The sequence below is a fragment of the Streptomyces sp. CWNU-52B genome (genome assembly GCF_047444975.1).
In the GTDB taxonomy this organism is placed as follows: Bacteria; Actinomycetota; Actinomycetes; order Streptomycetales; family Streptomycetaceae; genus Streptomyces.
In genome coordinates, this window is sequence record NZ_JBLFJV010000066.1 from 114,764 (window position 1) to 171,891 (window position 57,128).

At 69.4% G+C, this 57,128-nt stretch carries 53 protein-coding genes (1 of these 53 cut by a window edge); 37 read left to right on the forward strand and 16 right to left on the reverse strand.

Annotated features, from left to right (window positions below):
• Window positions 1-113 precede the first annotated feature (113 nt).
• Window positions 114-725 carry a hypothetical protein gene (locus tag ACLVWQ_RS40070; protein ID WP_414114258.1) on the forward strand — a complete coding sequence of 204 codons (612 nt, stop codon included), beginning with the start codon at window positions 114-116 and terminating at the stop codon, window positions 723-725.
• Between the two features lie 927 nt (window positions 726-1,652).
• Here ACLVWQ_RS40070 and ACLVWQ_RS40075 read toward each other — a convergent pair.
• The 8 genes from ACLVWQ_RS40075 to ACLVWQ_RS40110 form a co-directional block, all read right to left on the reverse strand.
• Window positions 1,653-2,276: a hypothetical protein gene (locus ACLVWQ_RS40075; RefSeq protein WP_414114259.1), complete on the reverse strand. Its 624-nt coding sequence runs from the start codon at window positions 2,274-2,276 to the stop codon at window positions 1,653-1,655.
• 6 nt (window positions 2,277-2,282) lie between these two features.
• Window positions 2,283-4,301 (reverse strand): hypothetical protein, encoded by a 2,019-nt coding sequence (locus tag ACLVWQ_RS40080; RefSeq protein ID WP_414114260.1) that lies wholly within the window; start codon window positions 4,299-4,301, stop codon window positions 2,283-2,285.
• Window positions 4,302-4,359: 58 nt separating this feature from the next.
• Window positions 4,360-4,692, reverse strand: a complete 333-nt coding sequence (locus ACLVWQ_RS40085) for a hypothetical protein (RefSeq protein ID WP_414114261.1) — start codon at window positions 4,690-4,692, stop codon at window positions 4,360-4,362.
• Between the two features lie 73 nt (window positions 4,693-4,765).
• Window positions 4,766-5,851, reverse strand: a complete 1,086-nt coding sequence (locus ACLVWQ_RS40090) for a hypothetical protein (protein WP_414114319.1) — start codon at window positions 5,849-5,851, stop codon at window positions 4,766-4,768.
• Window positions 5,848-6,516: a hypothetical protein gene (locus ACLVWQ_RS40095; RefSeq protein ID WP_414114320.1), complete on the reverse strand. Its 669-nt coding sequence runs from the start codon at window positions 6,514-6,516 to the stop codon at window positions 5,848-5,850. The genes ACLVWQ_RS40090 and ACLVWQ_RS40095 overlap by 4 nt, the downstream gene beginning before the upstream one ends.
• 174 nt (window positions 6,517-6,690) lie before the next feature.
• Window positions 6,691-7,377, reverse strand: coding sequence for a hypothetical protein (locus tag ACLVWQ_RS40100; RefSeq protein ID WP_414114262.1), 687 nt, complete (start codon window positions 7,375-7,377; stop codon window positions 6,691-6,693).
• A gap of 60 nt (window positions 7,378-7,437) precedes the next feature.
• The gene (locus ACLVWQ_RS40105) at window positions 7,438-7,602 is read right to left on the reverse strand and encodes a hypothetical protein (protein WP_414114263.1); all 165 of its coding nucleotides are present in this window, start codon (window positions 7,600-7,602) and stop codon (window positions 7,438-7,440) included.
• A gap of 552 nt (window positions 7,603-8,154) precedes the next feature.
• Window positions 8,155-8,517: a hypothetical protein gene (locus ACLVWQ_RS40110; protein WP_414114264.1), complete on the reverse strand. Its 363-nt coding sequence runs from the start codon at window positions 8,515-8,517 to the stop codon at window positions 8,155-8,157.
• A 320-nt stretch (window positions 8,518-8,837) separates the two neighbouring features.
• On the opposite strand from ACLVWQ_RS40110, the gene ACLVWQ_RS40115 reads away from it, so the two are divergent.
• Entirely contained in the window at window positions 8,838-9,119 is a 282-nt protein-coding gene (locus tag ACLVWQ_RS40115) for a winged helix-turn-helix domain-containing protein (protein WP_414114265.1), read from the forward strand.
• Between the two features lie 36 nt (window positions 9,120-9,155).
• Window positions 9,156-10,673: a metallophosphoesterase gene (locus ACLVWQ_RS40120; protein ID WP_414114266.1), complete on the forward strand. Its 1,518-nt coding sequence runs from the start codon at window positions 9,156-9,158 to the stop codon at window positions 10,671-10,673.
• A gap of 45 nt (window positions 10,674-10,718) precedes the next feature.
• Here the strand turns inward: ACLVWQ_RS40120 and ACLVWQ_RS40125 are convergent, their stop codons facing one another.
• Window positions 10,719-11,444: a hypothetical protein gene (locus ACLVWQ_RS40125; RefSeq protein ID WP_414114267.1), complete on the reverse strand. Its 726-nt coding sequence runs from the start codon at window positions 11,442-11,444 to the stop codon at window positions 10,719-10,721.
• A 599-nt stretch (window positions 11,445-12,043) separates the two neighbouring features.
• On the opposite strand from ACLVWQ_RS40125, the gene ACLVWQ_RS40130 reads away from it, so the two are divergent.
• The 9 genes from ACLVWQ_RS40130 (at window position 12,044) to ACLVWQ_RS40170 (ending at window position 18,828) form a co-directional block, all read left to right on the forward strand.
• Window positions 12,044-12,775, forward strand: coding sequence for a hypothetical protein (locus ACLVWQ_RS40130; RefSeq protein WP_414114268.1), 732 nt, complete (start codon window positions 12,044-12,046; stop codon window positions 12,773-12,775).
• A 21-nt stretch (window positions 12,776-12,796) separates the two neighbouring features.
• Window positions 12,797-13,648 (forward strand): hypothetical protein, encoded by an 852-nt coding sequence (locus tag ACLVWQ_RS40135; protein WP_414114269.1) that lies wholly within the window; start codon window positions 12,797-12,799, stop codon window positions 13,646-13,648.
• Window positions 13,645-14,955: a CpaF family protein gene (locus tag ACLVWQ_RS40140; protein ID WP_414114270.1), complete on the forward strand. Its 1,311-nt coding sequence runs from the start codon at window positions 13,645-13,647 to the stop codon at window positions 14,953-14,955. Before ACLVWQ_RS40135 ends, ACLVWQ_RS40140 begins: the two co-directional genes overlap by 4 nt.
• A gap of 70 nt (window positions 14,956-15,025) precedes the next feature.
• Window positions 15,026-16,027 (forward strand): type II secretion system F family protein, encoded by a 1,002-nt coding sequence (locus tag ACLVWQ_RS40145; RefSeq protein ID WP_414114321.1) that lies wholly within the window; start codon window positions 15,026-15,028, stop codon window positions 16,025-16,027.
• Window positions 16,024-16,950 carry a type II secretion system F family protein gene (locus ACLVWQ_RS40150; protein WP_414114271.1) on the forward strand — a complete coding sequence of 309 codons (927 nt, stop codon included), beginning with the start codon at window positions 16,024-16,026 and terminating at the stop codon, window positions 16,948-16,950. Before ACLVWQ_RS40145 ends, ACLVWQ_RS40150 begins: the two co-directional genes overlap by 4 nt.
• Before the next feature lie 130 nt (window positions 16,951-17,080).
• On the forward strand, window positions 17,081-17,332 hold the full coding sequence (locus tag ACLVWQ_RS40155; protein ID WP_055509289.1) for a hypothetical protein: 252 nt from the start codon (window positions 17,081-17,083) through the stop codon (window positions 17,330-17,332).
• 42 nt (window positions 17,333-17,374) lie between these two features.
• Window positions 17,375-17,824: a TadE family protein gene (locus tag ACLVWQ_RS40160; RefSeq protein ID WP_414114272.1), complete on the forward strand. Its 450-nt coding sequence runs from the start codon at window positions 17,375-17,377 to the stop codon at window positions 17,822-17,824.
• Complete coding sequence (locus ACLVWQ_RS40165) at window positions 17,825-18,286, forward strand: TadE/TadG family type IV pilus assembly protein (protein WP_414114273.1); 462 nt, start codon at window positions 17,825-17,827, stop codon at window positions 18,284-18,286.
• Complete coding sequence (locus tag ACLVWQ_RS40170) at window positions 18,286-18,828, forward strand: pilus assembly protein TadG-related protein (protein WP_414114274.1); 543 nt, start codon at window positions 18,286-18,288, stop codon at window positions 18,826-18,828. The genes ACLVWQ_RS40165 and ACLVWQ_RS40170 overlap by 1 nt, the downstream gene beginning before the upstream one ends.
• Before the next feature lie 20 nt (window positions 18,829-18,848).
• Here ACLVWQ_RS40170 and ACLVWQ_RS40175 read toward each other — a convergent pair whose 3' ends face one another.
• Window positions 18,849-19,205, reverse strand: a complete 357-nt coding sequence (locus tag ACLVWQ_RS40175) for a hypothetical protein (protein ID WP_414114275.1) — start codon at window positions 19,203-19,205, stop codon at window positions 18,849-18,851.
• A 253-nt stretch (window positions 19,206-19,458) separates the two neighbouring features.
• Between ACLVWQ_RS40175 and ACLVWQ_RS40180 the strand changes: the two genes are divergently transcribed.
• From ACLVWQ_RS40180 to ACLVWQ_RS40195, 4 genes are all read left to right on the forward strand, one after another.
• A complete protein-coding gene (locus ACLVWQ_RS40180; RefSeq protein ID WP_414114276.1) occupies window positions 19,459-22,467 on the forward strand; it encodes a BTAD domain-containing putative transcriptional regulator in 3,009 nt (1,002 codons plus the stop codon).
• A gap of 7 nt (window positions 22,468-22,474) precedes the next feature.
• Window positions 22,475-23,257, forward strand: a complete 783-nt coding sequence (locus ACLVWQ_RS40185; RefSeq protein WP_414114277.1) for a prepilin peptidase — start codon at window positions 22,475-22,477, stop codon at window positions 23,255-23,257.
• A 152-nt stretch (window positions 23,258-23,409) separates the two neighbouring features.
• Complete coding sequence (gene mqnC, locus ACLVWQ_RS40190; RefSeq protein WP_414114278.1) at window positions 23,410-24,609, forward strand: cyclic dehypoxanthinyl futalosine synthase; 1,200 nt, start codon at window positions 23,410-23,412, stop codon at window positions 24,607-24,609.
• A gap of 4 nt (window positions 24,610-24,613) precedes the next feature.
• On the forward strand, window positions 24,614-25,072 hold the full coding sequence (locus tag ACLVWQ_RS40195) for an imidazolonepropionase-like domain-containing protein (protein ID WP_414114279.1): 459 nt from the start codon (window positions 24,614-24,616) through the stop codon (window positions 25,070-25,072).
• Between the two features lie 94 nt (window positions 25,073-25,166).
• On the opposite strand, the gene ACLVWQ_RS40200 is transcribed toward ACLVWQ_RS40195, so the two are convergent.
• Window positions 25,167-25,580 (reverse strand): VOC family protein, encoded by a 414-nt coding sequence (locus tag ACLVWQ_RS40200; protein ID WP_414114280.1) that lies wholly within the window; start codon window positions 25,578-25,580, stop codon window positions 25,167-25,169.
• Window positions 25,581-25,724: 144 nt separating this feature from the next.
• On the opposite strand from ACLVWQ_RS40200, the gene ACLVWQ_RS40205 reads away from it, so the two are divergent.
• Window positions 25,725-26,744, forward strand: a complete 1,020-nt coding sequence (locus ACLVWQ_RS40205; RefSeq protein WP_414114281.1) for a helix-turn-helix transcriptional regulator — start codon at window positions 25,725-25,727, stop codon at window positions 26,742-26,744.
• A 119-nt stretch (window positions 26,745-26,863) separates the two neighbouring features.
• On the opposite strand, the gene ACLVWQ_RS40210 is transcribed toward ACLVWQ_RS40205, so the two are convergent.
• Window positions 26,864-27,877, reverse strand: a complete 1,014-nt coding sequence (locus ACLVWQ_RS40210) for a chitinase (RefSeq protein ID WP_414114282.1) — start codon at window positions 27,875-27,877, stop codon at window positions 26,864-26,866.
• Between the two features lie 309 nt (window positions 27,878-28,186).
• Here ACLVWQ_RS40210 and ACLVWQ_RS40215 point away from each other — a divergent pair, with 309 nt between their 5' ends.
• From ACLVWQ_RS40215 to ACLVWQ_RS40230, 4 genes are all read left to right on the forward strand, one after another.
• Window positions 28,187-28,645, forward strand: a complete 459-nt coding sequence (locus ACLVWQ_RS40215; RefSeq protein ID WP_414114283.1) for a hypothetical protein — start codon at window positions 28,187-28,189, stop codon at window positions 28,643-28,645.
• 19 nt (window positions 28,646-28,664) lie between these two features.
• Window positions 28,665-30,935 (forward strand): bifunctional polysaccharide deacetylase/glycosyltransferase family 2 protein, encoded by a 2,271-nt coding sequence (locus tag ACLVWQ_RS40220; protein ID WP_414114284.1) that lies wholly within the window; start codon window positions 28,665-28,667, stop codon window positions 30,933-30,935.
• Between the two features lie 89 nt (window positions 30,936-31,024).
• Window positions 31,025-32,221 (forward strand): acyltransferase family protein, encoded by a 1,197-nt coding sequence (locus ACLVWQ_RS40225; protein ID WP_414114322.1) that lies wholly within the window; start codon window positions 31,025-31,027, stop codon window positions 32,219-32,221.
• Between the two features lie 115 nt (window positions 32,222-32,336).
• Window positions 32,337-33,032: a demethylmenaquinone methyltransferase gene (locus ACLVWQ_RS40230; protein WP_414114285.1), complete on the forward strand. Its 696-nt coding sequence runs from the start codon at window positions 32,337-32,339 to the stop codon at window positions 33,030-33,032.
• Between the two features lie 65 nt (window positions 33,033-33,097).
• Here ACLVWQ_RS40230 and ACLVWQ_RS40235 read toward each other — a convergent pair whose 3' ends face one another.
• Both ACLVWQ_RS40235 and ACLVWQ_RS40240 read right to left on the reverse strand, forming a co-directional pair.
• Window positions 33,098-33,481, reverse strand: coding sequence for a PASTA domain-containing protein (locus ACLVWQ_RS40235; protein WP_414114286.1), 384 nt, complete (start codon window positions 33,479-33,481; stop codon window positions 33,098-33,100).
• Window positions 33,482-33,583: 102 nt separating this feature from the next.
• Window positions 33,584-34,090: a GNAT family N-acetyltransferase gene (locus ACLVWQ_RS40240; RefSeq protein ID WP_414114287.1), complete on the reverse strand. Its 507-nt coding sequence runs from the start codon at window positions 34,088-34,090 to the stop codon at window positions 33,584-33,586.
• A 148-nt stretch (window positions 34,091-34,238) separates the two neighbouring features.
• Between ACLVWQ_RS40240 and ACLVWQ_RS40245 the strand changes: the two genes are divergently transcribed.
• Window positions 34,239-35,579: a geranylgeranyl reductase family protein gene (locus tag ACLVWQ_RS40245; protein ID WP_414114288.1), complete on the forward strand. Its 1,341-nt coding sequence runs from the start codon at window positions 34,239-34,241 to the stop codon at window positions 35,577-35,579.
• 113 nt (window positions 35,580-35,692) lie between these two features.
• Here ACLVWQ_RS40245 and ACLVWQ_RS40250 read toward each other — a convergent pair whose 3' ends face one another.
• The gene (locus ACLVWQ_RS40250; RefSeq protein WP_414114289.1) at window positions 35,693-36,529 is read right to left on the reverse strand and encodes a C40 family peptidase; all 837 of its coding nucleotides are present in this window, start codon (window positions 36,527-36,529) and stop codon (window positions 35,693-35,695) included.
• A 1,515-nt stretch (window positions 36,530-38,044) separates the two neighbouring features.
• Here ACLVWQ_RS40250 and ACLVWQ_RS40255 point away from each other — a divergent pair.
• The 15 genes from ACLVWQ_RS40255 to recQ all read left to right on the forward strand — a co-directional run bounded on the left by ACLVWQ_RS40255 (window position 38,045) and on the right by recQ (window position 56,359).
• Window positions 38,045-38,404 (forward strand): NADH-quinone oxidoreductase subunit A, encoded by a 360-nt coding sequence (locus ACLVWQ_RS40255; protein WP_055509254.1) that lies wholly within the window; start codon window positions 38,045-38,047, stop codon window positions 38,402-38,404.
• Window positions 38,405-38,470: 66 nt separating this feature from the next.
• Window positions 38,471-39,025, forward strand: a complete 555-nt coding sequence (locus ACLVWQ_RS40260; RefSeq protein ID WP_055509252.1) for a NuoB/complex I 20 kDa subunit family protein — start codon at window positions 38,471-38,473, stop codon at window positions 39,023-39,025.
• Window positions 39,022-39,771 carry an NADH-quinone oxidoreductase subunit C gene (locus ACLVWQ_RS40265; protein WP_414114290.1) on the forward strand — a complete coding sequence of 250 codons (750 nt, stop codon included), beginning with the start codon at window positions 39,022-39,024 and terminating at the stop codon, window positions 39,769-39,771. Before ACLVWQ_RS40260 ends, ACLVWQ_RS40265 begins: the two co-directional genes overlap by 4 nt.
• Window positions 39,768-41,090, forward strand: coding sequence for an NADH-quinone oxidoreductase subunit D (locus tag ACLVWQ_RS40270; protein WP_414114291.1), 1,323 nt, complete (start codon window positions 39,768-39,770; stop codon window positions 41,088-41,090). Before ACLVWQ_RS40265 ends, ACLVWQ_RS40270 begins: the two co-directional genes overlap by 4 nt.
• Entirely contained in the window at window positions 41,087-41,980 is an 894-nt protein-coding gene (gene nuoE / locus ACLVWQ_RS40275) for an NADH-quinone oxidoreductase subunit NuoE (RefSeq protein WP_414114292.1), read from the forward strand. Before ACLVWQ_RS40270 ends, nuoE begins: the two co-directional genes overlap by 4 nt.
• Window positions 41,980-43,362: an NADH-quinone oxidoreductase subunit NuoF gene (gene nuoF / locus ACLVWQ_RS40280; RefSeq protein WP_414114293.1), complete on the forward strand. Its 1,383-nt coding sequence runs from the start codon at window positions 41,980-41,982 to the stop codon at window positions 43,360-43,362. Before nuoE ends, nuoF begins: the two co-directional genes overlap by 1 nt.
• Window positions 43,359-45,878, forward strand: a complete 2,520-nt coding sequence (locus ACLVWQ_RS40285) for an NADH-quinone oxidoreductase subunit G (RefSeq protein ID WP_414114294.1) — start codon at window positions 43,359-43,361, stop codon at window positions 45,876-45,878. Before nuoF ends, ACLVWQ_RS40285 begins: the two co-directional genes overlap by 4 nt.
• Window positions 45,878-47,263: an NADH-quinone oxidoreductase subunit NuoH gene (gene nuoH, locus ACLVWQ_RS40290; protein ID WP_414114323.1), complete on the forward strand. Its 1,386-nt coding sequence runs from the start codon at window positions 45,878-45,880 to the stop codon at window positions 47,261-47,263. Before ACLVWQ_RS40285 ends, nuoH begins: the two co-directional genes overlap by 1 nt.
• A complete protein-coding gene (nuoI, locus tag ACLVWQ_RS40295; RefSeq protein WP_414114295.1) occupies window positions 47,256-47,897 on the forward strand; it encodes an NADH-quinone oxidoreductase subunit NuoI in 642 nt (213 codons plus the stop codon). The genes nuoH and nuoI overlap by 8 nt, the downstream gene beginning before the upstream one ends.
• Window positions 47,894-48,736, forward strand: a complete 843-nt coding sequence (locus ACLVWQ_RS40300) for an NADH-quinone oxidoreductase subunit J (RefSeq protein WP_414114296.1) — start codon at window positions 47,894-47,896, stop codon at window positions 48,734-48,736. The genes nuoI and ACLVWQ_RS40300 overlap by 4 nt, the downstream gene beginning before the upstream one ends.
• Window positions 48,733-49,032, forward strand: coding sequence for an NADH-quinone oxidoreductase subunit NuoK (nuoK, locus tag ACLVWQ_RS40305; RefSeq protein WP_261704931.1), 300 nt, complete (start codon window positions 48,733-48,735; stop codon window positions 49,030-49,032). The genes ACLVWQ_RS40300 and nuoK overlap by 4 nt, the downstream gene beginning before the upstream one ends.
• Window positions 49,033-49,047: 15 nt before the next feature.
• Complete coding sequence (nuoL, locus tag ACLVWQ_RS40310; RefSeq protein ID WP_414114297.1) at window positions 49,048-50,943, forward strand: NADH-quinone oxidoreductase subunit L; 1,896 nt, start codon at window positions 49,048-49,050, stop codon at window positions 50,941-50,943.
• 5 nt (window positions 50,944-50,948) lie between these two features.
• On the forward strand, window positions 50,949-52,520 hold the full coding sequence (locus ACLVWQ_RS40315; RefSeq protein WP_414114298.1) for an NADH-quinone oxidoreductase subunit M: 1,572 nt from the start codon (window positions 50,949-50,951) through the stop codon (window positions 52,518-52,520).
• A complete protein-coding gene (gene nuoN / locus ACLVWQ_RS40320) occupies window positions 52,517-54,166 on the forward strand; it encodes an NADH-quinone oxidoreductase subunit NuoN (RefSeq protein ID WP_414114299.1) in 1,650 nt (549 codons plus the stop codon). Before ACLVWQ_RS40315 ends, nuoN begins: the two co-directional genes overlap by 4 nt.
• 195 nt (window positions 54,167-54,361) lie before the next feature.
• Window positions 54,362-56,359: a DNA helicase RecQ gene (gene recQ / locus ACLVWQ_RS40325; protein ID WP_414114324.1), complete on the forward strand. Its 1,998-nt coding sequence runs from the start codon at window positions 54,362-54,364 to the stop codon at window positions 56,357-56,359.
• 293 nt (window positions 56,360-56,652) lie between these two features.
• On the opposite strand, the gene fahA is transcribed toward recQ, so the two are convergent.
• A protein-coding gene (gene fahA / locus ACLVWQ_RS40330) for a fumarylacetoacetase (protein WP_414114300.1) crosses the window boundary here: on the reverse strand, window positions 56,653-57,128 show its 3' end. Its footprint extends 739 nt past the window's final position; the window shows 476 of its 1,215 coding nt (coding positions 740-1,215); its start codon lies off the right edge, out of view; the stop codon is at window positions 56,653-56,655.

Below are 57,128 nucleotides of genomic sequence, written 5' to 3' on the forward strand. Positions count from 1 at the left end.
GAAGCACTCAGGGAGAGACGTTCTTTGCCTCCCTTTACTACAACTTGGCCTTGTAACTTGTTGTGATCGGGGGATCACACTTACCAGGAGTTGCTTTGCTGCACAGGAAGACCGTGGCACGCGTTCTCGTGCCCGCCGCTGTACTCGCGCTTTCGCTGACCGCGTGTAACGGCAGTGACGACGACACCGACGCCAAGCCGGAGCAGTCGGCATCCCAGTCGGAGGCCGCGGCGCCAGAGTCCCCGGCGTCCGAGTCCCCGGCCGGGGCCGCCGCGGGTGGCTCTCTCGACGCCGGCCAGAGCGCCACGGGCAAGGTCGAGGAGGGGGACGTCGAGGTCACGTACGACGTCACGGCGCAGAAGGTCGACATCGGCACCGAGGCCGAGGCCCAGGCGCTGGTACGGGACAAGGCGGACGCCAAGGGGCTGGTGCTCGCGGTCGCCCATGTGAAGTTCACGCACAAGGGGGGCGCGACCCTGACGGAGTCCTCCGACGCGAACCGCGGTACCAAGATCTGGGCCGACGGAAAGCGCGGAGCGCTGCTCATCGGCGCGTCCGACGACGCGCCCGGTTGCGAAGACCCGTACGACATCGAGAGCTGGAAGCAGGGCGAGAGCCATGTCCTGTGCGAGTCCTACCTGATCCCGGTGAACTCGAAGTCGGTGGAGGTCCGTTGGTCTGAGGAGGACGGGGAGCCGTACATCTGGACGTTCCCGGGGAAGTAGGCGTTTCGCGGGGGTGACGCGAGCCGGCCTGTCGGGGAAGAGAGCCGGGGCCGGCTCGGGGGCTGAGCTGTTACGCGCCATCGTGGGCGCGCCAGTGGACTGTCGTCCGTCTCCGCCACGACCGTGCGGCGCGGGAGCGCGTACCCGTCGGTCACCCATGAGTGCGAATGCGAAGGCCGGTCGGCGGTCGATCCAGTCGGCTCGGATGGTGCCTTTTCGCTCCCCTCCGATCCGACACCATCACCACGCTGTCGGTCGCCCTCCACTCCAGTGAGCGGGACTTGGAGCGCCTGGTCGGCTCCTTCCCACCCAGGTCGGCGAGTGCCCCCACGGTGCCGAAGGCGAACGTGCCGGCCGTGCGGCCCACGACTTTCTTGGCGTCGCCGCCTGCCCACTCGTTGCGGACCACGATCTCTGGGTGACCGGGCTGGTCGATGCGGCAGGTGTCCTTGAACGGGCGCCTGGGCGGAACCAGTCGGCTCGTCCCGATGACCTGCCCTGGTGGTCGCGCACCACATGATGCTGTTCGCCGTCGACGTCCTCGTATCCTCGTACAGCGGGAGGTGGGTCGGGGGCGGCAGCCCAGTCTCGTCGGTCTCGTTCGCCTCGTCGGATCCGCCGAGCAAGGCGCACAGCGCGAGAACCGTGAGAACTCGGTTGTTCTTTTTGACCTTTGGGGCGCGTACCGCGCGCGGGCCCGTGCGGCGTGCTTGCGCTTGGGTGTCTGTGGCCGCTCGACGAAACCGAGGACGAACTCCTGGACGGCCGCCCGTGCGACGGGCTCGACGGGGGTCTCCATATCAGATGTGCCGGGCCTCTTTCTGCTCGCCACGGCTGTCTCCTGCTTGGGTTCCCGCCCTGGCCACTCCGACTGCTTCCGTCAACTGCCGTCACGTTCAGCCGCGATGCTGACTTGGTGCTTTGTCGTCAGTTCGGGAGTTGGGAGGGGAGGTCGCATTTCGCGTCTTTGTGGGCTTGGCGGGCGAAGTCTGTTGCCAGGTCGATGAGGGTCTGTCGCGCTTTCTTGTCCGAGGCTTCAAGGGGTTCGATGGCAAGGGCGAACACGCTAATGTTCCAGGGCTGCTTGCTTGCTCTTTCGCTGGCATAGCAGGGGACCCAGATCGCGGCTACCTTCGTGTTGGAGACGCCTTTGACTCCGGCGTTGAAGGTGCGGTCGCCTTCGGAAAACCATGGGATTTTTGCTTTGGTCCACTCGCGCCAAGGTACGGCAGATACCATTTCTGCGGACAGGATGAGGAGATCTTCATCGTCTCCGTTCACGGTGCAATGGTTGTTAAAGTGCCGGCCCGCTGTCGGGCCCTGCGTCTCGTCGAAGTCGTAGGCCGAGGCTTGTGGAAGTACGGAGTTGAAGATTTTGGTGGCTTTTTGTCTATCAGGTACGCTCTGGCAGACGTCGTCGGCTCGAATATTTCCGCGCTCTTCGAATGCTCCGAAGAGGTAAGCGACGAGCAGAGCGACGGCGATAGTTGCAGCTACAGCACCGTAAGTAAGATAGCTTCTTAGTGCTTTGCGGGCGCTCGATTCTGTCAAGGTTGATCACCCATTCGCTTTGTTTATGCTGTTCTCGGCTTGATAGTTTCCTACCAATTCATGGGCGCTTTTGAATCCTTCGCCCGCCCGGCCGCCAGCAAGGGATTCATACTCTTCTGAGCCGGAGGCCGCTTTAACGGCCTCCTGGGTGGTTCGGATGGCTGATTCCTTGATCTGCCCCATATCCTTCACGTTCTGGTAAACTTGCTCTCTTTCTTTTCCGTCGTCGTTGCCGAACCCGTCCAAAATCCCATTGAAGATCTCGTCTGCCGCGGTTCCGGCTAAAGTGCCGAGCACGATGCCGCCGGGGCCGGATACCGGTGCTGTTGCGACGGCTGTCGCGCTACCGACGATGGTGCCTCCCCACGTTCTCACATGTTCCTTCTGTGCGTCGTTACTTGCGGCCGCCTCGGCGTCATTAATATCGGCCTGGAAGTAGCGGCCCTGCCCGATGACACCTTGGAAACAACCGGTGTCGTAGGCGATCTGGTCGACGGTGTCCTTGGTATCCAGTGGGTAGGAAAAAGCGTCGGGGTGCTTTACCTGCTGCTCCGTCAGTGCGGCCGCGTAAGCGTGCTGGGAGACATTGAGAATGCCGTACCCTTCTTTATTGCGTGCCACTGCATGCAGGAATCGCACCGCATCGGGCTCTTCTACCGCGGCAGCGTTTTTTGCGTTCGCGGCCGGGTAAAGTTGATTTCCATTGGAGTTGTCATCGGTTAGTGCTTGGTGCAGCTCCGGCATGTAATCGATGGAGATGTTTGCGAAGCTGTCCGACAGATATTCGTGTTCACGTAGGCGTTCATTGTCTTCGGATACTGATTTCACGATTGCTGAGAACAGGCCGGCCTGGGCCTTTGAGTGGTGTGCGTCTTGCGTCGTAGCCGCTTCGCCCGGGCGATGGCCGGTGGCGGCCGCTTCGAGTGCGTGGCCCATCGAGTTTCGTCCGGTCACGCTCTCTTCGCCCGGCCTGCTGTCGTTCGGCCACTTGCGGGATTCGAAGAGGTATTTGAAGTTGGTTTCCGGCTTGCCTGCGTCGTTCTGCTGCTTGGCTGTGAAGAACACCGTTGCCGCTGCGGGGCTGTTGGCCAGGGCTTTCATGTAGCCCGTGAGGGGGTCGTTTCCCTCGTCGTTGCCCAGATGGTTGAGTTTGCCCGTGGCTCCCCAGCCGGGACCGTAGAGCTGTTTGGAGCCGTCCAGGACCTGCTTGTCTTCCTTGATCAGTGCTGTTCCGTAGTGTTCAAGAAATTTGCCGTCGTAGTCGCCGAAGCGCATGAGGTTACTCATGACGAGGAAGCCTTTGGGGCCGCCGGAGCTGCCATACGGGGGAGGGCCCGGTTCTGCGATCGGGTCGTCGCCGAGCGCGACCATGTCTTTTTTCCACCGCGTCATCGCCGGCGCATCGGAGTTGGTCGCCGCTGCCACGGTGAGGCTCAGGTTTTTCTGCATTTCAACCAGGGCGTCGGAGTTTTTGAATTCGGCGGGCCGGCCGTATCCGGGAGCGCTGCCCAAGTTGCTCATCTCGTACCAGAGCCGCAGTGTCTTTCTTGCTCCCAGGGCCCCAACGACCTTCTCGGCGAAGGGATATTGGTCGTAGTTGAATGCGAAGAGGTCGTTCAGTTCGTCTAGTTCGTCCGGGGTGAGGTCCTCGGGGTCCATCTTCGCGAGTTTCGTGGCCCGCCTGGCATCCTTGGCCGCCGCGGCGTTGGCGGCCCGGGTCACGCTCGCCTCGTTGATCTGGACCATGCCTTTGAAGCCGTAGTACGGGACGTTGTCCATGTTCATGGCCAGGTGGTAGCGCCTTTTCAGCATGGGTAATTCGTCCCTGGCCCAGTTCGCCACGCGCAGGACGTCCTGAAGCTCCTCGGTACCTACGCCGTAGTAGGCGAGTTCCGTCTTGTAGTAGGACGCTCGGTTCTGGAGCGTCTCCTGGTCCCGGCTCACGGAATCGATCGTGCCCTTGAGTGCGTCCGGGTCGATACCCGAAAACACTCCCCCGCCACTTCCGCCTTCATCTTTGCGCATGCCACCGTCCCCGTTCGCGGCAGATCCGTAGACGACCTTGAGCCACTTTTCATTACAGTCAGTACATTCGCCTGTTGCGGTTCATCGCACTGGCTTCCTCGGGTGTGACCTTCTCCGGCATACGGTCGATCTCGCGCTGCATGTCCTCAAGCACCTTGTCGATGCGAGCTCGTACGGTCTTGCGGTGGCCGACTACGCTGCTGTGCCATTTGTCGGCGGTCTTGCCCACCCATGACTTCGTGGAGTCCCGGCCGCCCTTTCCGATGTCCCCCGCTCCTCTCTTCAGGGCGTCGACCAGGTCGGACCGTTCCTTCTCAAGTTCTCGCTTCAGCCTCTGCAGTCGCTCTCGGTCAGGATTGTCCTGCTTCGGCTTGTCGCCGTCGGCCGTCATTCCCCGCCCCTTGGTCTGCTGTTCGGTGTCCGCTGCCGCACGGCGAGCAGCTATAGCCTCAGGAATCAGCGGTTCAGCGATTCACTGACTGGATTTCCTCCACCGTGATGTTCTGGACGGCTTCTATCGTGCCGTCGGGCAGGCCCACCGCGCCCGCCTGGCCCGTGCCTGTCCAACTGATCTCCCAGGTGAGGGCTGCCTTGAGGGGGAGCGTCTCGCCGCCGGAGGAGCGGCGGTAGATGATGCCGCAGGGCGGTGTCTCGCCGGCCTTGCCCTTGGCGTAGGGCTCGCCGATCCTGCCGTCGACTATCGGGCAACCGCCGTCCGCGGGGATCGTCGTCGCGTCCGCCGTACCCGGGCTGAGTGTCAGGGACTTGGGCTTCGCCGTCGTGGTCGCCTGGATGTTGAAGCCGGGGACGTTGATGGCCGCTGTCGCCTGGACGTCGTCGAAAACGGCCTTGTCCAGCCATGCCCAGGTCGGCAGGTTCACCTTGGTGATCGCCTCGGGTGCCAGTGTCACCTTGGTGCCCGGCAGTTCCATGTGCTGGTACGCGAGAGCGGCGAGCATCTCCGGGGTGATGGCCTCTTCGTGCTGGGGCGGCGGGGGCTCGCCGTTGTCGACCCAGAAGGGCATGTCGGTGCACGAGTTCCGCTTGAGGTAGTCCGGCTCGTTCGGGTTCTCGACGCCGGCCCAGAACATCCCCTGGCCGTCCTTGTCGACGTTGTAGTCCTTGTAGCCGGGGCTGTCGGTCCAGCCGTAGTCGTCCTCGTAGTGGCGCTGCACCTCGCCGATCGCCGAGCTCGCGGTACCGGCCATGCCGGGCTTACTCAAGGCGTCCTTGATGTTCTTGGACGTCTCCTTCTTGAAGTCCTTGGCGCCGAGGTAAGGGGCGTACCAGCAGGGCGGCGGCGTCCAGTTGACGTCGGAGGACGAGACGTTGCCGGTGTTGCCGCTTTTGGCTACGGCTCCGGAGTACTGGATCTTGGCGGAGGCGTAGATGCCGTCGCCGTCACCGCCGCCCTGCTGGTCGCTGTTGGCACCCTCGCCGTTGCGCTTCGGCTCTGCCGCGTGGGCCGGGGCCGCCAGTACAAGGGTGCCGAGGGCCAGTGTCAGGGCGGCGACGCTGATGCTGAGGCATGTATGCCGTGCTGCGTTCACTGGCACTTCGCCGCCTTCTCCTCGACGAATACCTTGGAGGCTTGCCACAGCTTGTCGCTCGTGGGGAGCTTGACCATGATGATCTTGAAGGAGTCGAAGTCCTCGACGCTGGGTTTGGTCTTGCGGACCTCCCCGGTCTTGACCTCTTTGCCGTAGAACTTGCTCGAGTCCACGCAGAACGCGACCTCAACCGAGTTGCCGTTCGGCACGGATCGAGTGGTGGCCTGGTAATGACGCCGGATGCCGGTGGCCGTCCAACCGTCGTCAACCCTGGCGCTGATCTGTGTTTTCGCGTAGTGGAGGCCGTCGCCCGTGGAGTACGTGGTCACGGCGGCGTCCCCGGTCGTGCCCTTGTCGATGCCCCGGTAGATGGCGCGCACGTAGTTCGCCGCGTCATCCATCGCCGCCGCCTCGTTCTTGTCCTTCGGCTTGTCCCAGTCGAAGACCAGGTTCATGTCCTTGGGCAGGGACAGGTCGACACCGTCCGGCTTGTCCTGCTCCGATCCCGCCGGCTCCGCCGATTTCGTCGGCTTCTTCGAGCCCTGGTCGGCGCCGGCGATCTTGTCGTTGTCGCTGGACTTGTCGTCCCCGCCACCGCATGCCGTCAGCAGCAGGGCCGCGGTCGCGGCGAGCGCGGCAGCAACGGGCAAAGAGCGGCGCTTCACAGTGAACCCCCGTGAGATGTGGATGTTTTCAAGGGTCACGACGGTATCCGTGGGGCGATCGGTTTCGCTACCGCGAAGTTCCCAGCATGTCTGGGCGTATGCGGACTGATCGGGGCAAGTCGCGAGTGCTTGTGGCCCTATCGTGTCTGGGTCCGAGCGCGCGGTTGTCGGCCGTCAGGCGTCACGCAGAAGTGCATACGCGAACGCGAGCCGGCGGTCGAGCCATGCGGCGCGGATGAGGAATCTGAGCTGGCTCTCGGACGTCATGACGAGTTCGTCGTCGGCCCGCCACTCCAGGACGCGTGACGTGGCGGGTTGGTCGCCACCCTCGGCGCCCATGTCGGACACGGCCTGAATGGCGCCGAGGAGGAATTTCCCGGCGCCGCGCCGGACCAGCTCCCTCGTGCCGCCCTTCGCCCATTCCGCGCTGCTCACGATTTCCGGGTGGCCGGGCTGGTCGATTCGCCAAGTCGGCTTCAGCGCATGCTTGAGGGGGGAGATTCGGCGAATTGCACCGATGACATCCCCCTGTCCGTCGCGGACGTTGTGGCGGCGTTCGCCGCCGCTCCCCTCCGCGGCGTCGAGGGAACAGAGCAAGGTGCGGCCCTCGGCGTCCTCGTACAGGCTCAGACTCAGGCGTGGACCGGTTGCCGTTGCCGGTGGCGGGAAGAAGGCGCAGGGGGCGTAGACGCGTTGCAGCCCTCCTCCGTGCGGGACCCTGAAGGCACGGAGTCCCCGTACGGGATCCTTGCGCTGGCCGACGGCAGGCCGTTCCTCGTCACCGATGGCGAATTCCCACGCGTCGGTCCAGGGGATGGACGGCACGGGAGGATCATCGGCGTGCCTGTTCTTTCCGAGCATCAGTCCTGTCTTTCCAAGGGAGATGTACGCAGTCGGTCGGACACCGAGAACGCCGCCCGCTCACCGGTCGCCCACGAGCGCGAACGCGAAGGCCAGCCGACGGTCGAGCCAGTCTGCCCGGACGGTGACCTTCTCGCTGCCCTCCGACACCATCACCACCTTGTCGCCCGCCCTCCACTCCAGTGACCGGGACTTGGACCGCTGGTCGCCGCCCTCGGCCCCCAAGCCGGCGATCGCCCCCGCGACGCCGAGGCTGTTCGCCGCCGATGTCCTTGGGCGAGTCGACGTAGCAGAGGAGGCGGTGGGCCTCGGTGTCCTCGTACAGCGTGAGTCCGGGGCGCGACGGCAGCTCGGAGTCGGGATCTGGATCAGGATGGCGATCGGGGTGACCGGATGCGCCGAGGAAGGCACAGGGTGCGAGAACTCGGTAGTCCTTCCCTCCCTATGGCACGCGTACCGCGCGCGGGCCCCGTACGGCTCGCTTGCGTTTGGGTGTCTGCGGCCGTTCGACGGAGCCGATGACGAACTCCCGAACCGTCGCCCAGGCGACCGGCTCGACGGGAACCTCTGTATCCGCCTTGTCCGACTGCCTACCGAATACCGAATGCCACCGCTACCCCTTGATTCCTCGGCTGATTCCCTCGGCGTTCCGCTGCATGCTGTCAGGCAGCGGGGCTGCGGTCGCGACCGTATCCATGGGGCGGACGGCGTCGCCCCAGCGGCCCCGAACGCGGGTGCGCGTCCGAGGCCGGGGGAGTGGCACGTGCGTCGGCTTTCTCAGTGCTCCCGGGCCAGGCCGTGCTCCGGCGTCCGGCAGCGTGGGCAGCCGCACGGTGGATACGCCGACATCTGCGGCAACGGGGCGGCCCAGCTGTTCGTTCTGACCTCGACCTTGCCCCGTTCCCCGGTCACTGCGCCCCGCGCATCGACCGTGTAGACCCGCAGGGTGAGGCGGGAGCGGCGGCGAGGTGGTTCCAGGAGTTCCAGTACGTCGGTCATGGGCGGGTACTGGTCGGCGCACTCGAGGCACGCGTAGACGTTGAAGCCGGGACCCGTCGCCGCGTGGACCTCGTGGACCAGTACCGGGTTGCTCGTCGTGCGGTGGCAGCGGGCGCACATCCGCACGGCCGGGCGCGTCATCGGGCCGTCACCGGGACGCCGTGGACCGAGCCGAAACGTGGCGGCGGGACCGGTGTGAACCGGAGTGGTGGGAGTGCCCCCAGGCGGTGACGGCCCCGGGGGTGAGGGGTGCAGATGCCCAGCACTCGGGCGAAGAGGCGGAGGATAAGGTCCAGCACGTTGGCGCTCCTTCGAAGCGTCGGCCATGCCCCGGGACGGTTACCGCCGTCGCCGGGGTCTTTTGCGTAACAGGCACGGTACAGGGTGCAGCTGGGTGGTGTATAGCGGTGAGGCGTGCTCCAAGGAGTCATGGAGTTGCGTGCTGTCGTACGTTGTTCGATATGACAGGAGAGTCAGGGCAGTCGCCGATCGACCCGACGAAGATCGCCTACGTCTATATGCAGATGGCGGACCACATCGCGGCCCGCATCGCTTCCGGGGAGCTGCGGCCCGGTGCGCGACTGCCTGGAGAGCGGGACCTGGCCGAGGAGTACGGGGTTGCACACCTGACTGCCCGCCGTGCAACCCGCGAACTCCGCGACCGCGGACTCGTCATCACCCTCCCCGCCAAGGGCACCTTCGTCGCGTACCCCGAGACGTCAGACGACGGCCAGGAGCCGTAGGAGTTCGCGTTTACCGCACGCGGGCACAGAACAGGCATGCCTTGTTGCCTCTCCGCTCCGCACGACGTCCTGCGATCGGCCGCGACCCTGGCCCCCGCGCTGCTCCGCGCCCTCCACTCCGCTGCCCGTCGCGACACGGGGCGGGCGCACCACCCCCGGGACCCCGACGCCGTGTCCGCCGTCAATCTGGAACTGGTCACCCTCACCGAGGACCTGGCCGTTATCACCTGGCACACCGGCGTGAAGGGCAGCGACGACGGGTTCGGGCGGATGCTGCCGGCCGTCACCGAGGGCGAGGTCGTCTACGGCACCCACCCCGCCCGGCTGAACCGGAGCGCGTCCGAAGGCCGGTTCACCGCTCACCATCAGGTGGAGCTGGCAGGTCTCGAACCCGGTCAGACGTACTACTACCAGGCCCGTTCCCGGGGTTCGGCGGCCACTCCGACGCCGTTGCACCTGGTGAAGGGCAATGCCGTGGGGACCTCACTCCACGGGTTCGGCTCCAGCGGCGGCCCGTACTCGTTCACCACACCGCAACCGCCGCCCGGACGCCATCTGTTGTCGGTCGCGCTCTGCAACGACCTGCATCTCGGCGAGACCGCCGCCGGGCTGGTGGCAGGCGTGCCGTTGATGCGGGGCATCTCCCAACGGCTCGGGCTGGCCCCGTACCCGGAGATCATGGGCCGGGCGCTGGTGGAGGAGGCGCACCGGCGCGGCGCCCGGCATCTGCTGGCCGCGGGGGACATCTCGGCGGGCGGGGCACCGCGGGACCTGGCGGAGGCCCGGCGGCTCCTGGACGGGTTCGGCACGTACGGCGAGGACTACTTCGTCGTCCGCGGCAACCACGACCGTCGCGGAACCCTCGAACGGGGCCGGAGCGGTGGCGTCCAGGAGCCGCAGCGCGAGGACCGCTTCCTCGACGCCTTCCCGGCCGGCGGCGGCCCAGCGTACTTCGCCCGTGATCTCGGCGGCCTGCGGATCATCGGCCTCGACACGTACGAGAAGAAGGGGAACGGGGCCGACTCGGGCGCGCTCTCCGACGAGCAACTCGCTTGGTTCCGGGCCGGGCTGAAGGCCCACAAGGAGCAGCCCACCCTGGTCTTCGGGCACCACCCGCTGACCGTACGCAACTCGCCGTTCCCCGTGACGGGCGGGCAACGCCTGAACCGTCGGCAGGCCCGTACGATCCTCGACGCGTACGCCGCCGCCCCCGGCGTCTTCCTCCACCACGCGGGCCACACCCACCGCAACAAGCGCACCGTCCTCCCGCAGGCGCGGCACGTCACGCTGCAGGAGGTGGGTGCCGTGAAGGAGTACCCCGGAGGGTTCTGTCTGCTGCGGATCCACACGGGCGGGTACGCCCTCAACTACTACAAGACCAGCAGCGGCCCCGCGCGGGAGTGGAGCGAGCGGAGCAGGCGCGTGGCGGCGGGGCTGTGGCCGCAGTACGCCCTGGGCCGCTCGGTCTGCGACCGCAACAGCGTCACGGTGCGCGACCTGTCCGGGATCGCGCCGGCCGTGACAGGAGAGCCCGCGCGTCGTGGCGCCGCATGACGGTCCCGCGGATGCGGCGCCCGGGACCGGCCGACCTGCCCGCTCTCAGCCCAGCTTCGTGTTCTGTGCCTTCACCACCGGCGGCGCGAGTTCGGTGTCGCTCGGGCGGGACTCCGCGATCGCCCTGCCGTTCACCGAGTAGTAGACGGCGACGATGTCACCGTGGCGTACGGCGGCCGAGTGTGTCGTGTGGGTGGTGCCCTGGTAGGTCAGCGTCGACGTGAAGGCGAGGGACTCGTCGCCCTCCTTGCCGGCCTGCTCGGCGGTGACCGAGTCCCACGGGCTGCTGTTGCCGTTCGCCTCGGCCGTGAAGCCGTCGCCGCAGGAGGACACGGCCTCGGTGAGGTCCGCCATGGCCGACTCCGCGCCGCCGTCCGCGTAGGCGTTGAGCGTGACGTAGGTGAAGCCGTCGATGAGGCCGTTCTCCCCGACGGCTCGTGTGAGGTCGGCCTGTGTCGCGCCCAGCGGGAGCTGGTTCAGCGCGTACGCCAGCGGGGTGCACGCCTTCTTGTCCACGGTCACCTCGTCCGGTGACTTGGCGAAGGCGTACTCGGTGGCGGGCTCCTGGACGTCGTAGCCCTTGACCTCGGCCTTCGTGATCATCAGCTTCGCCAGGCGATCCGCCGGGCTCACCTTCTCGGCCTCGGGCGCCGTCGCCTCGGGCTTGTCGGCCGCGTCCGTGTCGGAGTCGCCGCTTCCGCAGGCGGTCAGCCCGGTGAGTACGAGGACGGAGAGCGCGGCGGCGGTCAGGGTGGCGGCGGTTCGCTTCATGGGGGGACGAACTCCTCGTTGTTCGTTGTTCGTGCTCTGGGGGTGGGTGGTGGGCACCGGCGAGGGAATCGACGCAGGAAACGTCGGCTTCACCTTTTCGACTGACCCGCATCCGCATCCGCATCCGCATCCGCTCCGCCCGTGACGGAAGATCGTCCCACGCCCCCGGGCGCCCCCCGTGAGCATGTCGTGCAGGCCAGGTGGACACAGCGTGACCAACGCCCGGCCGGGGGTGGGGAGATGATTCGCTGGTGCACAGCGGGCGGGTCCGTGTGCGGCCCCCGCGGAGCCCGTGCGCAGCCCGTGCCCAGCACCTTCCCCGGGCGGGAACCGGACGTCCGCGTTGCGCGTGGATAACGTCGAGGTCTGTGGGCTTCGCGGGTGTGGGCGCGCCTTGAGGGGCTTATGTGCTGCTGATACGGTGCGGTGGCTTGACACGTGTTCCGGCCGTGGCTATTCGACCAGGCCGGGCGGTACGCCCGGTGAGGGTGAAGTGTTCCAAGTGTCCTGAATGAAGGGTCCGAGCGCGGGCCCGTATGAGGGGCCTGAGCGAGTGTCCTGCATGACGAATTCTTCTTGGGTGTACGGGGAGCGGTTGCGTGAAGATCCAAGAGCGTACGGGGGCGGGCAACAACCGTTCCTCCGCGCCGGTTCAGCCGACGATGGGGGAGCGCCTTCCCTCGCCGCCTCGTGAGCGCAAACCCGCGCTGGCCGCGCTCGCGGTGCTGCTGATCCTCGTGGGTGCGCTCGGGGCCACCATGCTGGTGCTGCGCGCCGGCGACCGGGTCGAGGTCGTCCAGGTGACCGGTGACATCCAGGCCGGTGAGTCCGTCGCAGGCAAGGTGGACTCGGTGCTGGTGGCCGACGACGCCGGGGTCAACTACATCAAGTGGACCCAGGTCGAAGCCCTGAAGAAGCTCAAGGCCAAGTCCACGATCTACAAGGGCACCCTCGTCATCGGCGAGATGTTCGCCGCCGAGAGCGGCCTCCCGGCCGGCAAGGCCGTCGTCGGTCTCTCCCTCAAGGAGGGCCAGTACCCGGAGGGCATCGCCGTGGGCGACCTCGTGGCCGCCTACCAGGTCGGCGACACCGGCTCCGGCGGCGGGAACGCGGACGACGAGACGAGCTCCGGCTCCACCGGTTCCGCGGGCGGCGCCGACACCCCGATCGTCGGCAACGCCCGCGTCACCACCGTGCCGGGCAAGAGCGACAGCACCATCAGCAGCACCAACAAGCGCATCACCGTGACCGTCGACGAGGACGACGCCGCCGCGCTGGCCCGCGCCGCCTCGGCGAACAAGGTCGCCCTCGTCAAGGTCCCCGGCAACTAGCGGCAGAGAGTCACACACACCATGGCCCTCATCGCCCTCGCCGCGGACAAAGGCTCCCCCGGCGTCACCACGGCCGCCGTCGCTCTCGCGGCGGTCTGGCCCCGCCGCGTGCTGCTCGCCGAGACCGACCCGGCCGGCGGCGACCTCGTCTACCGCAGCGCCGCTGCCCACGGCGGACCGCTGAACCCCAACACCGGCATGCTCTCCATCGCCGCCACGGCCCGCCGCGGCCTCGTACCGGATCAGCTCTGGGACCACGTACAGCCGTTGAGCGGTGGTCTCGAAGTGCTCGTCGGGCTCGGGAACGCCGAGCAGGCCGCCGGGCTCGCGGGCCTGTGGCCCACCCTCGGCCGCGCCTTCGCGCAGCTCGCCGACTCGCCGCACGCGCCCGCCGACGTCATAGCGGACTGCGGCCGGATCAGCGGGGACAGCCCGGCCGTGGAGATGTTCTCGCAGGCCGCACTCGTCCTGCTCGTCTCACGCACCGAGCCGGAGGCCATCGCGCGCGTACGCGACCGGGCCGCCGCCCTCACCGCCAAGCTGCACGGCGGACCGCGCGGCGCCGCCTCGCTCGGCACCCCTCTCATAGGTGTCGTCCTCATCGCCGACCCGGGCGACTCCGCCAAGGTCGTCCACCAGGTCAACGACATGCTGGTGGCCGCGCAGACCGGCGCCCGCGTCGTCGGCACGGTCGCCGAGGACCCCACGGGCGCCGACCAGTTGGCCGGCCGCAAGCGCGGCCGGCTCGACAAGTCGCTGCTCATCCGCTCGGCGCGCAAGGTGACCTCGGACCTCTACCAGCAGTTCGGCGCGGCCTGGGCCGTACCGGCCGGCGGTCCGCACGGCCGGCCCACCGCCGGAGCCGGCCGATGACCGCTGTCGACCACCAGCTGGTCAAGCGGTTCCGGCAGGACGCCGGTGACCGTATCTCCGAGCAGCGCCGCCTCGACCAGGTCTCCGGCGTCACGCCGATGTCCAGCGAGGACGAGCGGCAGTACGCGCGGGCCGTCATCGCCCAGATCCTCGAGGACTACGCGCGCACGGAGATCAACTCCGGGCGTACGCCGCTGGACGCCGAGACCGAGGAGCAGTACGCCGCCGCCGTGCACGCCGCGCTCTTCGGCGTCGGCCGGCTGCAGCCCCTGCTGGACAACCCCGAGGTCGAGAACATCGACATCAACGGGTACGACCAGGTCTTCGTCGGCTACGCCAACGGCCAGGAGGTCAAGGGGGATCCGGTCGCCGAGACCGACGAGGAGCTCATCGAGCTCATCCAGATCCTCGGCGCGTACTCGGGTCTGTCCTCCCGGCCCTTCGACTCCGCGAACCCGCAGCTCGACCTGCGGCTGCCGGACGGTTCACGACTCTCCGCGGTGATGGACGTGACCCGCAGGCCCGCCCTGTCCATCCGCCGCGCGCGCATGGGCAAGGTCTTCATGTCCGACCTCGTCGGCAACGGAACGCTCACCCCCGAGGTGGGGCACTTCCTCGCCTGCGCCGTCCGGGCCCGCAAGAACATCATGATCGCCGGCGCGACCAACGCCGGTAAGACGACCCTGCTGCGCGCCCTCGCCAACGAGATCCCGCCGCACGAACGCCTCATCACCGTCGAACGCGCCCTGGAACTCGGCCTCGACACCTTCGCCGATCTGCACCCGAACGTCGTGGCGTTCGAGGAGCGGCTGCCCAACTCCGAGGGCCAGGGCATGATCTCGATGGCGGAACTGGTCCGGCGCTCGCTGCGTATGAACCCCTCCCGCGTCATCGTCGGCGAGGTGCTCGGCGACGAGATCGTCACCATGCTGAACGCGATGTCGCAGGGCAACGACGGTTCGCTGTCCACGATCCACGCCAACAGCTCCCACGAGGTCTTCAACCGTATTTCCACGTACGCGCTCCAGGCCACCGAACGCCTGCCCATCGAGGCCAGCCAGATGCTCGTCGCGGGCGCCGTGAACTTCGTCGTCTTCGTCCAGCGCCGCAACAACTTCGAGTCGGGCGGCCGGCTCCAGCGCGTGGTCACCTCGATCCGCGAGGTCAACGGCGTCGACGGACGCGTCCTGTCCAGCGAGGTGTTCGCCGAGACCCCGGACGGCCGGGTCGTGCCGCACGCGCCCCTCGCCTGCCTCGAAGACCTGATCCAGTACGGCTATCGCCTGCCCGGCGGGAACTGGGGGTGAACTGACCATGGCTCAACCGACCACGGCCGCGCCGTCCACCACGCTCGCCGCCCTCGACTCGCTCGGCTCCATGGGCGGGCTGTTCTCCACGACGGTCCTGTACTCGCTGGCGTGCGGCCTCGCCGTCGGCGGCGGCCTCGCCCTGCTGGCCGTCGCGGTCCGCGGACTGCCCGTCAAGCCCGACCACGAGAAGCAGAAGGCGAGCGAACGGGCCAGTGAGCTCGTACGGTTCGCCGGGCGCCGCGGGTCCGTCGCCGCCGGCGCCGGCATCGTCGTCCTGCTGCTCACCCGGTGGGCCGTCGCCGGAATCGCGACCGCCGTCCTCGTCTTCTTCTGGGACAAGCTCTTCGGCGGCGCCTCCGAGGAGAAGGCCGCCATGCGCCGCGTGGAGGCCCTCGCCTCCTGGACCGAGTCGCTGCGCGACACCATCGCGGGCGCGGTCGGCCTGGAACAGGCCATCCCCGCCTCCGCCCGCGCCTCGGCACCCGTCCTGCGCCCGCACCTCGACGCCCTCGTCGACCGCCTGCGCTCCCGTACGCCGCTGCCCGACGCCCTGCAGCAGCTCGCCGACGAGATCGACGACGCGTCCGCCGACATCATCGTGGCCGCCCTGATCCTCAACGCCCGCCTGCGCGGCCCGGGTCTGCGCCAGGTGCTGGGCGCGCTCGCCAAGTCGGCGCGCGAAGAGGTCGACATGCGCCAGCGCGTCATGGCGCAGCGCGCCTCGACCCGCCGCTCGGTGCAGATCGTGGTCGCGGTGTCGATCGCCTTCGTGCTGGGCCTGTCCATCTTCAACCGGGAGTTCGTCGAGCCGTACGGAACGGCCGTCGGACAGCTCGTACTCGCCTGTGTCTGCGGGCTGTTCGCGCTCGGCTTCTGGTGGCTGCGCAAGCTGTCGACGATCGAGACGCCGGAACGCTTCCTGGTACGGGACGAGTCGTCGGTCCAGTTCGTCCGCCCCCGCACGCCGTCCCAGGGCCAGGTTCAGGGTCAGGGACACGGTCAGGGGCAGGGGCAGTCCCCGTCGTTGTCCCATCCGCAGTCGTCGCCCGATGAGGGGGTACGCCGATGAACTCGACCCTGACCCTGCCCGTCCTGGTCGGCGCCGTCCTGGGCCTGGGCATCTACGTCCTGGTCCGCGCCCTGATGCCGGCCAAGCGCAGCGCCGTCGCCCAGGTCGCGCGCATCGACGCGATGAGGGCACGGGGAGCGGCGTACGAGTCCGCGCACCGTACCTCCGACGCCGGGCGGCTCGGCGGCGTACGGGCCCGGGTGGGGCAGCGCGTCGCCGAGCTCTACCTGCAGCAGGGCTGGGAACAGCGCTCGCTGCGGGCCGACCTGGCGGTGCTCGACCGGAGCTGGGAGAACTTCCTCGCCACGAAGGTGCTGCTGGGTGTCGCGGGAGTGTTCTTCGGGCCGCTGATGTTCGCCGTGGTCTGGACGCTCGGCTTCGGCCGCAGCCCCGCGATCCCGGTCTGGCTGGCCCTGGTCTTCGCGCTGGTCTTCTTCTTCCTGCCGGATCTGGAGGTGCGTCGGGACGCGGCCGAGAAGCGGCGCGACCTGCGGCGCGTGATCGGCGCGTACCTCGACCTGGTGTCGATGAGCCTGGCGGGCGGCCGCGGTCTGCCGGAGGCCCTGATGGCGGCCGCGGAGGTCTCCGACGGCTGGGCCACGCAGCGCATCCGCAACGCGCTCGCGGACGCCCGGATCACCGGCATCAGCCAGTGGCAGGCGCTCGGTTCGCTCGGGGAGGAGATCGGCGTCGAGGAGCTGAAGGACCTGTCGGCGTCGTTGGCGCTCGTCGCGGACGACGGCGCGAAGGTGCGCGAGTCGCTCGCCTCCCGTGCCGAGACGATGCGGCACCGCGAACTCGCCGAGATCGAGGGCAGCGCGGGGGAGAAGTCGCAGTCGATGCTCGTGGCGCAGCTGCTGCTCTGCGCCGGATTCCTGGTCTTCCTGATCTTCCCGGCGGCGATGCGCGTGTTCCAGGTCTGAGCCGGAGCCCCGGCCGGCATCGGGTCCCACCCCCGAGTTCACCCCCCCGCATCGAACCCACATGAACTTGACACGAACTGACATGAACTGACGCAAAATGGAACGAACTGTCTGGAGAGGACAAGTCACCATGAACGGACGGAACTACAGCACCGGGATCCCGGGGGTGGACTTCCTGATCACCTTCCTCCAGGGCCGGGTGCAGCGCGCCCGCTCCGGCGAACTCGACCGCGGTGCGTCCGCGGTGGAGTGGGTCATCATCTCGGCGGTCGTCGTGGCGATCGTCGGCGTGGTCGCCGCGATCATCAACGCCGCGCTCAGCGACGGTGCCAACAAGGTCGGCGACTGCATCAAGGGCGCGGACGCGGGCAGCACCTGCTGATCCACTGATCGAGCTACCGACTTTTCTCTCTCGTATACGGGGTTGCTGGTGCGCGTACGACGCTGGGTACGCCGCCGGGTGGAGGCCGCCTCCGCCCGCGGTGACTCCGGCATGACCGCGATCGAGTTCGTGCTGCTCACGCCCGTTCTCTTCTTCATGATCTTCGCGACGGTGCAGTTCGCGCTGTACTTCTTCGCCGACCACGTGGCCCAGGCGGCGGCCCAGGCCGGCGCCCGCAAGGCCCGTGCGACGGCGGACGAGTCCCCGGGCACGTGGCGTGGCGACGCGCGGGACGTGGTGGACAGCTACATCGCGCAACTGGGGCCGAAGCTGGTGCTCGGTCCGGACGTGAAGACGGTCCAGCCGGCCCAGAACACGGTCGGCGTGGAGATCACGGCGAGGGTGCCGTCGGTGTTCCCGGGGCTGGATCTCACCGTGCACGCGCAGTCGGTGGGGCCGGTGGAGCGGTTCGTCGAGGAGGGCGAGAACTAGATGCGCCCAGTCGTGCGCGGCGCCGAGGCGGGTGACAGGGCTCCCGTGACCGGTGACAAGGCCCGGGTGGCCGGTGACCGGGGGCTGTCCACCGTCGAGGTGGTGATCCTCGCCCCGGTGATGATCCTCTTCATCCTGGTGCTGGTGGCCTTCGGGCAACTGGTCGACGGCCGAGGGGCGCTCGACGGGGCCGCCCGGGACGCGGCCCGCTCGGGGTCGCTCCAGCGGGACGCGGGTTCCGCGCTGGCGGAGGCGCAGAAGGCGGCGGACGCGGATCTGGCGGACGTCTGCTCGGGGCCGGTGTCGGTGAACCAGACGAGCGCCGGCTTCGAGGACGCCGACCTCTTCACGGTGGAGGTCAGCTGTGAGGTACGGGGCCTGGCCATGCTCGGTCTCGACGTACCGACCCGGCTGACGGCGTCGTTCACCTCGCCGCTCGATCCCTTCAAGAGGAAGGCGTGATGGCGGGCATGGCGGGGGATCGGGCGCCTGATTCGGCGCGGGGCTGGACGCAGGGCTCGGCGCAGGGCTCTGTGGGGCGGGTGAGCGGCGTCGTGCGCGGCTGGGTGGCCGCGCGGCGCGGGCGGCTCGACGACCGGGGGTCGGGGGCGGGCGCGGTGATCATCTTCGCGCTGGTGTTCCTGTCCCTCTCCGCCTTCGTCATCGACGGCGGCCTGTCCATCTCCAAGCGCGAACGCGCCGCCGACATCGCGGAACAGGCCGCCCGTTACGCCGCTCAGGACGTCGACCTCGACGCGTTGTACGAGAACGCCGGGGGAGGGGCGCCGATCCTCTTCGAGAACTGCGGCGCCCGCGTGAAGGCCTTCGCCCGGGAAATGGGCATGACCGGCGCGGACATAGCCGCCACGAACTGCGTCGCCGCGAACGCGGACCAGGTCGAGGTGGAGGTCCAGCTCACCTACTCGCCGGTCTTCACGGGCATGTTCTACGGCGGCGACGTGACGGTACGGGGCCGGGCGGTGGCGGAGAACGAGGTCGGCTGACGGGCGGACGGCGGCGGCCGCTACTCGGCGCCCTTGCCGCCCTTGCCTTCCTTGCCGCCTTTACTGCCCTTGCCGTCGGACTTCACACCCTCGGAGACCTGCTTCGCCAGATCGTCGTCCAGCTTCTTGAACTCGCGGACGATCGCCTCGGACATCTGGGCCAGGGCGTCGAGCTGCTGGTTGATGTCCTCGCGGCCGTCCTCCCAGTTGGACTCGAAGTCCTCCAGCTTGTCGTAGACGCCGCCGTCGCCGATGTCGTCCTCGTAGGACTCGAAGAGCTTCTTGGTGCGGTTCATCCGCGACTTGATGTCACGCAGCCGGCTGCCGTAGTCCTCCAGCTCGCTCAACGGGAGTGCGAGGTCCGGTCTGCCGCCCATGTCAGGTCCCCCTCCTGATGGCCCGAGTTCCACGGGCCGTGGTTTCTGGGACGGAAGTCTACGTCCGGGGCCGGTCAGCGGTCCTGATGGCCGTCCGGCCGGACAACTCGGACTTAGGGGACTCGGGGTGTGAAGTGGTCGTAGTGAAAGGTCACGCCCCCTGCCCGTCCTTCGACACGCTCATTACGATCTCAGTAGGCTCAGCACACCCCCGTACTCCCTCCCTCCACACCACGACATCAGGACACCCGCCATGGCGCGACGCACCACTTCCAACTCGCCGGGAAGCTCGCCGGGTCCGAGGAATCGGACGCCGCAGCCCCTGCCTCGGCGCCGCCGCTCGGTGGGGGACTTCGCCAAGGCGTTCCTCGCCCTCGTCGCTCTGCTCGTGCTGCTCATCGGCGTGCCCGGGGCGCTCGCCACCCAGATCGGCTGGCCGCTGCCCTCCGGGGCGCCGAAGGTGGAGTGGCTCCAGCAGGAGATCACCGTCGGCACGTTCATCAACGTGCTGACCGTGGTCGTCTGGCTCGCCTGGGCCCAGTTCACCGCCTGTGTGCTCGTCGAGGTGAAGGCCGCCCTGTCCGGTGTCGGACTGCCCAACCGGGTGCCCGGCGCCGGGCCCAGCCAGCTGCTCGCGCGCCAGCTCGTCGCCGCGCTGCTGCTGGTCGGCGCCACCGCGGCGAGCTTCACGCCGGGTCTTTCGCAGCTCGGCCAGCAGTTGGAGGGGAACCAGCGGCCCGCCGCGGCCGCCGCGGCCCAGCAGACGCCGGGCGGGCTGCTGGGACAGCAGCGGGAGCAGGCCGCCGCGAGCGCCGCCGCGCTGGCCGAGCAGGCCGCCGACGCCGCCGCGCACGCGGAGAGCGGCAGCGGCGCCCAGGTGTCCGAGGACGACACGAAGTTCTACCGGATCCAGCCGCCCGAGGGCCGCCACCACGACTCCCTGTGGGAGGTCGCCGAGCGCCACCTCGGCGACGGACGCCGGTACAAGGAGATCTACCAGCTCAACAAGGACCGTACGCAGCCCGACGGCTCGAAGCTCTCCGAGGCCAGCCTCATCCGGCCCGGCTGGATCATGGAGATGCCCGGCGACGCCCGCGGCGGCGAACTGGTCGAGATGCCCGACGAGGCCCCGAAGGTCTCGCCCGAGGTCCAGCAGCAGATCTCCGACTACGCCAGGACCGGCGGCGCACACCAGCAGGGCGGCGGTCAGCAGGGCGGCGGGTCCGGGGCCCAGGACCGCGACACCGCCCACATCAGCCTGCCCGACCAGCGGCCCACCCCCGACCGGGGACAGCAGGGGCAGCAGCAGCCAGGACAGCAAGGTCAGCAGCAGGGGCAGGAGCACGCCGCCCCCGCCGCCGGTGAGGGCAGCGGGTTCGGGCTGCCCCAGGCGCTGCTCGGCGCGCCCCTCCTCGCCGCCGGTCTCCTCGGCGCCCTCGGCCGGCGCCGCCGCCAGGCCCTGTGGCAGTCCGCGCTCGGTGCCGTCGGCGGCCGTCGTGGCATGGAGCCCCCGACGCCCACCGGCGCCGCCGCCGACGCGCAGGACGCGCTGCTGGTGGGGGCCGACCCCGAGGGCGTACGCCTGCTCGACCGTTCGCTGCGCGGGCTCGCCGCCGCGCTCGCCGGTGAGTCCCGCCCGCTGCCGACCGTGTACGCGGCCTGGATGAGCGGCAACGGCGATCTGCACCTCCAGCTCGCCCAGCCGGCCGGCAAGCCGCCGCTGCCCTGGCAGCTCGGGCAGGACCAGACGTTCTGGATGCTGGCCCGCGCCGACGCCGAGCGGTACGAGGAGGTGGACACGGCCGCCCCGTACCCCGGGCTCGTCAGCCTCGGCACCATGGACGACTCGCGGCTGCTGCTCAACCTGGAGTCCGTACCCGGCATCGTCTCGCTGAGCGGCCGGGAGCAGGACCGGGCGGGCGTCTTCGCCTCCGTGGCGGCCGAGCTGGCCACCAACGGCTGGTCCGACCGCATGACCATCACCCTCGTCGGCTTCGGCGAGGACCTGACGCCGCTCGCGCCCAACCGGCTCCGCCACCTCGACGACATCGAGGCGCTCGTGGAGACCATGGAGGCGGAGACGCGGCAGCGGCGCGGCGCGCTGGGCGCGGCGGGCCACGACTCGGTCCTGACCGGGCGTACGGGCCCGGCCCAGCACACCCGTTGGGCCCCGCACCTCGTACTGCTGGCCGCCGAGCCGTCCGCCGAGGACGCCGTCAAGCTCGCCGAACTGGCCGCCGACGCAAGCCGGTTGGGCATCGGGTACCTGGTGGGCGCCGAGTCGGGCGAGCTGCCCGGCGCCGCCTGGGAGATGGAGATCACCAGCGAGGGCAAGCTCCTCGCGCCGCTCCTCGGCCTCGAACTCGACGCACAGCTCCTGCCGGTGTCCCAACAGCGCGCCGTGGTCGAGCTGTTCACGGACGCCGACCCCGAGCGCGAGGACGACCGGCCCACCACCACACCGCCGTTCCTCGTCGACATCAGCGAGCAGGGGCGCCCCGCGGTGTACGCGCGGCTCGTCGGCCCGTACGAGATCATCGGCCTGGAGACGCCGGACGGTGAGCGCAGTCCGCTGCTGCACGAGGCGCTGGCGATGCTGCTGCTGCACCGCGAGGGCGTGCACCCGCGGGTGCTGTCCTCCGCGCTCTGGCCGCGCGGGGTCACGGACGACGTCCGGGACGCGCTCGTCGAGCGGCTGCGCACCTGGCTCGGCGCCGACCCGGACGGCACGCCGCGGCTCGCGGCCGACGCGACCGGGCGGCTCAAGCTCGCCAAGTCCGTCGTGTCCGACCTGGACGTACTGCGGTCGCTCTACCACGAGGCCACCCAGGGCCGGGGCGCCGCCAGCCGTGCGGTGCGCGGCCGGCTGCTGACCGACGCGCTGGTCCTGGTCCGGGGTCCGCTGCTGGCCGAGCGGCCCACGGGGCGGTACGGCTGGCTGACCCACGAGATCATCGACGCCCAACTGCCGCTGCTCGTCGCGGACATCGGGCTCGCCCTGTCCGCGTTCCACCTGGAGAAGAACCGGGCAGAGAAGGCGATCGAGGCGCTGAACGCGGCGCTGGGTTCCGCGCCGGGCGACGAGCGGCTGTGGCACGAGCTGCTGCGGGCCACGCACGCGACCGGCGACAGCGACCGGCTGAAGCGGCTCGCGGCGGACCTGGTCGCGCGCAGCGGCGCGCGCGGGCTGCCGCCGCGGACCGAGGCGCTCCTCGACGAGCTGCTGCCGACCTGGCGCAGCGGCGTCGCCGCCGTGGGATGACCGGCCGGTGAGCGATCTCCGGTCGATCGAGCAGCTGACCGTCGTCGGCGCCGTCCTGTGGGGCGGCGTCGCCGGTCTGTTCGTGCCCCGCGACGCCTATCGCCTCTCGGTCGACCCCGACGAGCCGTGGCGGGACCGCTGTCCGGAGGGGCACCTCATCGGCGGCGGGGACGGAGCAGGCGGCCCGGCGGGTGGCTGGGTCGGGTTGGCCCGTTGCCGGGAGTGCGCCGGCACCGGAAGCGCGTCGTACGGCCCCGGCGCGCTCCCGGTGTCCCTGGCCACCGCTCTGGTCTGCGGGGCCCTCGCCGTGGCGACCGGTACCCGGCCCGAGCTGGCCGTCTGGCTGCTGCTGGCTCCCCTCGGCGTCCTGCTCGCCGTCGTGGACTTCCGGGTGCAGCGCCTGCCGGACGCGCTGACGCTGTCCCTGGCGGGAGCCGCGCTCGTCCTGCTGGCGGGCGCGGCGGCCGCGCCCGAGCACGCCGGTGACTGGCCGACCGCGCTGTACGGATCCCTCGCCCTCGGCGTCGCCTTCTTCGTGCTCTTCCTCGTCAACCCCGACGGCATGGGCTTCGGCGACGTGAAACTCGCCCTCGGCCTGGGCGCCGTCCTCGGCTGGTACGGCTGGGGGACGGTGCTGCTCGGCACGTTCGCGGGGTTCCTGTTCGGCGGCCTGTACGGAATGGGGCTGGTCGTGGCCCGGAAGGCCGGCCGCAAGACGTCGATCCCCTTCGGCCCGTTCCTGATCGCGGGGGCCTTCGTGGGCCTGCTCGTCGGGGCGTACGCGGCCTGACGTCCGGGGAGCGGCGATGACCGGCGGCGGCCGGTCGTGACCGGTGGCGGTCGACGGCGGCCGGGTGATCGCGCTGCCTGGCGTCGGGTGGCCGTATCGCCTGGCGTACGCTGGATCAGTCCGTCCACACCCCTATGAAAGGGACCGCTCCGGTGACCGAGAAGGCCGACCTTCAGTCCGTCCTCGACCGTGCCGCCGAAGGTGGGCGGATCACCCCCGGCGAGGCGCTCGACCTCTACCGGGACGCCCCGCTGCACGCGCTCGGCTCCGCCGCCGACGCCGTACGCCGCCGCAGGTACGCGGGTACGGAGCACATCGCGACGTACATCATCGAGCGCAACATCAACTACACGAACGTGTGCGTCACGGCGTGCAAGTTCTGTGCCTTCTACGCGCCGCCCAAGGACACCGCCAAGGGCTGGACGCGCGACCTCGACGACATCCTGCGCCGGTGCGCGGAGACCGTCGAGCTCGGCGGCACGCAGATCATGTTCCAGGGCGGGCACCACCCGGACTTCGGTGTCGAGTACTACGAGGAGCACTTCTCCGCGATCAAGGCGGCGTACCCGCAGCTCGTCATCCACAGCCTGGGGGCGAGCGAGGTCGAGCACATGGCCCGGATCTCCAAGGTCTCCGCCGAGGAGGCGATCCAGCGCATCCACGCCGCCGGGCTCGACTCCTTCGCCGGTGCCGGTGCCGAGCTGCTGCCCGCGCGGCCCCGCAAGGCCATCGCCCCGCTCAAGGAGAGCGGCGAGCGCTGGCTGGAGATCATGGAGGCCGCGCACAACCTGGGCGTGGAGTCCACGTCCACCATGCTGATGGGCACCGGCGAGACCAACGCCGAGCGCATCGAGCACCTGCGGATGATCCGTGACGTACAGGACCGGACGGGTGGCTTCCGCGCCTTCATCCCGTACACGTACCAGCCCGAGAACAACCACCTCAAGGGCCGTACGCAGGCCACGCTCTTCGAGTACCTGCGGATGATCGCCATCGCGCGGCTGTTCATGGACAACGTCGCCCATATCCAGGGCTCGTGGCTCACCACCGGCAAGGAGGTCGGCCAGCTGTCGCTGCACTACGGCGCGGACGACCTCGGTTCGATCATGCTGGAGGAGAACGTCGTCTCGTCGGCCGGTGCCAAGCACCGCTCGAACCGTATGGAGATCATCGACCTGATCCGCAAGGCGGGGCGCGTCCCGGCCCAGCGGGCCACGACGTACGAGCACATCGTCGTCCACGACGACCCGGCGGACGACCCGGTCGACGAGCGGGTCCAGTCGCACATCTCGTCGACCGCGATCGAGGGCGGGACGGCCCACCCCGAGCTGAAGCTGCTCGCTTCCAACTAGCCCGGTGGCGCTGACGATCCACGCGGCGGACGAGCTGCGCCTCAGCTGGGACGGCTCCGACCCCGTCGAGGGCGGGGCCGTCGCGGTGGAGGGGGCCCTGGTAGCCGCGACGGGTTCCCTGGCGGAGCTCCGGGAGCGTTTCCCGGCGGCCAGGGTGCGGCGGTGGCCCGGAGTGCTCGGGCCCGCCCTGGTCCACCTGGAGCCGGTCCCGGCCGCGCCGACACCGCGTGAACGCATCCACGCCCTGCTGAAGCTGGGGGCGGTGGCCGTACTGGCGGAACACGCCGGGACGCCCGAACTGCGGGCCGCCGCCGAGCGCAACGACGTCGTGGTCCTGCCCCGGGCTGGGATTCGCCCCGCGGTGATCGTCGAGGCGGGGCGGGCCGATCTCGCGGTCTTCGGCGGGGACGGGGCGTGTGTGGCTACGGTGTGCGGGGGGCGGCTCGTGCACCGGCGCAGGTAGCTCCGCTGGTTGTGCGGGTGTGTGGGTGCGCGGGTGTCTGGGTGCGCGGGTGTGTGGGGGCTTGGCGCGCCGTTCCTCGCGCCCCTTGGGGGGCTTACGAGGTGGGTGCGAACTTCTGCCTGGCTGCCGCGGTTACCGGGGTGAAGAGGTTGACCAGGTTGCCGTCGGGGTCGCGGAGCAGGAGTGAACGGTTGCCCCAGGGCATCGTGGTGGGCTCCGCGACGAGGTCCGTGACGACGTCGGCCAGGTCCTTGTGGACGCGGTCCACGTCGTCCACGAGGAACTCGGTGATCACGCTGTGGTTGTCCGCCGGGCGGACGGAGTCCGGGGCGTCCGGGGCGAACAGCGGGACCGTGCGGGTGCCGGCGATCGCGAGGGTGGCGTCGGCGGTGCGGAGTTCGGCGAAGTCGTCGTTGGCCCAGTCCGCCGTCACCCCGGTCACCCGCTCGTAGAAGGCGACGAGTCGGGCGACGTCACCGGTGATGACGCGGATCGAGACGAAGTTCATGGTTGCTCTCCCTTGTTGCTGTGCCCAGGTGCTGCGCTCAGGTCCTGTGCTCAGGTGCTGTGCTTCGGAGAGTAGGACCAATAGGGGACAGAATCGGACCTGTATCGGCCCTGTATCGGTCTGTACCGGTTCTAGGCTGGTGTCATGTCTCGACCTCGACCCGCCGGTCGCGTCCTCACCCTCCTTGAGCTGTTGCAGTCGGGCGGCACCCGCACGGTGGCCGAGCTGGCCGAGCGGCTCGATGTCGACGGGCGCACCGTGCGGCGGTACGTGGGTCAGCTGATCGACCTCGACGTGCCGGTGGAGTCGGTGCGAGGCCGCTACGGCGGGTACCGGCTGGGCCCCGGATACCGGCTGCCGCCCCTCATGCTCGGCGACGACGAGGCGCTGGCCGTGCTGCTGGGCCTGGTCGCCGGCCGCCGGACAGGGCTGACGGGGGCGGGGCGCACGGCGAGCGAGACCGCCTCGGCCAAGATCCGCCGGGTACTGCCCAAGCATGTCGCCCGTCGGCTCGACCTGCTCCTGGAGTCGCTGGCCTTCACGGACCGGCCCGGTGAGTTCGACACCCCGGACGCCGGTGTCCTGCTCACCGTCGCCGACGCGGTGAGCCACTGCCGGCCGGTGTCGATGAGATACACCGACGGCGACGGCCGGCGCAGCGAACGCACCCTGCACGCCTACGGGATCGTCGCCCACGCGGGCCGGTGGTACGTCACGGGCGAGGACGCCGGGAGCGGCGAGGACCGGACCTTCCGGCTCGACCGCATCACGGACGCGCGGACCCTGCCGGGTTCGTTCGAGCCGCCGGTGGGTGTCGATCCGGCGCAGCGCGTGGTGTCGGGGTTCGCCACGGCCGAGTACCGGCACGAGGTGGTCCTGCGGATCCACGGGACCGTCGAGCAGATCCGCGCCCGCCTTCCTGAGAGTGTCGCGGTCCTGGAGGAGTGCGAGGAGGGCCAGGAGTACGAGGAGGGCGACGACGCCCCTCCGGAGACCGAGCGCGAGCGCTGGCTCCGCGCTCGCCTATGGACGGAACGCCTCGACTGGCTCCCCCCGGTACTGGCCTCCCTGAACCGCCCGTTCGTCATCGAACGCCCCGAGGAACTACGCCCCCTGCTCACCACCTTCGCCACCCGCCTGGCGTCCTACGCCCACGACTCCTGAGGGGCACGGGGAACGGCGCGATCTTTGGCTTTCAGGGGCGCGGGGCTGTGACATTTGCGGCTCCGCCGCGGGGCGCGACCAGCCCCGACCCACCCGCACCCGACAAGCGACCCCACCGCTCACCCACTGAACGCCTCGGCGAAGTCACCCGCCCCCTGCTCGACCCCGCTGCAATCCGTGGCCGCGTCGTCCGCGGAGGAATCGCTCCCGCACGGCTGGTCCCTGAACGTCGACCACATCGACACCCACGCCACGCCCTTCCCCTCGGCGAACTCCCGCACCTCCGCCGCGTCGGCCAGCGAGAACGTCTCGTTGTCCACGTCGTTCACCCCGAGCATCGACGTCAACGCCAGCCCCCGCCACGCCCCCTTCTCCGACAGCCCGAAGAGATCCTCCAACTGGTCGTGCGCGGCACGGGCCGACGTCTTCGCGTAGTCGCCCATGTCCTTGTCGTACGCGCTGCCGTAGTTCATGGTCATGATGTTGACCGTGGACACCTGAACCCCCTTGTCGTTGGCGGACTCCAGCAACGCGACGCCGTCGTCGTCGAGCCCGGACGGCATGACGGGCAGCGTGAAGGTGACCGCCAGGTCGTCCCGCTCCTTCTGGAGCAGCGCGATCGCCTCGGACCGCAGCGCGACCGACGCGGAGTCGCTCAGCTGCTCCCCCTCCACGTCGAAGTCGGCCTCCGTCGCCCCGGCGGCGTCCAGCGCCTTCCCATAGGCGTCCGCCAGCGCCGAGGCACTGCCACAGACCGACGCGAGCTCCTTGCCGGAGGCCCCGCCGAAGGAGACCCGCACGGTCGAGCCGGACTCGGTCAGTGCCGAGATACGGGACTTGACCGCGGAGTCGCCGATCGCGTTCGTACCGTTCCAACTCGGCGTGCAACTGCCGCCGTCCGCTATGACGAAGGCCAGGTTGTACGTCGATGGGGAGCCGGCCGAGTCGTTGTCGGACGCGGTGGTGGCGCTGACGTACGGGGCGTACGCGGTGCCGGACGAGGCGTCCGCCGACGCGCTGGGCGAGCCGTCCCCGGCGGGGCTCGCGGAGCCGTCCGCCTCCGAAGAACACCCCGCGGTGGCCAGGGCGATCACACAGACGAGCCCGGCAGCGGGCCTCAGGAAAGTCCTCATCGCGCTTGCTCCCACTTTTCGTGATCCCCGTCTCAGGCTGGAAACAAAACGCGTTTCCGAAGTGAAAATGTCTCACGGTTGACCCCGCTCCACGAAGACAGGATATACAGGGCAAGCTCATGGAAACGCCCCGGCAAAGGGGATCAACCGGGCGCGCGTATGCGGACATTGGGTATCTTGCGCACGATCCTCGCCGGACCCGGTGATCGGGGATTCTCTCAGGGAAAAGACAGACTCGGGTGATTCTCATGGCGGTCTCACAACAGAATCAGAGTTTCGGACACATAAAGGCTCCCTAATATCCGGGGAATGCATCCCGAGCCTGCCATCGAATCCCGCGCCGCTGCGCGCGGCCGCCGCCGCAAACGTGGCAACGGGTCCGAAGACGGCCCCGTGTTCGTTGACAACTCCGGGCGCAGGGCCAAGCTGCTGCGCCGGATCGGCACCCTCCTCGGCGTCGTGTGTATCGGGTACGCGGTCGTGCTCGGCATGGCGTTCATGGGCTGGGGCCCCTCGCTCACCCCGTCCTCACTGCTGCCCTTCGGAGGCGGCGGCGGTCCGAACGGCGGGCAGAACTCAGGGCCCGGCGGCGGTCTCCAGCCGCAGGGCGGTACGGGCAGCCCGCCCGCCCGGCCGACCGGCGCCCCGCCCTCGGGCGCGCCCACCGCGGCCCCCACGGGCGCGGCCCCCACCGCCGCCCCGTCGGCCGCCGGCTCCGCCCCGTCCGTCTCCGACCCCTCCGCGTCCGCCTCCGCGGCTGCCAACTGACCGGAGCGCACCCACACCCATGGTTACTTCGACGCCTTCGCGCGGCCGCCGGCGCGCGCCCTCCCGGATGACACGCGCTGCGGGCAAGGCCGCGGCGCTGCAGAAACCGCGTGTCGTCCTCGCCCTGCTGCTCCTCCTCGCCCTCACCAGCGTGATGCTGCTCGACGGCTATCTCCGTGCCGAGGTGGGCGGCGACGAGCGCGTACGCAGTGACGCCAGTTCCAGCAAGGTCCCGGACTCCGTCATCGACGGCGGGCCGATCCTCTCCTTCAGGGACGGGCAGGCCAAGAGCACGTCCGTCCCGGACAAGACCATCGCGCTCACCTTCGACGACGGGCCCAACCCCACCTGGACGCCCCAGATCCTGAAGATCCTCGAAGAGAACGACGTCCCGGGCACGTTCTTCCTGGTCGGCTCGATGGTCTCGCGCTACCCGGGCATCGTGAACGACGTGGTGGACCAGGGCAACGAGGTCGGCGTCCACACCTTCACGCACGTCGACCTCTCGTACCAGAGCGCCGCCCGGGTCAAGCGGGAGATGGCCCAGACGCAGCTCGCCCTGGCGGGTGCGGCGGGCATCACGACGACGCTGTTCCGTGCCCCGTACTCCTCGGAGACGGACGCCATCGACAACTACAGCTGGCCCGTCTACAAGAAGCTCGGCGCGGAGGGCTACACCAGCGTCTTCGTCGACACCGACAGCGACGACTGGAAGCGGCCCGGCGTCTCGAAGATCATCAAGTGGGCCACGCCGTCGAAGAACAAGGGCGCGTCGGTGCTCTTCCACGACGCGGGCGGCGAGCGTTCGCAGACGGTGGCCGCGCTCGGTAGGTACATCAAGAAGATGAAGGCGAAGGGCTACACCTTCACCACCATCAGCGGCGCCGTCCAGCAGGCGGACAGCGACGAGCAGGAACAGCAGCAGGAGCAGGAGCAGGGACGGTTCCAGGGGCGGGGAAGTCAGCCTGGCCAGGCGGCCGGGGGCGGCGGCGGGCTCCAGGCCGCCCACCGCACCGCCACCGGAACCACCCTCTACGAAGGCAAGGCCCTCGTCGCGGCGGTCGCCGTCGCCGAGTGGACCGTACCGGGGCTCGCGGTCGGGCTCGGCGTCGTGGGCTTCGCCGTCATGGGCCGCTTCGGGATGATGCTGGTCCTCGCGCGCAGGCACCACCGGAAACGCAACACGCGCCGGTTCAGCTGGGGGCCACCGGTCACGGGGCCGGTCAGCGTGATCGTGCCCGCGTACAACGAGAAGGAGTGCATCGCCAACACCCTCAAGTCGCTGGCGCGCAGCACCCATCCGATCGAGATCATCGTCGTGGACGACGGTTCCACGGACGGCACGAAGGAGATCGCCGAGGCGCTCGGCATGCCCAACGTACGCGTCGTCCGCCAGGAGAACGCGGGCAAACCGGCCGCCCTCAACAACGGTGTGCGCCACGCCCGTTACGACATCGTGGTGATGATGGACGGCGACACCGTCTTCGAGGCCGACACGGTACGGCAGTTGGTGCAGCCCTTCGCCGACCCCGGGGTCGGCGCGGTCGCGGGCAACGCCAAGGTCGGCAACCGGAACACCGTCATCGGCGCCTGGCAGCACATCGAGTACGTGATGGGCTTCAACCTCGACCGCCGGATGTACGACCTGCTGCGCTGCATGCCCACCATCCCGGGCGCGATCGGCGCGTTCCGCCGGGAGGCGGTGCTCGCGGTCGGCGGGATGAGCGAGGACACGCTCGCCGAGGACACCGACATCACCATCGCCATGCACCGGGCGGGCTGGCGGGTCGTCTATCAGGAGCACGCCAAGGCCTGGACCGAGGCGCCGGGTTCGCTGAAGCAGCTCTGGTCGCAGCGCTACCGCTGGTCGTACGGGACGATGCAGGCGCTGTGGAAGCACCGCAAGTCCCTGACCGACAAGGGGCCTTCGGGGCGCTTCGGCCGGGTCGGCATGCCACTGGTGGTGATCTTCCAGATCGTCACGCCGGTCTTCGCCCCGCTGATCGACGTGTTCACCGCCTACTCGATGATCTTCATCGACTTCAAGGCGTCGCTGCTCGCCTGGCTGGCCGTGCTGTGCGTCCAGCTCGTCTGCGCGGCGTACGCGTTCCGGCTCGACCGGGAGAAGTACCGGTATCTGCTGATGATGCCGCTTCAGCAGCTCGCGTACCGGCAGATGATGTACCTGGTCCTGATCCACTCCTGCGTCACGGCCCTCACGGGTGGCCGGCTGCGCTGGCAGAAGCTGAAGCGCACGGGTGAGGTCGGTACGCCGGCGGGGGTGGGCTGATGGGCTCCCACCGCCGGGGGAGTCGTCCCTCGGTGCCGGCGGCGTCGACGGCCACCGCGTCGACGGCCACCGCGCCGACGCCCGGTGCGCTGTGGAGCACGGCCCGGTCGCCGCAGGCGGAGCCCGCGCGGAAGGAGCGGCCGACGGCGGGCGATCCGGCGGGACCGGAACCGGCGGGTCCGGAGCCAGTTGGGCCTGAGCCGGCGGGGCCGGAGCCAGTTGGGTCGGCGACGCGTCCGGCCCGAGGCCGAGGCCGCGACCGTGACCGCTACTTCGACACCCTCCGCGCCGTCGCCCTGATCCGCGTCGTGACCTACCACGCCTTCGGCTGGGCCTGGGCGGGCATGGTCCTGCCCTCCATGGGGATCATGTTCGCGCTGGCCGGGACCCTGATGGCGAAGTCCCTGGAGCGGCCCGCCCTCAAGGTGATCAGGAGCCGGGTCCGCCGGCTGCTGCCGCCCTTCTGGTTCTGGGGACTCTTCGTCGTGGCGGCGATGCTGATCCACGGCTGGATGCCCGGCTGGCAGATCGTCTACTGGGTGGTGCCGCTCGGCGACCCGCCGGGCGACACGTGGGGCGAGCAGGCCTGGGAGATCCTCTGGTACCTGCGGACGTACCTGTGGTTCGTCCTGCTGTCGCCCCTGCTGCTGAGGGTCTTCCGGCTGGCCCCGGTCGCCGTCCTGGTCCTGTCGCTCGCCCCGATCGTGGTCGTCCAGTTCCTCCGGGCGCCGCCGGACAACCGCTTCGGCGTCGGACTCGTCGACCTCGCCACGTATCTGTTCTGCTGGGTCCTCGGCTTCGCGCACCGCGACGGCGTGCTCCAGCGGCTGAAGCCGTTCGCCGTCGTCGTCCTCTCGCTCGCCGCGCTCGGGTACGGCGGCTGGTACGCCGTCACGCACCAGGCCGAGACGGGCTCGTACGACCTCGACGACATCCCGTACGCCCAGGCGTTCTGGTCAGCTGGGTACGTGACCCTGCTGATGTACGCGAAGGCGCGCCTCGGGATCGACTTCGCGTGGCTGGCCCGTCTCCGGCGCCTCGACCGGGTCGTACGGATCTTCAACGCCCGCGCGGTGACCCTCTACCTCTGGCACGAGCTGGCGCTGATCCTGGCCGTCCCGCTGATCGACCAGTTCTGGAACGTGCCGGCCTTCGAGACGTATCTGCCACTGGAGAGCCAGTGGTTCATGTTCGGTGTCGGCTGGGTCCTCATCGGCGTGTTCGTGCTGCTGTGCGGGTGGGTGGAGGACGTGGCGGCGAGGACGAAGCCGAGGCTGCTGCCCTGAGAGATCCCTCAGCGGGCCGGAAGATCCCTCAGGGGGACCGGACGATCCCCCAGGAGGACCGGCGTACGGGCCGGGTGCCGGAGAATCGCCCGGTCCGTACTGCCACAATGGAACGGTGACCCGCGCATCCCTGAACAAACAGCCGCACGAAGTCGCCTCGATGTTCGACGACGTCGCGGAACGCTACGACCTGACGAACGATGTGCTGTCGCTCGGCCAGGACCGGGTGTGGCGCAAGGAGGTCGCCAGGGCGGTCGACGCGCGGCCCGCGCAGAAGGTCCTCGACCTCGCCGCGGGCACCGCCACCTCCTCGCTGCCCTTCGCGCGCACGGGTGCGTACGTCGTCCCGTGCGACTTCTCCCTCGGGATGCTCAAGGTCGGCAAGAAGAACCACCCCTGGCTGCCGCTCACGGCCGGCGACGCGACGAAGCTGCCGTTCAAGGACGACACCTTCGACGCGGTGACGATCTCCTTCGGCCTGCGGAACGTGCAGGACACGGACACCGCGCTGCGGGAGCTGTACCGGGTGACGAAGCCCGGCGGGCGCGTGGTGATCTGCGAGTTCTCGCACCCGACCTGGGCGCCCTTCCGCACCGTCTACACCGAGTACCTGATGCGCGCCCTGCCGCCGGTGGCCCGTACCGTCTCCTCGAACCCCGAGGCGTACGTCTATCTCGCCGAGTCGATCCGCGCCTGGCCGGACCAGCCCGCCCTCGCGGAACGCCTGGTCGGGGCCGGCTGGTCGAAGGTGGCCTGGCGGAACCTGACGGGCGGGATCGTCGCACTGCACCGCGGCTTCAAGCAGAGTTAGTTAGTTAGCTCTAGCTAGCGGGTGGACCCGGTACCGGAAGGCCGGAGGGCTCGGGTGCGCGCGTCTCACCCGAGGAGCGCGAAGGGGTCGCCCGGAGAGGTGGGCGCGCCCGGGGCGTAGGGGTCGCCCGGCGGGTCGAGTTCGCGCTGCAGGCCGCCCGAGGGGGGCCGGGGCAGCCGCGGCTCACGGACCCCGGCGCCTCCGTCGCCCTCACCCTCGCCGAAGTCGAACCACACCGTCACGACGGCGCCGCGCGGCACCTCGGAGTCGGGCGGCGGGTACTGGCGTACGACGTAGTCGACGACCGTCCGGTCGAAGTCGGGCCGGTCGGGTGCGTCGAGGAACACCCCACGGTCCTCGGCCGTCTCGCGCGCGTCCACGGCCATCAGACCGACGAGCCGCGGTACGCGCACTTCGGGTGTCTTGCGTGGTTTGCGCACAGACGTCACCCCCAGCGGTACCGGCAGGGTAAGCCCATGCCGGGCCCCGCCGGAAGGCGTCGGAGGCCCGGCGGGGCCCGGCCGGTGAGCCCTCTCGCCGCCCCGTGCCCGTCAGAGAGCCAGGCGGTAGCAGTGCCCGAACTGGTCCGACGTGGGCGAGGTGAACGTCTCCACCAATTCCATGCCGAGGCGTCCGGTCACGGCGATCGAGCGTTCGTTGCGGGAGTTCACCATCGCCACCACGGAGGCGATGCCTCTCGCCCGCACCCGTTCCAGCGTGAGCCGCGCCGCCGCGGTCACGTACCCCTTGCCCCAGTACTCCCGGCCGAGCCGCCAGCCGATCTCGATCTCACCGGCCGGACCCCACGTGTACGGCCATGGCTGGGCGCCGGTGAAGCCGATGACGCGCTCCTCCTCGTCGAGCATGGTCCAGAAGCAGAATCCGTGCTCGGCGTCATGCCGGCGTTGCCGGGCGGTCAACTCCTCGTAGACGGACAGTTCAGCGGATTTCCCACCGTGGAACTCCATCACGTCCGGGTCGTCGAAGACCCGGTGCCAGGCGAACGCGTCCTCGTCGGTGGGGACGCGCAGGTGTACCACGGGGAGAGCTCGGTTCACGGGGGGCAGCCCTTCAGCCGGACGATCAGTACCGCTGCATAGACTGCCCATGTCCCGTGCCCGTCAGCACGCGGATTTCGAGACTTAGCGCTTTTTACGACTTCACGCTTTAAGACTTCGTGCCTTCGAGCCTTGGGGAGACCCCGCCGTGACCGAGTCCCAGTCCCAGCCCCTCTCCGGACCCTCCGCGCCTCTGTCCGAACACTCGGCCGACGTGATCGTCGTCGGGGCGGGGCCGGCCGGTTCCACCACGGCGTACTACCTGGCCAAGGCCGGACTGGACGTCCTGCTCCTGGAGAAGACCGCGTTCCCGCGGGAGAAGGTGTGCGGGGACGGGCTGACGCCCCGCGCCACCAAACAGCTCGTCTCCATGGGGATCGACATCTCGGAGGAGGCGGGCTGGCTCCGGAACAAGGGGCTCCGCATCATCGGCGGCGGCGTCCGGCTCCAGCTGGACTGGCCGGAACTCGCCTCCTACCCCGACTACGGGCTCGTCCGTAAGCGCGACGACTTCGACGAACAGCTGGCCCGCCAGGCCCAGAAGGCCGGCGCGCGCCTGTACGAGCGCTGCAACGTCGGCGCCCCGATCGTCGACGACCGCACGGGCCGCATCACGGGCGTCCACGCGAAACTCGGTGACGCCGACGCGGCCGACTCCAGGGAGAAGCGCGAAGTCACCTTCCACGCGCCCCTGGTCGTCGCCGCCGACGGCAACTCGACCCGGCTGTCCCTGGCGATGGGGCTGCACCGCCGCGAGGACCGCCCGATGGGCGTCGCGGTCCGTACGTACTTCACGTCCCCGCGCCACGAGGACGACTACCTGGAGTCGTGGCTGGAGCTGTGGGACCGCCGCGGCCCAGGCGAGGACCGCCTGCTGCCGGGGTACGGCTGGATCTTCGGCATGGGCGACGGCACGTCGAACGTCGGCCTGGGCGTCCTCAACACCTCGGCCGCGTTCAAGGAGCTGGACTGGCGCGAGGTCCTGAAGGCGTGGTGCGCCTCGATGCCCGAGGACTGGGGCTACACCCCGGACAACATGACGATGCCGATCCGCGGCGCGGCCCTGCCGATGGCCTTCAACCGCCAGCCCCACTACACGAAGGGCCTGCTGCTCGTCGGCGACGCGGGCGGCATGGTGAACCCCTTCAACGGCGAGGGCATCGCCTACGCGATGGAGTCCGGCCAGATCGCCGCCGACGTCATCGTCCAGGCCCACGCGCGGGCGACCCCCTCCCAGCGCGAACTCGCCCTGCACCGCTACCCGAAGGTCCTCAAGGACACCTACGGCGGCTACTACACGCTCGGCCGGGCCTTCGTGAAGCTCATCGGCAACCCGAACGTCATGAAGATCGCCGCCCAGCGCGGGCTCACGCACCCGATGCTGATGAAGTTCACCCTGAAGATGCTGGCCAACCTGACGGACCCGACGGGCGGCGACGCGATGGACCGCATCATCAACGGCCTGTCGAAGGTGGCACCGAAGGCGTAGGCGGTCTCCCGGGGCGGCCCCTGCGGGCGTCCCTGCGCGCGTCCCGGTGGGCACGCCTGAGGGCCGCTTCCCTCACCGAGGGGAAGCGGCCCGTCAAGCCGTGTGACCGAAGGTCAGAGCACCCGCACCGCACCGCTCGCGGGGTAGCCCGACAGATCCTGGATGACGACACCCTTCGACGGGTTCGCGGCGTCCAGGTACTGGCCGCCGCCGATGTAGACGCCCACGTGGTACGCCGAGCCGGCACCGCCCCAGTACAGGATGTCGCCGACCTGGACGTTGGACAGCGAGACCGGGGTGCCGGCCACGGACTGGTCCTGGGAGACGCGCGGCAGGTCGACGCCGACCTGCTTGAACGCGGCCTGGACCAGACTGGAGCAGTCCCACGCGTCGGGGCCGGAGGCGCCCATGACGTAGGCGTCGCCGACCTGAGCCTTGAGGAAGCTGATGACGGACGCGACGCTGCCACTGGCAGGGGCCACGACGTCGCTGCTGACCGCCGTACTGGCCGTCGTGAGGGTCGTCCGGCCCGCGTTGCGCGTGGCGCGCTCCGCGGCCTCCTTGCGGGCTTCCTCGGCCTTCTCCTTGGCCTCCGCCTTCTTCTTCGCGTCGGCGAGGTCCGCCTTGGCCTGCTTCGCGGCCTTGGTGGCGGCCGCGTCACGCTCGGCGCGCAGCTGGTAGTCGGCCGCGGCCTGCTGGGTGACCTCCGCGGACTCGGCGACCTGAGCGGTCATGTCGGACGTGAGCGTGGGCAGCTCGATGGTCTGGGTCACCGGCTCGGCCGCGTTGGCCGTTCCGGCGGCACCGGCCACTGCCAGGGTGCCGAGGACGCCACCGGCAACTCCGGCGCGCATCGCGAGCGCCGAACTGCTGCGAGGCCGGGGTTTCCGGTGGCTGGGTATGTGAGCGGTGTGGGACATGGGTACAACCGGTATCAGGGGCTCCTCCATACCTTCAAGAAACGTGTGGTGCGCCACAATTGTTCAACGGGCGCCCGAATCCAGGCCGCGACGCCCCTTATTGACTCCGTAACGGGCATTGTGGACAGCGTCCGGCGTGCCTGTGATCACGGCCTTTTCGAGTTACGTCCGAATTGCCCCCGACCTACCACTCGTTGATGCGGATGGCCAAGCCCGGTTGTTTCCGGCCCGTTACCGTTGTGACGCACGTCACGGAACGGTGGCCGTGATGGCTGCGTCGACGCGCACATCGCGGGCAGACTCGAACGCGCCGGCCCGCCGCCCCTGACCCGGGGTCACTCTTGGTGCCAAGTCACCCGAAGATGCCCGGATCTGCCCCACATTCCCCCCGAATCACACCCGCCCACGGATCCACAGCGAACGGGCCCCGCCCTGACCCGCCGAGGATCCGCTCCGTCCCACCCCGAACCACAGCAGAGCGCGAACCGGCCCCTGGCCCGGATTCCGGACCTGGACCCTGGACCCTGGACCTGGACCCTGGAAGTGGACCTGGGTCTTGAGGTGGGCCGGGAAGTGGACCCGCACCGTCGCTTGCGCCGGGACTCGGAACCCGGAACGACCTGGTCCTGGCCTGCACCCTCACGTCGGCCCGCGCCTCGCGCTCGCTCGGACTCCGGGCCTGGGTCCTGCCCCCGGCTAGGGCTCCGGCTCGGATTCGGGCCTGGCTCGGACATCGGACCTGGGCCCGCGCCCTCATGCGGGCCTGCGCCTCGCGCTCGCTCTTACTCGTACCTGGACTCGGAGTTGGGCTTGGGTTCGGACCCTGATCCCGGTCGGGCTCGGGCTGGGTCTGGCTCGGGCCCCGTACCCGCACTCGCTCTCTCGCTCGGCCCGCACGCCGGCGCCGCCCCGGACCGGACCTGGACCCCGGTCTGCCCCGAGGGTGACTCGCCTGCACTCGGGCCCCGCCCGCGCCCGGCGCCGACCCCGGCTCTGGCGCGACCCGTCGGAGCCGGTCCGAGCCGGTCCGGCCCGGCCGGGCTGCCGACCCGGACTCTCGCCTGTGAAGTGGCCCCTCGCTCGTGAACGCGCGCACGCACCCCGCGCCGTCCACACCCGGCACCTCAACTCCCCCCGAGGTGTGAATGAGTTCCACTATCAAGCGACCTCGTCCAGCACCAATTTGCCTTAGGTAAGCCTTGCTTGATAGAGGATTGCGCCCCGGACCAGGGGTAACGGGTGGAAATGTCACCTCTGGTGATCACTCGGACGCTTCTCGTACGAAGATCGGCGCTCATCGGACTTCATGATCCATCACCGGGTGGTGGAGATCACAAAGGCGTTGTCGTACCCCGTGTCGCAGATCACAGACCGGCAGGCATAGGATGCGGGGCAGTTGGGCTTGTGACCTGCTTCACATGAGCACGATCTTCGTGGAGCCGCACGGAGCGTGTGTGCCTCACGAAGGTCGTGGGGTGCGCGGAGCAGGAGTGGAGCCCGATGCAACCGCCAGCAGTCAATGCCGACTGAGAGGAGCGAGGAGCGGTGAACGCGTATGCGCCCATCCTCGTACTGGGAGCCCTCGGGGCAGGCTTTGCGATCTTCTCCGTGGTCATGGCCACGCTAATCGGTCCAAAGCGATACAACCGGGCCAAGCTCGAAGCCTACGAGTGTGGAATCGAGCCGACCCCCACGCCGGCGGGCGGCGGGCGGTTCCCCATCAAGTACTACCTGACGGCGATGCTCTTCATCATTTTCGATATCGAGATCGTCTTCCTCTATCCCTGGGCCGTCACTTTCGACTCGCTCGGGGTCTTCGGGCTCGTGGAGATGCTGCTCTTCGTGCTCACCGTCTTCGTCGCCTACGCGTACGTGTGGCGGCGCGGCGGCCTGGAATGGGACTGAAGCCCGCATGGGACTGAACCCCGCAAAGGACTGAGCCCCGTATAGGGGACAGAGGAGCCATTGAGCATGGGACTCGAAGAAAAGCTGCCGAGCGGCTTTCTGCTGACCACCGTCGAGCAGGCCGCGGGGTGGGTGCGCAAGTCGTCCGTCTTTCCTGCCACCTTCGGCCTCGCCTGCTGCGCCATCGAGATGATGACGACGGGCGCCGGCCGCTACGACCTCGCGCGCTTCGGCATGGAGGTCTTCCGCGGCTCACCGCGGCAGGCCGACCTGATGATCGTCGCCGGACGCGTCAGCCAGAAGATGGCGCCGGTCCTGAGGCAGGTCTACGACCAGATGCCCAACCCCAAGTGGGTGATCTCCATGGGGGTTTGTGCGTCGTCGGGCGGCATGTTCAACAACTACGCGATCGTGCAGGGCGTCGATCACATCGTCCCCGTGGACATCTACCTGCCCGGCTGTCCGCCGCGGCCCGAGATGCTGATCGACGCGATCCTCAAGCTCCACCAGAAGATCCAGTCCTCCAAGCTCGGTGTGAACGCGGAGGAAGCGGCCCGCGAGGCGGAGGAAGCGGCGCTCAAGGCGCTCCCCACCATCGAGATGAAGGGGCTGCTGCGGTGAGCGACGCGAACGCCAACGGCACGAACGGCACCAACCCCGAGAAGGACCTCGGCGCCTCCAACCTCCCGGGCCAGCGCGGCGAGGGCGGGGAGGAGATCCGCGTCCAGCGCGGCATGTTCGGCGCCAACAACGGCGGGGACACCTCCGGATACGGCGGCCTGGTCCGCTCGGTCCGCCTGCCGGGACCGACCGCCCGCCCCTACGGCGGCTGGTTCGACGAGGTCGCCGACGAACTCGAGGGCGCCCTGGAGGAACAGGGCCTGGTCCCGGAGAACGCGATCGAGAAGACGATCGTCGACCGCGACGAGATCACCTTCCACATCGAGCGCGAGCACCTGCTTCGGGTCGGCCGGACCCTGCGCGACGACCCGGCCCTGCGCTTCGAGCTCTGCACCGGCGTGAGCGGGGTCCACTACCCGCAGGACAAGGGACGCGAGCTGCACGCCGTCTACCACCTGCGCTCGATCACCCACAACCGGCTGATCCGCCTGGAGGTCAGCGCTCCGGACGCCGAACCGCACATCCCGTCCCTCGTCTCGGTCTATCCGACGAACGACTGGCACGAGCGCGAGACGTACGACTTCTTCGGCATCGTCTTCGACGGTCACCCGGCGCTGACGCGGATCATGATGCCGGACGACTGGCAGGGCTTTCCGCAGCGCAAGGACTATCCCCTCGGCGGCATCGCCGTCGAGTACAAGGGCGCCCAGATCCCGGCTCCGGACCAGCGGAGGTCGTACTCATGAGTACGCAGTCAGCATCAGCGCGGGAGACCACCGAGGGGACCGTCTACACGGTCACCGGTGGCGACTGGGACGAGGTCGTCCAGACCGCGGCCAGGTCCGACGACGAGCGCATCGTCGTCAACATGGGCCCCCAGCACCCCTCCACCCACGGCGTGCTCCGGCTCATCCTGGAGATCGACGGCGAGACGGTCACCGAGGCCCGCTGCGGCATCGGCTACCTGCACACCGGCATCGAGAAGAACCTCGAGTTCCGTACGTGGACACAGGGCACCACCTTCGTGACGCGCATGGACTACCTGACGTCCTTCTTCAACGAGGCCGCCTACTGTCTCGGCGTCGAGAAGCTCCTCGGCATCGAGGACCAGATCCCGGACCGCGCGACGATCATCCGGGTGCTCCTGATGGAGCTGAACCGGCTCTCCTCGCACCTGGTGTGCATCGCCACCGGCGGCATGGAACTCGGCGCCACCACGATCATGATCTACGGCTTCCGCGATCGTGAACTCGTTCTCGACATCTACGAACTGATCACCGGCCTGCGCATGAACCACGCGTTCATCCGGCCCGGCGGTCTCGCCCAGGACCTGCCCCCGGGCGCGGTGGACCACATCCGCGAGTTCGTGAAGAAGATGCGCAAGAACCTTCCCGAGTACGACAAGCTCGCCACCGGGAACCCCATCTTCAAGGCCCGTATGCAGGACGTCGGCCACCTCGACCTGGCCGGCTGCATGGCGCTGGGCGCCACGGGGCCGGTCCTGCGGTCCGCCGGGCTCCCGCACGACCTGCGCAAGGCCCAGCCGTACTGCGGCTACGAGACGTACGACTTCGACGTGCCGACCACCGACACCGCCGACGCGTACGGGCGCTTCCTCATCCGCCTGGAGGAGATGCGCCAGTCGCTCGCGATCGTCGAGCAGTGCCTGGACCGGCTGGAGCCGGGACCGGTCATGGTGACCGACAAGAAGATCGCCTGGCCCGCCCAGCTCGCGCTCGGCCCCGACGGCCTCGGCAACTCGCTCGACCACATCAAGAACATCATGGGCACCTCCATGGAGGCCCTGATCCACCACTTCAAGCTGGTGACCGAGGGCTTCCGCGTGCCGCCGGGACAGGCGTACGCGGCTGTCGAGTCACCCAAGGGGGAACTTGGGGTGCACGTCGTGTCCGACGGAGGCACCCGCCCCTACCGGGTCCACTACCGGGACCCGTCCTTCACCAACCTGCAGGCCATGGCGGCGATGTGCGAGGGCGGCCAGGTCGCCGACGTCATCGTCGCTGTCGCGTCCATCGACCCCGTGATGGGAGGCGTCGACCGGTGACCACCACTCCTTCCGAGCAGGGCGTACAGCCACAGGGCATCAGCTTGGGGATGCCCCAACTGCCCGCGCCCGACTACCCGGACGACGTCCGGGACCGGCTCGCGGCGGACGCGCGCGAGGTCATCGCCCGCTACCCGGACTCCCGGTCCGCCCTCCTGCCGCTGCTGCACCTCGTGCAGGCGGAGGAGGGCCATGTCACGCGCACGGGCCAGCGGTTCTGCGCGGAGATGCTCGGCCTCACCACGGCCGAGGTGACCGCGGTCGCGACCTTCTACTCCATGTACCGCCGCAAGCCGAGCGGCGACTACCAGGTGGGCGTCTGCACCAACACCCTCTGCGCCGTCATGGGCGGGGACGCGATCTTCGAGTCCCTGCAGGAGCACCTCGGTGTCGGCAACGGCGAGACCACCGACGACGGCGCGGTCACCCTGGAGCACATCGAGTGCAACGCGGCCTGCGACTTCGCGCCGGTCGTGATGGTCAACTGGGAGTTCTTCGACAACCAGACCGTCGAGAGCGCCAAACGCCTCGTCGACGACCTGCGCGCGGGAACACAGGTCGAGCCGACGCGCGGTGCGCCCCTGTGCACCTTCAAGGACACCGCCCGCATCCTCGCGGGCTTCCCCGACGAGCGCCCCGGCGCGGTCGAGGCGAGCGGCGGCGCGGGACCCGCCTCGCTGATCGGCCTCCGGCTGGCCAAGGGGGAGACGGCTTCCGCGCGCGTGGTGCACCCGCGCGGGTCCGGAGCTCCCCGGGACGAGTCGCCGCAGGACACGTCGCCGCACGCCACGCCGTCGGCCGAGCACCTCAGTTCGCACGACGCGCCGCAGGACACGTCGGCCTCCGACCCGGACCACCCGGCCGGGCCTGCCGCCGAGGAGGGGGAGTGATGACCTTGTCCACTCAATACGGGGGCACCTCCCGGCCGGGGACCGGCTCGGAGGACAGTCCCGAGAAACTGCTCGCACCGGTGCTGTCGGCCTTCTGGGACGAGGTCGAGTCCTGGACGCTGGACACGTATCACCGGCACGACGGATACGAGGGCCTGCGCAAGGCGCTCGCCATGTCGCCGGACGACCTCATCGCGTACGTGAAGGACGCCGGTCTGCGCGGCCGGGGCGGCGCGGGATTCCCCACCGGAATGAAGTGGCAGTTCATTCCCCAGGGTGATGGAAAGCCTCACTATCTAGTTGTCAACGCCGACGAATCGGAGCCGGGAACCTGTAAGGACATCCCGCTTCTCTTCGCGAACCCGCACAGCCTCATTGAGGGCATTGTCATCGCCTGTTATGCGATCCGGTCGTCGCATGCCTTCATCTACCTGCGTGGTGAAGTCGTCCCCGTGCTCAGGCGGTTGCACGAGGCCGTACGCGAGGCTCAGGCGGCGGGCTACCTCGGCGAGAACATTCTGGGCAGCGGACTCGATCTCCAGCTCACCGTGCACGCGGGCGCGGGCGCGTACATCTGCGGTGAGGAGACCGCGCTGCTCGACTCGCTCGAAGGCCGCCGTGGACAGCCGCGACTTCGTCCCCCTTTCCCCGCGGTCGCGGGCCTCTATGCCTGTCCGACTGTTGTGAACAACGTCGAGTCCATCGCGTCGGTTCCCGCGATTCTCCACAAGGGCAAAGAATGGTTCCGATCGATGGGGAGCGAGAAGTCCCCGGGCTTCACGCTCTACTCGCTCAGCGGCCATGTCACCAGCCCCGGCCAGTACGAGGCCCCGCTCGGCATCACCCTTCGCCAGCTCCTCGACATGAGCGGCGGAATCCGGGCCGGACACCGCCTCAAGTTCTGGACGCCGGGCGGCTCCTCGACCCCGATGTTCACCGAGGAACACCTCGACGTCCCTCTTGACTACGAAGGAGTGGGCGCCGCGGGTTCCATGCTCGGCACAAAAGCACTCCAATGCTTCGACGAGACGACCTGTGTCGTCCGTGCCGTCACCCGGTGGACCGAGTTCTACGCCCACGAGTCCTGCGGCAAGTGCACGCCCTGCCGCGAGGGCACGTACTGGCTCGTGCAGCTGCTGCGCGACATCGAGGCCGGCAAGGGCGTCATGTCCGACCTCGACAAGCTGAACGACATCGCCGACAACATCAACGGCAAGTCCTTCTGCGCGCTGGGCGACGGCGCCGCCTCACCGATCTTCTCCTCCCTCAAGTACTTCCGCGAGGAGTACGAGGAGCACATCACGGGCCGCGGCTGCCCCTTCGACCCCGCCAAGTCGACGGTCTGGGCCGACAAGGACAAGTACACGGAGGTGAACGCATGACCGTGACCACCAGCGCTCCCTCCGGAGGCGGAGAGGCGGCCGTTCCGCCGGAGGATCTCGTCTCGCTGACCATCGACGGCGTGGAGCTCAGCGTGCCCAAGGGCACCCTGGTCATCCGCGCCGCCGAACAGCTCGGCATCGAGATCCCCCGCTTCTGCGACCACCCGCTCCTCGACCCGGCCGGCGCCTGCCGCCAGTGCATCGTCGAGGTCGAGGGCCAGCGCAAGCCCATGGCGTCCTGCACGATCACCTGCACGGACGGGATGGTCGTCAAGACCCATCTCACCTCTCCCGTCGCGGAGAAGGCCCAGAAGGGTGTGATGGAGCTCCTGCTCATCAACCACCCGCTGGACTGCCCCGTCTGCGACAAGGGCGGCGAGTGCCCGCTGCAGAACCAGGCCATGTCGCACGGCCACGCCGAGTCCCGCTTCGACGGGAAGAAGCGGACGTACGAGAAGCCCGTCCCGATCTCCACCCAGGTGCTGCTCGACCGTGAGCGGTGCGTGCTGTGCGCCCGCTGCACCCGGTTCTCCAACCAGGTCGCGGGCGACCCGATGATCGAACTGATCGAGCGGGGCGCGCTCCAGCAGGTCGGCACCGGCGAGGGCGACCCCTTCGAGTCGTACTTCTCCGGGAACACCATCCAGATCTGCCCGGTCGGCGCGCTGACCTCGGCGGCGTACCGCTTCCGCTCGCGGCCCTTCGACCTGGTCTCGTCGCCCTCCGTGTGCGAGCACTGCGCCGGCGGCTGCGCGACCCGCACCGACCACCGGCGCGGCAAGGTCATGCGGCGTCTGGCGGCCAACGACCCCGAGGTCAACGAAGAGTGGATGTGCGACAAGGGCCGCTTCGGCTTCCGGTACGCGCAGCAGCGGGACCGGTTGACGACGCCGCTGGTGCGCGGCGCGTCCGGTGAGCTGGAGCCCGCCTCGTGGCCCGAGGCACTGGACGTGGCGGCCCGGGGACTCCTGGCGGCCCGCTCCCGGACCGGTGTCCTCACCGGCGGCCGGCTGACCGTCGAGGACGCCTACGCGTACAGCAAGTTCGCGCGCGTGGCCCTCGACACGAACGACATCGACTTCCGCGCGCGCGTGCACAGCGCCGAGGAGGCCGACTTCCTGGCCGCCCGCGTCGCAGGGCGCGGCAAGGACCTCGACGGCACGGGCATCACCTACACCACCCTGGAGAAGGCCCCCGCCGTCCTGCTCGCCGGGTTCGAGTCCGAGGAGGAGGCACCCGGTGTCTTCCTGAGGCTCCGCAAGGCCTGGCGCGGACACGGACAGCGGACCTTCTCGCTGGCCACGCACGCGACACGCGGCCTGGAGAAGGCGGGCGGCACGCTCCTGTCGGCCGCCCCCGGCACCGAGACCGAGTGGCTGGACGCGCTCGCCTCGGGAGTCGGCCTGGACGGCGACGGGGCGAAGGCCGCCGAGGCGCTGCGCACCGACGGCGCCGTGATCGTCGTCGGCGAGCGGCTGGCCTCCGTGGCGGGCGGGCTCACCGCCGCCGTCCGGGCCGCCACCGCCACCGGCGCCCAGCTGGTGTGGATCCCGCGCAGGGCGGGCGAGCGCGGCGCGATCGAGGCGGGGGCGCTGCCCTCGCTGCTGCCCGGCGGACGGCCGGCCACCGACCCGCGCGCGCGGGACGAGGTCTGCCAGGCCTGGAAGATCGCCGCACTGCCGCACCGGCACGGCCGCGACACCGGACAGATCGTCGAGGGTGCCGCCACCGGTGAGCTCTCCGCACTCGTGGTGGCGGGCGTCGAGGTCGCCGACCTCCCCGACCCCGCACGCGCGCGTGCGGCGCTTTCGGAAGTTGGCTTCCTGGTGTCGCTGGAACTGCGTCCCAGCGAGGTCACCGACCACGCGGACGTCGTACTCCCGGTCGCCGCGGTCGCCGAGAAGGCGGGCACCTTCCTCAACTGGGAAGGCCGGGCACGCCTCTTCGAGGCCGCTCTCAAGCCCGACCAGATGACCCGCCGGGTGGCGCCCACCGACGGCCGCGTCCTGCAGATGCTGGCCGACGCCATGGACGTACACCTGGGACTGCCCGACCTGCGCACCGCGCGCGTGGAGCTCGACCGGCTCGGCGCCTGGGACGGGCCGCGGGCCACCGAACTCCTGGGGACCTCGGCCCTGGCGCCGCGGCCCGCGGCGGGGGAGGCGGTGCTCGCCGGACACCGGCTGCTGCTGGACCGGGGCCGTCTCCAGGAGGGCGACGAGGCGCTCGCCGGGACCCGGCACGCCGCCCACGCGCGCGTGTCGCGCGCCACGGCCGCCGAGGCGGGCGTCAAGGACGGCGACACGCTGGCCGTGACAGGGCCCGCCGGAGCGGTCGAACTGCCGCTGCGGATCACGGAGATGCCCGACCGTGTGGTCTGGCTCCCGCTGAACTCCGCCGGGTCGGGCGTCGCCTCGGACACGGGCGCGACCCCCGGCGCGCTCGTCCGTATCGGACCGGCGACGCTCGCCGCCGAGGTTTCCGAGAACGAGGCTCCCAAGGAGGTGGAGGCATGATGGCGAACCTCGCCGCGCCGGCGTACCTGGCCGCGGAGGACCTCTCCATGTTCGGCCGCGACCCGTGGTGGCTGGTCGTCGTCAAGGCGGTCTTCTGCTTCGCCTTCCTGATGATCACCGTGCTGTTCTCCATCGTGTGGGAGCGCAAGGTCGTCGCCTGGATGCAGCTGCGCATCGGCCCCAACCGGCACGGACCCTGGGGCATGCTCCAGTCGCTCGCCGACGGCGTGAAGCTGATGCTCAAGGAAGACCTGATCGTCAAGCGCGCGGACAAGGTGGTCTACGTCCTCGCGCCGATCGTGGCCGCGATCCCGGCCTTCATGGCGATCGCCGTGATCCCCTTCGGGCCGGCCGGCAACGAGATCTCGATCTTCGGCACGCGCACCACGATGCAGCTCACCGACCTGCCGATCGCGATGCTCTTCATCCTCGCGGTCGCCTCGGTGGGCATCTACGGCATCGTCCTGGCGGGCTGGTCCTCCGGGTCGACGTACCCGCTGCTCGGTGGCCTGCGCTCGTGCGCCCAGATGATCTCGTACGAGATCGCCATGGGCGCCGCGTTCGCGTCGGTGTTCCTGTACTCCGGCTCGATGTCGACCTCGGAGATCGTCGCTCAGCAGCACGACCGCTGGTACATCGTCCTGCTGCCGGTGTCGTTCCTGATCTACATCGTGACGATGATCGGCGAGACCAACCGCGCCCCGTTCGACATGCCTGAGTCCGAGGGCGACCTGGTCGGCGGCTTCAACACCGAGTACTCGTCCATCAAGTTCGCGCTGTTCATGCTCGCCGAGTACGTGAACATGGTGACCGTCTCGGCGGTCTCCGTGACGCTCTTCCTGGGCGGCTGGCGGGCCCCCTGGCCGATCAGCACCTTCTGGGAAGGCGCCAACCACGGCTGGTGGCCGATGCTGTGGTTCGTCATCAAGGTGCAGTTGCTGCTGTTCTTCTTCATCTGGCTGCGCGGCACGCTGCCCCGCGTCCGCTACGACCAGCTGATGAAGCTCGGCTGGAAGGTCCTGATCCCGGTCTCCGTGGTCTGGCTGATGGCCGTGGCGACCGTGCGGACGCTGCGCAACGAGAACTACGACTTCGCCGACATCGCCCTGTACGTGGCCGGCGCCGTACTCGTCCTGCTGCTGCTCTCCTTCATCGCCGACATGTACCGCGACCGGAAGGAGGCGCAGGAGCCACCGCCCGAACCCGTCGCCTTCGACCCGATGGCGGGCGGATACCCCGTACCGCCACTGCCCGGACAGGAGTTGCCGCCGGTGCCCCGGCGCCGCCCGCGCCGGGAGCGGGAGCTGATTGTCAGTGGTGGACCCGATACTGCCAGTGACGGATCCGATGGACCTCGTGACGGAAAGGAGGCGTCCGATGGCTGATGAGCAGAAGGAGACCAAACCCGGTTTCCAGAATCCCGTCGCAGGCTTCGGCGTGACCTTCAAGGCCATGTTCAAGAAGCGGCTGACCGAGCAGTATCCGGAAGCGCAGAAGACCACCGCCCCGCGCTTCCACGGCCGGCACCAGCTCAACCGCCATCCGGACGGCCTGGAGAAGTGCATCGGCTGCGAGCTGTGCGCCTGGGCCTGTCCGGCCGACGCGATCTACGTGGAAGGCGCGGAGAACACCGAGGAGGAGCGCTACTCCCCGGGCGAGCGGTACGGCCGCGTCTACCAGATCAACTACGCGCGCTGCATCCTGTGCGGCCTGTGCATCGAGGCGTGCCCCACGCGCGCGCTCACGATGACCAACGAGTTCGAGCTGGCCGACAGCAGCCGCGCCAACCTCATCTACACCAAGGAGCAGCTGCTCGCCGGTCTGGAGGAGGGCATGGTCGAGTCGCCGCACTCGATCTTCCCGGGCACGGACGAGCAGGACTACTACCGGGGCCTGGTCACCGAGGCCGCGCCGGGTACGGAGACCCAGGTCGCCGTCTCCAAGGGCGAGGTCCCGCAGGCGAGCGCGTCGGCCCCGGGTGCGGACGAGCCGGCGCCGGAGCAGGTGATCGGCCGATGACCGCGCAACTCGCCGCCCACACCACCTCGCTCGCGGCCTACTCGACCTCCACCGGAGAGGCCTTCCAGTTCTGGATCCTCGGCACCGTCGCCGTGATCGGCGCCCTGTGCACCGTCTTCATGAAGAAGTCCGTGCACAGCGCGCTCTGCCTCGCCGGAACCATGATCATCCTGGCGGTGTTCTACCTCGCCAACGGCGCCTACTTCCTGGGCATCGTGCAGGTCGTCGTCTACACCGGCGCGATCATGATGCTGTTCCTCTTCGTGGTCATGCTCGTCGGTGTCACCGCGGCGGACTCCCTGAAGGAGACCATCAAGGGCCAGCGCTGGCTGGCCCTCCTGTGCGGTCTCGGCTTCGGGATCCTGCTGTGCGCGGGCATCGGCAACGCGTCGCTGTCGGAGTTCAACGGCCTGTCCCAGGCGAACTCCGGCGGGAACGTGGAAGGGCTGGCCGCCCTCATCTTCACGAAGTACGTCTTCGCCTTCGAGATCACCGGCGCCCTGCTCATCACGGCCGCCGTCGGCGCCATGGTGCTCACCCACCGCGAGCGCGCCGAACGGCCCAAGACGCAGCGCCAGATGGCCGAGGAGCGCGTACGCAAGAACCAGCAGCTGCCCCCGCTGCCCGCCCCCGGCGTCTACGCCCGGCACAACGCGGTGGACATCCCCGGTCTCCTGCCGGACGGCACCCCGTCCGAGCTCACCGTCATCAAGACACTGCGCGACCGCGGTCAGATCCGTGACGTGTCGGGCGAGGCGCTCAAGGACCTCAAGGCCCTGGAGCAGCGTTCCGAGGAGCGGCTCGGCCGCGAGGACCGTGAAGAGGAGGCCGCGAAGTGAACCCCGTCAACTATCTGTACCTCGCCGCCCTGTTGTTCACGATCGGCGCCACCGGCGTCCTGATCAGGCGGAACGCGATCGTGGTGTTCATGTGCATCGAGCTCATGCTCAACGCCTGCAACCTCACGTTCGTGGCCTTCTCCCGCATGCACGGCAATCTCGACGGCCAGATCATCGCCTTCTTCACGATGGTCGTCGCCGCCGCGGAGGTCGTGGTCGGGCTCGCGATCATCGTGTCGCTGTTCCGTTCCCGCCACTCGGCCTCGGTCGACGACGCCAGCCTGATGAAGCTGTAAGGGGTCGCTGCAATCGTGGAGAATCTGATCGCGCTGCTGGTCGCAGCGCCTCTGCTCGGAGCGGCCGTACTGCTGTGCGGCGGCAGGCGGCTCGATGCCGTCGGCCACTGGATCGGCACGGTCCTCGCGTCCGCGTCCTTCGTGATCGGCGCGATCCTCTTCGCCGACATGCTGGGCAAGGACGAGGAGCACCGGGCCCTCGCCCAGCACCTGTTCAGCTGGATCCCCGTAGAGGGCTTCCAGGCGGACGTCGCCTTCCAGCTCGACCAGCTGTCGATGACGTTCGTGCTGCTGATCACCGGAGTCGGCTCGCTCATCCACGTGTACTCGATCGGGTACATGGAGCACGACGAGCGCCGCCGCCGCTTCTTCGGCTATCTGAACCTGTTCCTCGCGGCGATGCTGCTGCTCGTCCTCGCCGACAACTACCTGCTGCTGTACGTCGGCTGGGAGGGTGTGGGCCTCGCCTCGTACCTGCTCATCGGCTTCTGGCAGCACAAGCCCAGCGCGGCCACCGCGGCGAAGAAGGCCTTCCTGGTCAACCGCGTCGGTGACATGGGCCTGTCGATCGCCATCATGCTGATGTTCACCACCTTCGGGACCTTCGCCTTCGGTCCTGTCCTGGAGGCCACCGGTGAGACCGGCGAGGGCAAGCTCACCGCCATCGGCCTGATGCTGCTGCTCGCCGCCTGCGGCAAGTCCGCCCAGGTGCCGCTGCAGTCCTGGCTCGGCGACGCGATGGAGGGCCCGACCCCGGTCTCGGCCCTCATCCACGCCGCGACCATGGTGACCGCGGGCGTGTACCTGATCGTCCGCTCCGGGGCGATCTTCAACGGCGCGCCGGACGCCCAGCTGGTCACCACCGTCGTCGGAGCGGTCACGCTCCTCTTCGGTGCGATCGTCGGTTGCGCCAAGGACGACATCAAGAAGGCGCTCGCCGGTTCGACCATGTCGCAGATCGGCTACATGATCCTCGCGGCGGGCCTCGGCCCGATCGGCTACGTCTTCGCGATCATGCACCTGGTGACGCACGGCTTCTTCAAGGCCGGGCTCTTCCTCGGCGCCGGCTCGGTCATGCACGGCATGAACGACGAGGTCGACATGCGAAAGTACGGCGGCCTGCGCAAGCACATGCCGGTCACCTTCGTGACGTTCGGCCTCGGCTATCTCGCCATCATCGGCTTCCCGGGCCTGTCCGGCTTCTTCTCCAAGGACAAGATCATCGAGGCCGCCTTCGCCAAGGGCGGCACCGAGGGCTGGATCCTCGGCGGCGTGGCGCTGCTGGGCGCGGCCATCACCGCGTTCTACATGACGCGCGTGATGCTGATGACGTTCTTCGGGGAGAAGCGCTGGCAGCCCGACGCGGACGGCCATGAGCCGCATCCGCACGAGTCGCCCCGGTCCATGACGATCCCGATGATCGTGCTGGCCTTCGGATCGGTCTTCGCGGGCGGGTTCTTCGGCATCGGCGACCGCTTCCTGCACTGGCTGGAGCCCGTCACCGAGCACGCGCACGGACACCCGCCGATCGGCGCGACGACGGTCACGCTCTCCACCATGGTGGTGCTCGTCATCGGCGTCGGCGTGGCCTACCTGCTGTACGGGCGCCGTCCCGTCCCGGCCGTCGCCCCGCGCGGCTCCCTGCTCACCAGGGCCGCCCGGCGCGACCTCCTCCAGGACGACTTCAACCACGTCGTCCTGGTGCGCGGCGGCGAGCACCTCACCCGCTCCCTGGTGTACGTCGACCACACCCTGGTCGACGGGGTCGTCAACGGCACGGCGGCCTCGATGGGCGGCCTGTCCGGACGGCTCCGCAAGCTGCAGAACGGCTACGCGCGCTCGTACGCCGTCTCGATGTTCGGCGGTGCGGCGATCCTCATCGCCGCGACCCTGCTGATGAGGGCGGTCTGATTCCGATGTCCTTTCCTCTGCTGACAGCGACGGCCGCGCTCCCGGCGATCGGGGCGATCGCCACCGCCGCCGTACCGGCCGCGCGCCGCACCGCAGCCAAATGGCTGGCGCTGCTCGTCTCGCTCGCCACCCTGGCGCTCGCCGTCGTCGTCCTGGTCCGCTTCGACCCCGACGGCGACCGCTACCAGCTCACCGAATCGCACTCCTGGATCGCGGACTTCGGGGTGCGGTACGAACTGGGCGTGGACGGCATCGGGGTGGCGCTGGTCGCGCTGACCGCCCTGCTGATCCCGTTCGTGATCCTCGCGGGCTGGCACGACGCCGACCCGCTGGAGACCCACAGCAGCCGCTGGCGGCCGACGCAGGGCTTCTTCGCCCTGATCCTCGGCGTCGAGGCGATGGTGATCATCTCCTTCGAGGCCACCGACGTCTTCCTCTTCTACATCTTCTTCGAAGCCATGCTCATCCCGATGTACTTCCTCATCGGCGGCTTCGGAGACCGTGCCCACGCGGGCTCGGACGAACACGCCGCGGCGCAACGCTCGTACGCGGCCGTGAAGTTCCTCCTCTACAACCTGGTCGGCGGCCTGATCATGCTGGCCGCCGTGATCGGCCTCTACGTGGTGGCGGGGAACTTCTCGCTCCAGGAGATCGCCGAGGCGCGGGCCAACGGCTCGCTGGACATGGCGACCAACACCGAACGGTGGCTGTTCCTGGGCTTCTTCTTCGCCTTCGCGGTGAAGGCGCCCCTGTGGCCGCTCCACACCTGGCTGCCCAACGCCATGGGGGAGGCCACCGCTCCGGTCGCCGTACTGATCACGGCGGTGGTCGACAAGGTCGGAACCTTCGCGATGCTCCGCTTCTGCCTCCAGCTCTTCCCGGAGGCCTCGAAGTGGGCGACGCCGGTCATCCTCGTACTCGCCCTGATCAGCATCATCTACGGGGCGCTGCTCGCGGTCGGCCAGCGGGACATCAAGCGACTGGTGGCGTACGCGTCGATCTCCCACTTCGGGTTCATCATCCTGGGCATCTTCGCGATGACCAGCCAGGGCCAGTCCGGTGCGACGCTCTACATGGTCAACCACGGGATCTCGACCGCCGCGCTGATGCTGGTGGCCGGCTTCCTGATCTCGCGGCGCGGCTCGCGTCTGATCGCCGACTACGGAGGGGTGCAGAAGGTCGCCCCGGTGCTCGCCGGCACCTTCCTGATCGGCAGCCTCGCGACGCTGTCGCTGCCGGGGCTCGCGCCGTTCGTCAGTGAGTTCCTGGTCCTGGTCGGCACGTTCGCGCGCTACCCGGCGATCGGGATCATCGCCACCTTCGGCATCGTGCTCGCCGCGCTCTACACCCTCGTCCTCTACCAGCGGACGATGACGGGCCCGGTGAAACCCGCGGTCTCGGCCATGCCCGACCTCAAGGTGCGCGAGCTCGTGGTGGTCGCCCCGCTGATCGCCCTGCTGATCTTCCTGGGCGTCTACCCGAAGCCCCTCACCGACATCGTCAACCCGGCGGTCAAACAGACCATGTCCGACGTACACAAGAAGGACCCCAAGCCTGAGGTGGAGGCCGCCAAGTGAGCGCAACAGCCGTCCACAGCCTGTGGACAACGGCGGCCGATCCGATCCAGAAGATCGACGCGCCGAACATCGAGTACGGGCAGCTGTCGCCCACCCTGATCGTCATCGGAGCGGCGGTCGTCGGGATCCTGGTCGAGGCGTTCGTGCCCCGCAGGTCCCGCTACTACGCGCAGATCTTCGTGTCCGTCGTCGCCCTCGCCGCCGCGTTCGCCGCGGTCGTCGGGCTCGCGGCCGGGGGATACGGCACCACCAAGGCCGGTATCGCCGCCATGGGCGCCGTCGCGGTCGACGGACCCGCGCTCTTCCTGCAGGGCATCATCCTGCTGGTCGGTGTCCTGGGCGTGTTCACGTTCGCCGAGCGGCGCCTCGATCCCGTGGCGCACGGCAACCGCGTCGACTCGTTCGCCGCGCAGGCCTCGGCCGTGCCGGGCAGCGACAGCGAGAAGGCCGCGGTCAAGGCCGGGTTCGCCACTACCGAGGTGTTCCCGCTGCTGCTCTTCGCGATCGGCGGCATGCTGGTCTTTCCGGCGGCCAACGACCTGCTGACGCTCTTCATCGCGCTGGAGGTCTTCTCGCTGCCGCTCTACCTGCTGTGCGCCGTGGCCCGCCGCAAGCGGATCATGTCGCAGGAGGCCGCGGTCAAGTACTTCCTGCTCGGCGCCTTCGCCTCCGCGTTCACCCTCTTCGGCATCGCCCTCCTGTACGGCTACGCGGGCTCCGTGTCGTACGCGACGATCGCGCGGGTCGTCGACGGCACGGTCGAGACGGTCAACCCCGCGCTCGTGGGCACCATGGGCAACGACGCGCTGCTGCTCATCGGCGCCGCGATGGTCGTCATGGGCCTGCTGTTCAAGGTCGGCGCGGTGCCGTTCCACATGTGGACCCCGGACGTCTACCAGGGCGCCCCGACGCCGGTGACCGGCTTCATGGCCGCCGCGACCAAGGTGGCCGCCTTCGGCGCGCTGCTGCGGCTCCTGTACGTCGTCCTGCCGGGCCTGCGCTGGGACTGGCGGCCGGTGATGATGGGCGTCGCGGTCGTCACCATGCTGGGCGGCGCGATCGTCGCGATCACCCAGACCGACATCAAGCGGCTCCTGGCGTACTCGTCGATCGCGCACGCGGGATTCATCCTCGCGGGTGTCATCGCGACGACGCCCGACGGAGTCTCGTCGGTGCTCTTCTACCTGGGCGCCTACTCGTTCGTGACGATCGGCGCGTTCGCCGTGGTCACCCTCGTACGGGACGCCGGCGGCGAGGCCACCCACCTGTCCAAGTGGGCCGGTCTGGGCCGCAGGTCGCCCCTGTTGGCGGCGGTGTTCGCGGTCTTCCTGCTGGCCTTCGCCGGCATCCCGCTGACCTCCGGGTTCGCGGGCAAGTTCGCCGTGTTCAAGGCGGCGGCCGAGGGCGGCGCGGGCGCGCTCGTCGTGGTCGGTGTGATCTCGTCGGCCATCGCGGCGTTCTTCTACATCCGAGTGATCGTGCTGATGTTCTTCAGCGAGCCGCGTCCGGAGGGCCCGACGGTCGCCGTGCCGTCCCCCCTGACGACGACGGCGATCGCGGTGGGTGTGGCCGTCACGCTGGTGCTCGGTGTGGCGCCGCAGTACTTCCTGGATCTGGCAGGGCAGGCGGGCGTCTTCGTCCGCTGACGGTGGCATGATCCGTGGGCCCCGGTTCCAGCCTGGAACCGGGGCCCAGGGCGTTTTTAGGGGCGGGCGCGCGTACGGGAGAGCGGACGTGTTCCGCGGATACTCCGCCGCAGCCTGTGGATAACTCTGAGGCTGTCGGTGCGGACCCCTATCGTGGACGCAGTGGTCGAGGCACGACGTACGGGGGACGGGACGATGGGCGGGACGGGTGTGATGACAGAGGTGGCGGAGAGCGAAGCGCTCGGCACGCTCCACCGGGTCTTCGGGTACGAGACCTTCCGAGGCGAGCAGGAAGCCGTCATCGAGCATGTGGTGAGCGGCGGGGACGCGGTCGTCCTCATGCCGACAGGCGGCGGAAAGTCGCTCTGCTACCAGATCCCGGCCCTGGTCAGACCAGGTACGGGTGTGGTGGTCTCCCCGCTGATCGCGCTGATGCAGGACCAGGTGGACGCGCTGCGTGCGCTCGGCGTGCGCGCCGGGTTCATGAACTCCACGCAGGACTTCGACGAGCGGCGCACGGTCGAGGCCGAGTTCCTCGCGGGCGAGCTGGACGTGATCTACCTCGCGCCGGAGCGGCTGCGCCTGGAGTCCACGCTCGACCTCCTCAAGCGCGGCAAGATCTCCGTCTTCGCGATCGACGAGGCGCACTGCGTGGCCCAGTGGGGTCACGACTTCCGCCCCGACTACCTCGCGCTCTCGCTGCTGGGCGAGCGCTGGCCGGACGTCCCGCGGATCGCGCTGACCGCGACGGCCACGCACGCGACGCACCAGGAGATTACCGAGCGCCTGGGCATGCCGGACGCCCGCCACTTCGTGGCCAGCTTCGACCGGCCCAACATCCAGTACCGGATCGTGCCCAAGGCCGACCCCAAGAAGCAGCTGCTGTCCTTCCTCCAGGAGGAGCACGCGGGCGACGCGGGCATCGTGTACTGCCTCTCGCGCAACTCGGTGGAGAAGACCGCCGAGTTCCTCGCCCGCAACGGCATCGCGGCGGTGCCCTACCACGCGGGGCTCGACTCGGGCACGCGCGCCGCCCACCAGTCGCGGTTCCTGCGCGAGGACGGCCTGGTGGTGTGCGCGACCATCGCCTTCGGCATGGGCATCGACAAGCCGGACGTCCGGTTCGTCGCCCACCTCGACCTGCCGAAGTCCGTCGAGGGCTACTACCAGGAGACGGGCCGCGCCGGCCGCGACGGACTGCCGTCCACGGCCTGGATGGCCTACGGCCTGAACGACGTCATACAACAGCGCAAGATGATCCAGTCGAGCGAGGGCGACGAGGCGTTCCGCCGCCGGGCGGGCGCACATCTCGAAGCGATGCTCGCCCTGTGCGAGACCGCCCAGTGCCGGCGCGCCCAGCTGCTCGCCTACTTCGGCCAGGACCCGGTGACCGAGGCGTGCGGCAACTGCGACACGTGCCTGGTCCCGCCCGAGACCTGGGACGGCACGGTCGCGGCCCAGAAGGTGCTGTCCACCGTGGTGCGGTTGCAGCGTGAGCGGGGGCAGAAGTTCGGGGCGATCCAGATCGTCGACATCCTGCTCGGGCGCAAGACGGCCAAGGTCATCCAGTTCGACCACGACCAGCTGTCCGTGTTCGGCATCGGCGAGGACCTGGCCGAGGGCGAGTGGCGCGGTGTCGTACGGCAGATGCTGGCCCAGGGCCTCCTCGCGGTCGAGGGGGCGTACGGGACGCTGGTCCTGACCGACGCGAGCGGCACGGTGCTGCGGCGCGAGCGGGAGGTGCCGCTGCGCAAGGAGCAGCCGAAGCCGGTGTCCTCCCGCGGCTCGTCCTCCTCGTCCGGCTCGGGCCGGGCCGAGCGCAAGGCCAAGGCCGCCGCCGCGGCGGCCGAGCTCCCCGCGGAGCTGCACCCCGCCTTCGAGGCGCTGCGCGCCTGGCGTGCCGGGCAGGCCAAGGAGCAGGGCGTCCCGGCGTACGTCATCTTCCACGACGCCACGCTGCGGGAGATCGCCACACTGTGGCCGGCCTCCGTCCCGGAGCTCGGCGGCATCAGCGGCATCGGCGAGAAGAAGCTCGCGACCTACGGGGAGGGCGTGGTCGGGGTACTGGCCTCCCTGGACCGGCCCACCACGACACAGAAGGACACGGAAAACCCCGAGCACCGAACCACAGGCGACCCGGACCTGCACTGGCCAGAAATGGAACCAGAACCGGACCCGGAAGACTGGACGTAGAAAACACCACCCCTGAAGGGGCGCCCCCTTCAGGGGCGCGAGGAACGGCGCACTAAACCCCCACGAACCCGCACCTGCCCGACGGCCGGAGCCCCCTGAAGGGGCGCGGGGAACGGCGCGCTAAACCCCCACGATCCCGCACCCACCCCACGACCGCAGCCCCCAGCCCCCTGAAGGGGCGCGGGGAACTGCGCACCCAGCCCCCACCGTCCCGCACCCCCAAACGCCCCCAGAGCCCGAAGACAGCCAGCCGGCGGCAGCCAAGAGGCAGCCAAGAGGCAGCCAAGCGGCAACTACGGCGTCGGCACGACCCGCCCCGTCACCTCGCCGAGCCCCACCCGCGTACCATCCGGCCCCGGCGCCCACGCGGTGATCGTCACCGTGTCCCCGTCCTCCAGGAACGTCCGCTTGCCGTCGGGAAGTTCGAGCGCGTCCCGCCCGTTCCAGGTCAGTTCGAGCAGCGAACCCCGTTCACCGTCCGAGGCCCCGCTCACGGTGCCGGACCCGTACAGATCCCCCGTACGCAGCGAGGCTCCGTTCACGGTCAGGTGCGCCAGCTGCTGGGCGGCCGTCCAGTACATCGTGGAGAACGGGGGCTCGGACACCACATGGCCGTTGACGGCGACCGAGAGGCGCAGATCGAAGCCACCGGGGTCCTCCGACGCGTCGTCCAGATAGGGGAGAAGGGGGTGCGTGCGCGCCGGTGGCGCCACCCGGGCGTCCTCCAGGGCGTCGAGCGGGGTGACCCAGGCCGACACCGACGTGGCGA

Coding starts and splice junctions, on each gene's coding strand:
- ACLVWQ_RS40260 (WP_055509252.1), top strand. CDS start 38,471: ATGGGACTCGAAGAAAAGCTGCCGAGCGGCTTTCTGCTGACCACCGTC.
- ACLVWQ_RS40210 (WP_414114282.1), bottom strand. CDS start 27,877: ATGAGGACTTTCCTGAGGCCCGCTGCCGGGCTCGTCTGTGTGATCGCC.
- ACLVWQ_RS40145 (WP_414114321.1), top strand. CDS start 15,026: ATGGGCGGGCTGTTCTCCACGACGGTCCTGTACTCGCTGGCGTGCGGC.
- ACLVWQ_RS40140 (WP_414114270.1), top strand. CDS start 13,645: ATGACCGCTGTCGACCACCAGCTGGTCAAGCGGTTCCGGCAGGACGCC.
- ACLVWQ_RS40080 (WP_414114260.1), bottom strand. CDS start 4,301: ATGCGCAAAGATGAAGGCGGAAGTGGCGGGGGAGTGTTTTCGGGTATC.
- ACLVWQ_RS40150 (WP_414114271.1), top strand. CDS start 16,024: ATGAACTCGACCCTGACCCTGCCCGTCCTGGTCGGCGCCGTCCTGGGC.
- ACLVWQ_RS40200 (WP_414114280.1), bottom strand. CDS start 25,580: ATGAACTTCGTCTCGATCCGCGTCATCACCGGTGACGTCGCCCGACTC.
- ACLVWQ_RS40100 (WP_414114262.1), bottom strand. CDS start 7,377: ATGCTCGGAAAGAACAGGCACGCCGATGATCCTCCCGTGCCGTCCATC.
- ACLVWQ_RS40125 (WP_414114267.1), bottom strand. CDS start 11,444: ATGAAGCGAACCGCCGCCACCCTGACCGCCGCCGCGCTCTCCGTCCTC.
- ACLVWQ_RS40205 (WP_414114281.1), top strand. CDS start 25,725: ATGTCTCGACCTCGACCCGCCGGTCGCGTCCTCACCCTCCTTGAGCTG.
- nuoF (WP_414114293.1), top strand. CDS start 41,980: ATGACCTTGTCCACTCAATACGGGGGCACCTCCCGGCCGGGGACCGGC.
- ACLVWQ_RS40285 (WP_414114294.1), top strand. CDS start 43,359: ATGACCGTGACCACCAGCGCTCCCTCCGGAGGCGGAGAGGCGGCCGTT.
- ACLVWQ_RS40315 (WP_414114298.1), top strand. CDS start 50,949: ATGTCCTTTCCTCTGCTGACAGCGACGGCCGCGCTCCCGGCGATCGGG.
- ACLVWQ_RS40110 (WP_414114264.1), bottom strand. CDS start 8,517: ATGACGCGCCCGGCCGTGCGGATGTGCGCCCGCTGCCACCGCACGACG.
- nuoH (WP_414114323.1), top strand. CDS start 45,878: ATGGCGAACCTCGCCGCGCCGGCGTACCTGGCCGCGGAGGACCTCTCC.
- ACLVWQ_RS40135 (WP_414114269.1), top strand. CDS start 12,797: ATGGCCCTCATCGCCCTCGCCGCGGACAAAGGCTCCCCCGGCGTCACC.
- ACLVWQ_RS40270 (WP_414114291.1), top strand. CDS start 39,768: ATGAGTACGCAGTCAGCATCAGCGCGGGAGACCACCGAGGGGACCGTC.
- ACLVWQ_RS40155 (WP_055509289.1), top strand. CDS start 17,081: ATGAACGGACGGAACTACAGCACCGGGATCCCGGGGGTGGACTTCCTG.
- ACLVWQ_RS40170 (WP_414114274.1), top strand. CDS start 18,286: ATGGCGGGCATGGCGGGGGATCGGGCGCCTGATTCGGCGCGGGGCTGG.
- recQ (WP_414114324.1), top strand. CDS start 54,362: ATGGGCGGGACGGGTGTGATGACAGAGGTGGCGGAGAGCGAAGCGCTC.
- ACLVWQ_RS40180 (WP_414114276.1), top strand. CDS start 19,459: ATGGCGCGACGCACCACTTCCAACTCGCCGGGAAGCTCGCCGGGTCCG.
- ACLVWQ_RS40300 (WP_414114296.1), top strand. CDS start 47,894: ATGACCGCGCAACTCGCCGCCCACACCACCTCGCTCGCGGCCTACTCG.
- nuoI (WP_414114295.1), top strand. CDS start 47,256: ATGGCTGATGAGCAGAAGGAGACCAAACCCGGTTTCCAGAATCCCGTC.
- ACLVWQ_RS40165 (WP_414114273.1), top strand. CDS start 17,825: ATGCGCCCAGTCGTGCGCGGCGCCGAGGCGGGTGACAGGGCTCCCGTG.
- ACLVWQ_RS40115 (WP_414114265.1), top strand. CDS start 8,838: ATGACAGGAGAGTCAGGGCAGTCGCCGATCGACCCGACGAAGATCGCC.
- ACLVWQ_RS40215 (WP_414114283.1), top strand. CDS start 28,187: ATGCATCCCGAGCCTGCCATCGAATCCCGCGCCGCTGCGCGCGGCCGC.
- ACLVWQ_RS40120 (WP_414114266.1), top strand. CDS start 9,156: ATGCCTTGTTGCCTCTCCGCTCCGCACGACGTCCTGCGATCGGCCGCG.
- ACLVWQ_RS40250 (WP_414114289.1), bottom strand. CDS start 36,529: ATGGAGGAGCCCCTGATACCGGTTGTACCCATGTCCCACACCGCTCAC.
- ACLVWQ_RS40220 (WP_414114284.1), top strand. CDS start 28,665: ATGGTTACTTCGACGCCTTCGCGCGGCCGCCGGCGCGCGCCCTCCCGG.
- ACLVWQ_RS40175 (WP_414114275.1), bottom strand. CDS start 19,205: ATGGGCGGCAGACCGGACCTCGCACTCCCGTTGAGCGAGCTGGAGGAC.
- ACLVWQ_RS40085 (WP_414114261.1), bottom strand. CDS start 4,692: ATGACGGCCGACGGCGACAAGCCGAAGCAGGACAATCCTGACCGAGAG.